The organism is Methylobacterium sp. D48H, assembly GCF_053345715.1.
In genome coordinates, this window is the sequence record NZ_JBKFAP010000019.1 from 1 (window position 1) to 56,023 (window position 56,023).

At 69.0% G+C, this 56,023-nt stretch carries 56 protein-coding genes and 2 pseudogenes (1 of these 58 cut by a window edge); 19 read left to right on the forward strand and 39 right to left on the reverse strand.

Features of this window, described 5'->3' with window-relative positions:
* Positions 1–235: 235 nt before the first annotated feature.
* Complete coding sequence (locus tag ACLBX8_RS23505) at positions 236–1,441, reverse strand: tyrosine-type recombinase/integrase (protein WP_447715808.1); 1,206 nt, start codon at positions 1,439–1,441, stop codon at positions 236–238.
* Positions 1,442–1,903: 462 nt separating this feature from the next.
* Entirely contained in the window at positions 1,904–3,010 is a 1,107-nt protein-coding gene (gene atzD, locus ACLBX8_RS23510; protein ID WP_427508443.1) for a cyanuric acid amidohydrolase, read from the reverse strand.
* Between the two features lie 330 nt (positions 3,011–3,340).
* On the opposite strand from atzD, the gene ACLBX8_RS23515 reads away from it, so the two are divergent.
* On the forward strand, positions 3,341–3,502 hold the full coding sequence (locus ACLBX8_RS23515) for a hypothetical protein (RefSeq protein WP_170862999.1): 162 nt from the start codon (positions 3,341–3,343) through the stop codon (positions 3,500–3,502).
* Positions 3,503–3,511: 9 nt separating this feature from the next.
* On the opposite strand, the gene ACLBX8_RS23520 is transcribed toward ACLBX8_RS23515, so the two are convergent.
* A complete protein-coding gene (locus ACLBX8_RS23520; protein WP_056524790.1) occupies positions 3,512–4,456 on the reverse strand; it encodes a LysR family transcriptional regulator in 945 nt (314 codons plus the stop codon).
* Positions 4,457–4,698: 242 nt separating this feature from the next.
* Between ACLBX8_RS23520 and ACLBX8_RS23525 the strand changes: the two genes are divergently transcribed.
* Together ACLBX8_RS23525 and ACLBX8_RS23530 are read left to right on the forward strand one after the other, a co-directional pair.
* Positions 4,699–5,139, forward strand: a complete 441-nt coding sequence (locus tag ACLBX8_RS23525; protein ID WP_447715809.1) for a hypothetical protein — start codon at positions 4,699–4,701, stop codon at positions 5,137–5,139.
* A gap of 82 nt (positions 5,140–5,221) precedes the next feature.
* A complete protein-coding gene (locus ACLBX8_RS23530; RefSeq protein ID WP_447715810.1) occupies positions 5,222–5,710 on the forward strand; it encodes a DUF302 domain-containing protein in 489 nt (162 codons plus the stop codon).
* Between the two features lie 257 nt (positions 5,711–5,967).
* On the opposite strand, the gene ACLBX8_RS23535 is transcribed toward ACLBX8_RS23530, so the two are convergent.
* The 9 genes from ACLBX8_RS23535 to ACLBX8_RS23575 form a co-directional block, all read right to left on the reverse strand.
* Entirely contained in the window at positions 5,968–6,654 is a 687-nt protein-coding gene (locus ACLBX8_RS23535; protein WP_020095599.1) for a zinc metallopeptidase, read from the reverse strand.
* A gap of 175 nt (positions 6,655–6,829) precedes the next feature.
* Positions 6,830–7,621 (reverse strand): sulfur oxidation c-type cytochrome SoxA, encoded by a 792-nt coding sequence (gene soxA / locus ACLBX8_RS23540; RefSeq protein ID WP_091681520.1) that lies wholly within the window; start codon positions 7,619–7,621, stop codon positions 6,830–6,832.
* A gap of 9 nt (positions 7,622–7,630) precedes the next feature.
* Entirely contained in the window at positions 7,631–7,951 is a 321-nt protein-coding gene (locus ACLBX8_RS23545) for a thiosulfate oxidation carrier complex protein SoxZ (RefSeq protein ID WP_020095601.1), read from the reverse strand.
* A gap of 5 nt (positions 7,952–7,956) precedes the next feature.
* Positions 7,957–8,409, reverse strand: coding sequence for a SoxY-related AACIE arm protein (locus ACLBX8_RS23550; protein WP_020095602.1), 453 nt, complete (start codon positions 8,407–8,409; stop codon positions 7,957–7,959).
* 29 nt (positions 8,410–8,438) lie between these two features.
* Positions 8,439–8,885, reverse strand: a complete 447-nt coding sequence (soxX, locus tag ACLBX8_RS23555) for a sulfur oxidation c-type cytochrome SoxX (RefSeq protein ID WP_447715849.1) — start codon at positions 8,883–8,885, stop codon at positions 8,439–8,441.
* 20 nt (positions 8,886–8,905) lie between these two features.
* On the reverse strand, positions 8,906–10,165 hold the full coding sequence (locus ACLBX8_RS23560; RefSeq protein WP_447715811.1) for an FCSD flavin-binding domain-containing protein: 1,260 nt from the start codon (positions 10,163–10,165) through the stop codon (positions 8,906–8,908).
* Positions 10,165–10,449: a cytochrome C gene (locus ACLBX8_RS23565; RefSeq protein ID WP_170863003.1), complete on the reverse strand. Its 285-nt coding sequence runs from the start codon at positions 10,447–10,449 to the stop codon at positions 10,165–10,167. The genes ACLBX8_RS23560 and ACLBX8_RS23565 overlap by 1 nt, the downstream gene beginning before the upstream one ends.
* 5 nt (positions 10,450–10,454) lie before the next feature.
* Positions 10,455–12,650, reverse strand: a complete 2,196-nt coding sequence (locus ACLBX8_RS23570; protein WP_427508438.1) for a xanthine dehydrogenase family protein molybdopterin-binding subunit — start codon at positions 12,648–12,650, stop codon at positions 10,455–10,457.
* 14 nt (positions 12,651–12,664) lie between these two features.
* Positions 12,665–13,126 carry a (2Fe-2S)-binding protein gene (locus ACLBX8_RS23575; protein ID WP_020095607.1) on the reverse strand — a complete coding sequence of 154 codons (462 nt, stop codon included), beginning with the start codon at positions 13,124–13,126 and terminating at the stop codon, positions 12,665–12,667.
* Positions 13,127–13,906: 780 nt separating this feature from the next.
* Here ACLBX8_RS23575 and ACLBX8_RS23580 point away from each other — a divergent pair.
* On the forward strand, positions 13,907–14,041 hold the full coding sequence (locus tag ACLBX8_RS23580) for a hypothetical protein (protein WP_447715812.1): 135 nt from the start codon (positions 13,907–13,909) through the stop codon (positions 14,039–14,041).
* 331 nt (positions 14,042–14,372) lie between these two features.
* Here ACLBX8_RS23580 and ACLBX8_RS23585 read toward each other — a convergent pair whose 3' ends face one another.
* On the reverse strand, positions 14,373–14,612 hold the full coding sequence (locus tag ACLBX8_RS23585) for a hypothetical protein (RefSeq protein ID WP_447715813.1): 240 nt from the start codon (positions 14,610–14,612) through the stop codon (positions 14,373–14,375).
* Here ACLBX8_RS23585 and ACLBX8_RS23590 point away from each other — a divergent pair.
* A complete protein-coding gene (locus ACLBX8_RS23590; RefSeq protein WP_056531353.1) occupies positions 14,611–14,967 on the forward strand; it encodes a hypothetical protein in 357 nt (118 codons plus the stop codon). The two genes, ACLBX8_RS23585 and ACLBX8_RS23590, sit on opposite strands and share 2 nt — an antisense overlap.
* Here ACLBX8_RS23590 and ACLBX8_RS23595 read toward each other — a convergent pair.
* From ACLBX8_RS23595 to ACLBX8_RS23620, 6 genes are all read right to left on the reverse strand, one after another.
* A complete protein-coding gene (locus ACLBX8_RS23595; protein ID WP_447715814.1) occupies positions 14,961–15,905 on the reverse strand; it encodes a transglycosylase SLT domain-containing protein in 945 nt (314 codons plus the stop codon). The two genes, ACLBX8_RS23590 and ACLBX8_RS23595, sit on opposite strands and share 7 nt — an antisense overlap.
* Positions 15,906–15,959: 54 nt before the next feature.
* On the reverse strand, positions 15,960–16,862 hold the full coding sequence (locus ACLBX8_RS23600) for a CsgG/HfaB family protein (protein ID WP_331300373.1): 903 nt from the start codon (positions 16,860–16,862) through the stop codon (positions 15,960–15,962).
* Between the two features lie 124 nt (positions 16,863–16,986).
* A complete protein-coding gene (locus ACLBX8_RS23605) occupies positions 16,987–17,484 on the reverse strand; it encodes a curli assembly protein CsgF (RefSeq protein ID WP_447715815.1) in 498 nt (165 codons plus the stop codon).
* Positions 17,485–17,488: 4 nt separating this feature from the next.
* Complete coding sequence (locus ACLBX8_RS23610) at positions 17,489–18,022, reverse strand: hypothetical protein (RefSeq protein ID WP_447715816.1); 534 nt, start codon at positions 18,020–18,022, stop codon at positions 17,489–17,491.
* 279 nt (positions 18,023–18,301) lie between these two features.
* Complete coding sequence (gene csgH / locus ACLBX8_RS23615; protein WP_331300370.1) at positions 18,302–18,622, reverse strand: curli-like amyloid fiber formation chaperone CsgH; 321 nt, start codon at positions 18,620–18,622, stop codon at positions 18,302–18,304.
* A gap of 121 nt (positions 18,623–18,743) precedes the next feature.
* Positions 18,744–19,592 (reverse strand): hypothetical protein, encoded by an 849-nt coding sequence (locus ACLBX8_RS23620; RefSeq protein WP_447715817.1) that lies wholly within the window; start codon positions 19,590–19,592, stop codon positions 18,744–18,746.
* Between the two features lie 665 nt (positions 19,593–20,257).
* Here ACLBX8_RS23620 and ACLBX8_RS23625 point away from each other — a divergent pair.
* From ACLBX8_RS23625 to ACLBX8_RS23645, 5 genes and pseudogenes are all read left to right on the forward strand, one after another.
* Positions 20,258–20,794, forward strand: a complete 537-nt coding sequence (locus tag ACLBX8_RS23625; protein ID WP_447715818.1) for a hypothetical protein — start codon at positions 20,258–20,260, stop codon at positions 20,792–20,794.
* A 29-nt stretch (positions 20,795–20,823) separates the two neighbouring features.
* Positions 20,824–21,159 carry a hypothetical protein gene (locus ACLBX8_RS23630; protein ID WP_331298826.1) on the forward strand — a complete coding sequence of 112 codons (336 nt, stop codon included), beginning with the start codon at positions 20,824–20,826 and terminating at the stop codon, positions 21,157–21,159.
* Between the two features lie 3 nt (positions 21,160–21,162).
* Positions 21,163–21,613: pseudogene (locus tag ACLBX8_RS23635) on the forward strand (transposase); the annotation flags it as partial.
* An 88-nt stretch (positions 21,614–21,701) separates the two neighbouring features.
* Positions 21,702–22,641: pseudogene (locus tag ACLBX8_RS23640) on the forward strand (IS630 family transposase).
* Between the two features lie 557 nt (positions 22,642–23,198).
* The gene (locus ACLBX8_RS23645) at positions 23,199–26,060 is read left to right on the forward strand and encodes an ATP-binding protein (RefSeq protein ID WP_447715819.1); all 2,862 of its coding nucleotides are present in this window, start codon (positions 23,199–23,201) and stop codon (positions 26,058–26,060) included.
* Positions 26,061–26,124: 64 nt separating this feature from the next.
* Here the strand turns inward: ACLBX8_RS23645 and ACLBX8_RS23650 are convergent, their stop codons facing one another.
* From ACLBX8_RS23650 to ACLBX8_RS23715, 14 genes are all read right to left on the reverse strand, one after another.
* Positions 26,125–27,237, reverse strand: a complete 1,113-nt coding sequence (locus ACLBX8_RS23650; RefSeq protein ID WP_091977504.1) for an alkene reductase — start codon at positions 27,235–27,237, stop codon at positions 26,125–26,127.
* Between the two features lie 89 nt (positions 27,238–27,326).
* A complete protein-coding gene (locus tag ACLBX8_RS23655) occupies positions 27,327–27,842 on the reverse strand; it encodes a VOC family protein (protein ID WP_020096133.1) in 516 nt (171 codons plus the stop codon).
* Positions 27,843–27,864: 22 nt separating this feature from the next.
* Positions 27,865–30,078 carry an aldehyde oxidoreductase molybdenum-binding subunit PaoC gene (gene paoC, locus ACLBX8_RS23660; protein WP_447715820.1) on the reverse strand — a complete coding sequence of 738 codons (2,214 nt, stop codon included), beginning with the start codon at positions 30,076–30,078 and terminating at the stop codon, positions 27,865–27,867.
* A 1-nt stretch (position 30,079) separates the two neighbouring features.
* Positions 30,080–31,030: an FAD binding domain-containing protein gene (locus ACLBX8_RS23665; protein WP_091977500.1), complete on the reverse strand. Its 951-nt coding sequence runs from the start codon at positions 31,028–31,030 to the stop codon at positions 30,080–30,082.
* Positions 31,030–31,605, reverse strand: a complete 576-nt coding sequence (paoA, locus tag ACLBX8_RS23670; RefSeq protein WP_447715821.1) for an aldehyde dehydrogenase iron-sulfur subunit PaoA — start codon at positions 31,603–31,605, stop codon at positions 31,030–31,032. Before paoA ends, ACLBX8_RS23665 begins: the two co-directional genes overlap by 1 nt.
* 101 nt (positions 31,606–31,706) lie before the next feature.
* A complete protein-coding gene (locus tag ACLBX8_RS23675) occupies positions 31,707–32,543 on the reverse strand; it encodes a VOC family protein (RefSeq protein WP_244539860.1) in 837 nt (278 codons plus the stop codon).
* Positions 32,544–32,777: 234 nt separating this feature from the next.
* Entirely contained in the window at positions 32,778–32,936 is a 159-nt protein-coding gene (locus ACLBX8_RS23680; RefSeq protein ID WP_244435407.1) for a M55 family metallopeptidase, read from the reverse strand.
* Between the two features lie 3 nt (positions 32,937–32,939).
* Complete coding sequence (locus tag ACLBX8_RS23685; RefSeq protein ID WP_447715822.1) at positions 32,940–34,010, reverse strand: DmpA family aminopeptidase; 1,071 nt, start codon at positions 34,008–34,010, stop codon at positions 32,940–32,942.
* Complete coding sequence (gene gsiD, locus ACLBX8_RS23690; protein ID WP_020096127.1) at positions 34,007–34,909, reverse strand: glutathione ABC transporter permease GsiD; 903 nt, start codon at positions 34,907–34,909, stop codon at positions 34,007–34,009. The genes ACLBX8_RS23685 and gsiD overlap by 4 nt, the downstream gene beginning before the upstream one ends.
* Positions 34,910–34,916: 7 nt before the next feature.
* Entirely contained in the window at positions 34,917–35,837 is a 921-nt protein-coding gene (gsiC, locus tag ACLBX8_RS23695; RefSeq protein WP_447715823.1) for a glutathione ABC transporter permease GsiC, read from the reverse strand.
* 105 nt (positions 35,838–35,942) lie between these two features.
* On the reverse strand, positions 35,943–37,490 hold the full coding sequence (gene gsiB / locus ACLBX8_RS23700) for a glutathione ABC transporter substrate-binding protein GsiB (protein WP_447715824.1): 1,548 nt from the start codon (positions 37,488–37,490) through the stop codon (positions 35,943–35,945).
* Positions 37,491–37,521: 31 nt separating this feature from the next.
* On the reverse strand, positions 37,522–39,435 hold the full coding sequence (locus ACLBX8_RS23705) for a dipeptide ABC transporter ATP-binding protein (RefSeq protein WP_447715825.1): 1,914 nt from the start codon (positions 39,433–39,435) through the stop codon (positions 37,522–37,524).
* Positions 39,436–39,443: 8 nt separating this feature from the next.
* Positions 39,444–40,421 (reverse strand): isoaspartyl peptidase/L-asparaginase family protein, encoded by a 978-nt coding sequence (locus tag ACLBX8_RS23710; RefSeq protein ID WP_447681851.1) that lies wholly within the window; start codon positions 40,419–40,421, stop codon positions 39,444–39,446.
* On the reverse strand, positions 40,418–41,356 hold the full coding sequence (locus ACLBX8_RS23715; RefSeq protein WP_447681930.1) for a MurR/RpiR family transcriptional regulator: 939 nt from the start codon (positions 41,354–41,356) through the stop codon (positions 40,418–40,420). The genes ACLBX8_RS23710 and ACLBX8_RS23715 overlap by 4 nt, the downstream gene beginning before the upstream one ends.
* Here ACLBX8_RS23715 and ACLBX8_RS23720 point away from each other — a divergent pair.
* The 8 genes from ACLBX8_RS23720 (at position 41,252) to ACLBX8_RS23755 (ending at position 49,056) form a co-directional block, all read left to right on the forward strand.
* Positions 41,252–41,467 carry a hypothetical protein gene (locus tag ACLBX8_RS23720; RefSeq protein WP_447715851.1) on the forward strand — a complete coding sequence of 72 codons (216 nt, stop codon included), beginning with the start codon at positions 41,252–41,254 and terminating at the stop codon, positions 41,465–41,467. The genes ACLBX8_RS23715 and ACLBX8_RS23720 overlap by 105 nt on opposite strands.
* Before the next feature lie 462 nt (positions 41,468–41,929).
* The gene (locus ACLBX8_RS23725) at positions 41,930–42,421 is read left to right on the forward strand and encodes a hypothetical protein (protein ID WP_447715826.1); all 492 of its coding nucleotides are present in this window, start codon (positions 41,930–41,932) and stop codon (positions 42,419–42,421) included.
* Between the two features lie 77 nt (positions 42,422–42,498).
* The gene (gene acuR / locus ACLBX8_RS23730) at positions 42,499–43,143 is read left to right on the forward strand and encodes an acrylate utilization transcriptional regulator AcuR (RefSeq protein ID WP_132367935.1); all 645 of its coding nucleotides are present in this window, start codon (positions 42,499–42,501) and stop codon (positions 43,141–43,143) included.
* A gap of 21 nt (positions 43,144–43,164) precedes the next feature.
* Positions 43,165–44,148, forward strand: coding sequence for an acrylyl-CoA reductase (NADPH) (acuI, locus tag ACLBX8_RS23735; RefSeq protein WP_447681854.1), 984 nt, complete (start codon positions 43,165–43,167; stop codon positions 44,146–44,148).
* 152 nt (positions 44,149–44,300) lie between these two features.
* Complete coding sequence (locus ACLBX8_RS23740; RefSeq protein ID WP_132367933.1) at positions 44,301–45,521, forward strand: ABC transporter substrate-binding protein; 1,221 nt, start codon at positions 44,301–44,303, stop codon at positions 45,519–45,521.
* 12 nt (positions 45,522–45,533) lie between these two features.
* Positions 45,534–46,769 (forward strand): MFS transporter, encoded by a 1,236-nt coding sequence (locus tag ACLBX8_RS23745; protein ID WP_244435438.1) that lies wholly within the window; start codon positions 45,534–45,536, stop codon positions 46,767–46,769.
* Between the two features lie 20 nt (positions 46,770–46,789).
* On the forward strand, positions 46,790–47,611 hold the full coding sequence (locus ACLBX8_RS23750; RefSeq protein ID WP_447715827.1) for an enoyl-CoA hydratase-related protein: 822 nt from the start codon (positions 46,790–46,792) through the stop codon (positions 47,609–47,611).
* Complete coding sequence (locus tag ACLBX8_RS23755) at positions 47,608–49,056, forward strand: class I adenylate-forming enzyme family protein (protein WP_447715828.1); 1,449 nt, start codon at positions 47,608–47,610, stop codon at positions 49,054–49,056. The genes ACLBX8_RS23750 and ACLBX8_RS23755 overlap by 4 nt, the downstream gene beginning before the upstream one ends.
* Before the next feature lie 326 nt (positions 49,057–49,382).
* Here the strand turns inward: ACLBX8_RS23755 and ACLBX8_RS23760 are convergent, their stop codons facing one another.
* The 6 genes from ACLBX8_RS23760 to ACLBX8_RS23785 are packed head-to-tail and all read right to left on the reverse strand — an operon-like array spanning position 49,383 to position 55,203.
* Positions 49,383–50,849, reverse strand: coding sequence for a class I adenylate-forming enzyme family protein (locus ACLBX8_RS23760; protein WP_447681857.1), 1,467 nt, complete (start codon positions 50,847–50,849; stop codon positions 49,383–49,385).
* Between the two features lie 37 nt (positions 50,850–50,886).
* Positions 50,887–51,642 (reverse strand): CoA-transferase subunit beta, encoded by a 756-nt coding sequence (locus ACLBX8_RS23765; protein ID WP_447715829.1) that lies wholly within the window; start codon positions 51,640–51,642, stop codon positions 50,887–50,889.
* Positions 51,635–52,462: a CoA transferase subunit A gene (locus ACLBX8_RS23770; RefSeq protein WP_447681859.1), complete on the reverse strand. Its 828-nt coding sequence runs from the start codon at positions 52,460–52,462 to the stop codon at positions 51,635–51,637. The genes ACLBX8_RS23765 and ACLBX8_RS23770 overlap by 8 nt, the downstream gene beginning before the upstream one ends.
* A gap of 25 nt (positions 52,463–52,487) precedes the next feature.
* Complete coding sequence (locus ACLBX8_RS23775; protein WP_042675551.1) at positions 52,488–53,204, reverse strand: enoyl-CoA hydratase/isomerase family protein; 717 nt, start codon at positions 53,202–53,204, stop codon at positions 52,488–52,490.
* A gap of 10 nt (positions 53,205–53,214) precedes the next feature.
* Entirely contained in the window at positions 53,215–54,372 is a 1,158-nt protein-coding gene (locus ACLBX8_RS23780; RefSeq protein WP_447681860.1) for a CaiB/BaiF CoA transferase family protein, read from the reverse strand.
* A 15-nt stretch (positions 54,373–54,387) separates the two neighbouring features.
* Complete coding sequence (locus ACLBX8_RS23785; protein WP_447715830.1) at positions 54,388–55,203, reverse strand: IclR family transcriptional regulator; 816 nt, start codon at positions 55,201–55,203, stop codon at positions 54,388–54,390.
* Positions 55,204–55,480: 277 nt separating this feature from the next.
* Between ACLBX8_RS23785 and tcuC the strand changes: the two genes are divergently transcribed.
* Positions 55,481–56,023 carry the 5' portion of a tricarballylate/proton symporter TcuC gene (tcuC, locus tag ACLBX8_RS23790; protein WP_447715831.1) on the forward strand. The gene runs 765 nt beyond the window's last position, so only the first 543 of its 1,308 coding nucleotides appear in the window; the start codon lies at positions 55,481–55,483; its stop codon lies beyond the right edge, outside the window.

The window sequence follows — 56,023 nt, forward strand, 5'->3', positions numbered from 1 at the left end:
GCACATCCACCTGCCGCAGCTTGGCGACGACATCCTCCGGCTTGTGCCGCTTCGTTCCCATCTGTCCGTCCTCATCCTGGCCCGAAAGCCATACCTCAGGACGGACCACTTCATTGGGGGCAGATCAAACGGCAGGCTGAAGAATGCTGAGTGATTTGAGGCCGTTACCGGTCCGCTGCGGATGGCTGCGGATGGGTAACTGGCGGAGACGGAGGGATTAGAACCCCCTCTGAGTTTAGGTTTGCGCTTCCGCTGCAAACAATCGGGGTGCGCCATTCGCAATAAATTCCCTCCGCTTAGCGGCTAGCACCTTGGCGTAAGTTGTCTCGATCATCCGCACGCTCGTCCCACAGTTGTCCGCCACAACGTTCAGCGGCACCCCCGCCTCAATCGCGCGTGAGATGTATGAGTGCCGCAGTGCGTAGAATGTACCCGATGGATCAAGCTTCGCGCCCAGCAGCGCCCGCTTCATTGGTCGCACTTGGTGGCTTGCGCCCCACTCACCGCCATCGGCGCGCGGCAGCAGAGGCGCGTCCTTCTCGCGGCCGCCCACCAGCCGTGAGAAGAGCCCTGTTGCTTCAGGCTGCAGGATGACGATTCGCGCGCCCGTCTTGCCACGCGGCACGTATAGCGTCTCACCCTCGGCATCGAAGTGGCGGACCCGACACGAGGCGAGTTCGCCGTAGCGAGCGCCCGTCAGAAACCCAGCTGTTAGCAGGTCGCGGAAGTTAGTGTCCTCGCAGCCTTCGAGCAGGCGTCGCACTTCGGCGGGCGTGAAGTGCACCTCGCGTGCCCGGCCGACCCGCTGGAACGGGCGCACCAGCCGCCAAGCGCTGTCGTCCGACAGACCATTAGTTGGGTCGCCCACCGCGTGGTTGAGCATCGCCTTGACAATGCTGAGCACCCTATTGGCGGTGTCCTGGCTGCGGCGATGCTGTTCAGCATCGCCGCTGGCCCGCACCAGACCATCGCGCCACGCTTCTAGCTGGCGGCGCGTTAGATCCTCGATGCGGCTCGATCCGAAGCGGGGCAGGAAGAGGCGTTCCAAGCGGCGGCGGGCGTCATAAGCAGTACGCTGGTTTCGAGCCTCAAGCCCGGCGAGATAGGCGCGAGCAGCAATCTCGACGGTGAGCGGTGCCTTCTGAGCCCCCTCCCCTTTCTCGCCACCCGCTGTCGCCTTCGCCTGCTGCTGCGCCTCCCAAAAAGTGAGAACGCTCTGACCATTGCTCTCCTCGAAGTCGTCGGCCTGTCCGATCCGCTTGGTCCAGGAACTGCCCTTCCCGTCAGCAACCCGCAGCACCCAGGTCCCGGCGGTTTCGTTACGGCGGTAGCCGAGCGACACACCGGGCGCGATGCGGGCGAAAACAGGCTTTTTGGCCACCGGCAGGCGCAGGCGGCTGGTGCGAGTTTCGAGCTTCGATGAGCGCGTGTTACGAGCCATGGTGTCCCGCCAGTGTCCCGTGGGCGTGCTCGGACTATGACACACAAAGGTGGATTGGCCAAACGCTAGTTTGGGCTTAAGTTCATGTGCGTCAATGGGTTAGCTGGACGTAATTGGACGCTCCTGGACAATTGGCTACGCCCTTTCACGGCGAAAACACGGGTTCGATTCCCGTAGGGCGCGCCAATAAAATCAAGCGCTTGGCTGCATCTGGCGGCCTGCCTAGCTTCTCTCGGGAAGAATTCGCGGCGAAATGGCTCCTGCCGTGTACCCGTGGCTTGGCCTGTTCCTCATCGCCCTTTGATGCGCAGGCCGATTTCGCTGTTGCGGCCTTGCGCCCACTCTCGCAGCCTGATTTTCACCAACCGGCGGTTGCAGAGGGCCGGTGCAGGGGACGGGCCGAACGGCTTTGTCCCTCACTCTCGGCAATGCGGACGCACTTCTGCTTCCCCGCCCCCGGCTTCAGTCCCTCACGCGGGCGATGACCGCTACCGGGCCGCCGCCATCCGGCCCCTGATGCTCAGCGCCGCCGGAGACGAAGAGGTCCGTCCGGCCGATCGCCGCGGCGGCCACGCCGCCGACCAGGGCGCGGGCGTGCCGGGTGGCGTTGATGTCGCTGTCGTCGTTCATGATGTGGCGCCGTCCCCGGATCAGGCCGTCATGGGAGGGCTCGGCTTTGGCGAGCAGGGCGATCACGCGCTCCGCCTCAGGAGGCGGCAACTGCCCCGCCTCCAGGAAGCCGAGGTCGGTGAGCACCCGCCGAATCGCGGACAGGTCGATGCCGTCGTCCATGACCCGGTGGGCGATGGCGAGCGGGCCGGTCCAGCCCTGGGCGTTGCCGAGCACGATGATCTCGTTGCGCATCAGCTCGATCCCCGCCGAGCAACTGGCGCGGCCGGAGAAGAGATCGCGTCGGGTGCCGATGGCGGAATCCGCGAGATGTTCGCGGTCGACCTCTCCGAGGGCGAGCGCGATGCCGAGCGCCGAGGCGCCGCGGGATAAGCCCATCGAGGCGTAGGTGTCGTGTGTGGCGACGCCGTGGCCCCGGGCGGCCGCCTCGGCGATCCGAGCGCTCGTCAGGAGCGGGCACTTCACCTGCACGAAATGCACGTCCGCGGGATCGGTGAGCCCCGCCTCTGCCATGGCCCGGCCGACCGCCGCCGCAGTCGCCTCGACCTGCGCCATCCGGCCGATCTCCTCCGCGCGGAACTCCTGGGTGAAGGCCGTGCCGATGGCGAGCGCCTTGCCCTCCGGCACCGCGGGGCCTTCACGCCGGGCGAGGACGAGGAAGTGCGGCGACAGCCCGCCTTCGGTGCCGCCGGACATGACGAGGGCGATCCGCGCTCCGACCTCCGCCGCCGTACAGCCGAGGGCGGTGGCGAGCGCCGTCTCCAGGGCCATCACCGCGAGCTGCCGGGTGAAGTCGTTCACGCAGCCGTTGCCCTCGGTCTTGCCGAAGATCGCGACGATCTCGGTCGCGTCCACCGCCCCGGAGCCGACGAGGCCCATCACCTCGGAGACGTCGGCGGGATGCTGCGCGGGCACGCGGAAGACGAGGCATTCGGGCATGGGGGAACCGGGGTGGAACAAGAAGGGCGCCGCCCTTCCACTGGGGCGATCCCGTCGTCTGTCCGCGTCCAGCGACGACAGGGACCGGCACGATCGGGTGGCCAGCAGGGGCAAGCACAGACCGGACCATCTTCGGAGAATCCCCGAGCCTTCTACCGCGCTGGAGAAGCAACGCGTTGATCGGCTCCCGACGCCGAACCAGCAGGATGGCCCAATCTGTGGTAGAAGCAGATCGTCTCTAGACCACTCCATGCCGCCGTTCCGGTAGCGACCCTGGCTGTGTCGAAACCTCGATGGTGGTAGCTCAGTCCGGCACGCCCGGGGGGCGGCATGGAACGGTTCGTTGTCGGCGCCGAGCGCGATCAGACGACGCTGTTCCCGCCTTATCTCGAAGATCGGATCGCCGAGGACAACCCGGTCCGGGTCGTCGATGCCTTTGCTGCCTCCAGGGGCACCCAAACGGAAAGGTGGCTCAGGGACCGAGGGGCGTGAGGCTACGAGTTATACCGCGTCTTCGTGGGCGCTACCGGCCTCCCGTCCCAGGCGAACCATGACCTCCCGCAGCCAGCGATGGGCGGGATCGCGGTCATAGGAGGCGTGCCACAGCATGGAGATGACGATCTCCTCGGTCGGCACCGGCACGGGGCTCGTCGCCAGGCCGAGTTGGGTCGCGAAGGTCGTGGCCAGCTCGTCGGCCATCGTGGCGATCAAGGGCGCGGCCTGCACGTGAAACGGCACGGTGGCGAAGCGCGGCGTCGTCGCCGCCAGCCTCCGCGTCCGGCCCACCTTCGCGAGCGCCTTGTCCACCACCCCCGGGCCGACGCCGGTCAGGTACGTCAGGATGTGCGGGAAGCGGACGAAGTCGTCGAGCGAGAGCGGACCGCTCACGCCGAGCAGCCGGGGATTGAATAGGCTCAGGAAGCCGAAGCGATAGAGCGGCCGGACCTTGTGGTGGATCTGGCCCTCGGAGATCATGCCGACGGCCATGTCGATCCTGTCGGCGTCGAGGTCCCCCAGCACGCTCCCGTAATCGAGGCCGACCAGGTGCAGGCGGATGCCGGGCGCCTCGCAGGCGAGGAACGCGAGCAGGCGCGGGATGAGACGTACCTCGACGCTGCCGGGGATGGCGAGCGTGAAGGACCGCTCGACCTGCGAGGGGACAAAGTCGTCCTCCCGGAGGACGATGCCCTGGAATTGGCGCAGGGCGGCGCGGACCGGCTCGACGAGGGCGAGCGACCGCGGTGTCGGGCGCATGCCGTCCGGCGTGCGCGTCAGGAGCTCGTCGCCGAGGAGCCTGCGCAGGCGGGCAAGGCTGCTGCTCATGGCGGATTGCGTGATGCCGACCTTCGCGGCAGCGCGCGTGACGCTGCTCTCGGTGAGGAGTGCGTCCAGCGCCACGACCAAGTTCAGGTCGATGCCCGCGAGGTCACGGTGCTTGATCGTCATGGTCAGGTCCGCCGGTGGCTCGCGACCAGGGTCTCGGCGCCCGGACAATCCGGCATCCGTCCGAGCGAGACCATCGGGCTTCCGAGCCGCATCGGCCGCGCCGTCGCGGCCGTCGAAGCCGGCCCATCATTTACGGCGTAGATACTGGGTATCAACCGCATCTGTTTGATGAATGCGCCTCCCGGCAGCATCTCCTCCTCATCGAAAGACGGGCCACCCCGTCACACCGAGAGGATCGAGAGATGACCCACCCTACCATCACCCTCACCGCCGCCCTGACGATGACCGTGGCGTCCCTCCTGCCGGCCGCCGCGTCGGAGGTGACCCTCGACACCGCCGCGCACGGCGCCTTCTCCGTCCCCGCCGTCATCGGCGCGGCCCACCATACGCCGGGTCTCGCGCTGAGCGCCGCCGACGTCCGTGCGCAGGGTGGTCTCCTCGTACCGGCCCTCACGCGCTGGCAGGAGGCTCGGCCGGCCATCGCCTCCGTCGAGCCCTTCAATGCGCCCGCAACCATCACCGTCGCCTATCGGAGCCGAGACGTCGCGACGCATGCCGCGCAGGTCCTCAAGCAGGGGGGCTTCGCGACCGCGGGCGTCGTCCGGTGGCTGCCCGACGCGCCTGTTACGGTCGAGGCCAACACGAACACGATCAAGCTCGGGTCGCTTGAGGCCATGAACTGAGCGAGCACTCGGACAGGCCGAGGACGAGCAGTCGAGGCCCGCCCGGCGAGCCGCCCGCTGCATGAAGTCAGGAGATCAGATCATGTCCGACCACTTCGCGTCGACCGAAATCGCGGTCGAGCACGTCATCCTTTCCTCGGCCAAGTCTTTCGAGGCGGTCCGATCCGCCTTGGAGGCTTCGGTGCCCGTCATCGACCTCGATTACGCCACGCTCCTGAAGGCCGGACGAGTGGACGAGGCGCGCGACCTCCTCGAACGGCAGGCGCCGCTCTCGATCTTCGGCTCCCGAGACCATGGCGATGTGCTGCGCACCGCCGGGTTGAGCCGCAAGGCCGTCCAGTACGACATCGGCAACCCGCTGACGGCCGCGTCGATGACCCGGCACGCCGTTTCTGCCGCCTTGTACGCGCCGATCCGGGTGCTTCTGCGTGAGGATGCCGAGGGTGGCGTCGCCTTCGAGTACGACCGCCCGGTCAGCACCTTCGGCCAGTTCGAGAATCCGCAGGTCGACCGCGTCGCTGGCGAACTCGATGAACTGCTTCGGAGCACGCTCGCCGCGGCCGCCGCGTGAGGTGAGGCGCTCGAGAACGCCGCGGATCGGGGCCGAGTGTCTCCGTTCCGCGGGGCGCGCCGTGACACGGCAGCTCTGTTCCACGCGCGGTTCCGACGCTTGTTCGGCTTCACGGCATCTTCGGCCGCGACCAGACCTTCCCAAAGCCACCCATCCGAGACGTTCGAGCGGTCGCTCGGTGGTGACAGAGGCTGGCTGATCGAAGGCAGTCCGCAGGCGGCCGAGCAGAGCAGGAGCGGACGCGCGTTTGGTAGGTCTCAGAACCGGAGGAGTCGCCGGAAGCGGGCGATGTTCACGAGCGACACGAGGGACGAGGCCACGTAGGTGAGGGCTGCGGCGCGCAGTACGGTGCGGGCGCCACGCATGTCGTCAGCGTCGAGGAAGCGGCCCGTTTCCAGGATGGGCAGAGCCCGGCGGTAGCTCGCATCGAGCTCGACGGGCAGCGTCAAGAGGTGAAACACGAGGCGAACGCTGAGGAGCGCGATGCCGAACCCGACCTGCAGGGTGAGCAGGGCGGGGGATTTGATGACGGCGAGCATGATGGGCGCGGTCATCATCACCAAGCCTGCGGCAAGCTCGAAGCCCTGCACGACCGGCGCGAAGGTCACCCGCGCCGCGAGCAGCCGGTCCCCCGCCGCGTGCTGGAGCGCGTGGGAGACCTCATGTGCCGCCACCGCGACCGCCGTGATGGAGCGGCCCTCATGGTTCTCCGGCGACAGGCGCACGACGTTCGCGACCGGATCGTAGTGGTCGGCCTGCGCGATCTCGACGGGAACGTGCTCGAGCCGTGCCAGGTCGAGCAGATGGCGGGCAAGCTCGCCGCCGGTCCCGGGCAGGTCCGGCCTCTCGGTGGCGTGTTGCCGCATCACCCGGCGCACCCACCACTGGGGGCCGAACACGAGACCGAACAGCAGGGCGGCGCCGAGCGCCAGGAGGATCGGCATACCGGGTATGTAGGCGCGGGGCCGAATCCGTGGAAGCGCGGCGCCGGCTCGACCGCTGGAGCCACAGTCGTGGATCGACCTGTGGCTGAGGCGTTCGCGCTTCGGCCGTCCGGCGGGTCACCGCGGCGGTTGACAAGGTGCGCGCGGCGTCGAGCGGTGGCCAGTCCGCGCTCGATCAGGGGCGCACGGCCGGCGTCTCCAGCGGCAGCGGCGCGGCGCGCGTCGCGAGGTAGAGTTCGAGCGCAACATAGTCCGGCGCGCCGTACCCGAAGGGCTCGGCGCGCATGCCGGTGAGGCAGTTGCGCAGGCGCCGCTGCAGCGAGCCGAGACCTTGCCATTCGAGGCGGTAGAGCGGGTAGCCGGTCGGGTGTCCCTGCGGGATCATCGCTGCGCCGAGGCGGTGACCCCGATGGTCGTCGTGGCAGATGGCGCAGGACAGGCCGAGCTGGCCCTGGCGCGTCTCGAACAGCGCGCGACCCGCCGCCCGCGCGGGCTCGAGCCGGGGATCGTCCGGCGGAGCGATCGGCAGCCCGCGGGACTGCGCGGCGACGAAGGCCGTGAGCGCCAGCAGGTCGGGGCTCTCGTAGGCGAGGGCCTCGGAGCCCTGATGCTCGCGGCGGCACGCGTTGACGCGAGACTGGAGGTCGATGGGCCTGCCCGTCCGCGCGTCCCAAGCGGGATAGCGTGCCGCGACGCCCCGCATCGTGGACGAGGCCTCGCCGTGGCAGCCGGCGCAGGCGAGTCCCCCGGAAATGGGCGCCTTCGCCCAGAGGTCCTCCCCGTCCGCGACCGCGAGCATGCCGGGATTGGCCCCGTCGTCCCGCTGCATCGCCTGGATCTCGGGGCTCATCTGGTCGAAGCCCGAGCGTCGCTCGGCCGGCGGGACCGGCTCCGACCGCGCGAGAGGGCTGGAGAGGAGCAGCGCCACGAGCGCCGTCTGCAGCGGGGAGCCCGAGCGGCGCGGCACGGCGGAGACTCAGGCCACGGTGATCGCCGCGGATTCGGTCTGATCGAAGCCGCCATCGCCGCGCCACGTGAAGCTGAAGCGGCCGCTGCGCGTCGCGACCCAGGTGAAGGTCAGGTAGGGGTTGGCCGCCGAAGCGGGAAACAGCTCGGCCCGGAAGATCTCCTCGTCCTCGAAGCGGCAGACGAAGTCCGTCACGATGTTGCGCGGCAGGATCCGGCCGTCGGCACCGGGGCGGAAGCCCGTCTCCATCGGGTGCGAGATCAGGGTCCTGATCGTGATCGTGTCGCCGGGCTCGGCGGTCTTCGGCAGGTTGATCAGCGTGCGGGCCATCGGGGTCAGCCCTCCAGGCAGGCGGCGAGGGTCACGATGGCATCGGCGCTCGCCGACCAGTAGGTCCCGTCGCTCATCTCGGCGATGGCGGTGATGCGCTGCGTGTCGGCGAGCCGGATGCGTGTCGAGACCTGCGCGCGGCCGGCGCCCGGCCGCAGGTGGACCGTCACGACGTTCGGCTGCGGGTTCCTCTCGTTGAACACCCCGATCCGGCGCACGTGCTCCTCGGGCGTCATCGCGCTCTCGACGGCGACGGTGAGCGGCACCGTGTTGCCGTTCTCCACGAGCGGCGGCAGGTCGAGGGTCACCCGGCCCGGTCGGATCGGGTTGTCACCCGCGAAGCGTCGGATGGCGGATTCCGTCGTTTCCGTGCGCGGGAGCGTCGCCGCGGCGGCGGGGCGCAGCGCGACGGCGAGCGCGGTGCCGACAGCCCCGGCGAGCACGCCGCGCCGGTCCATCGAACGCGCGCTCCGACTCCTGTGCCTGCTCATCGACCTTCCTCGGGACCCGCCTCGCGCAGCGTCGCCAGGAAGGCGACGACATCCTCGATCTCGGCCGCGCTCAGGATCGGCCGCCTCTGCCACGGCCGCCCCACGCGGGTGAGCCCTGTCAGGCTATAGTACGGTGGCATGATCGTCTCCGGGTTCAAGACCCGTCCGTCCACCAGCCGCAGGCGCAGCTGACCCGAGCCCAGCCGCCCGCCGACGCCCGCGAGATCCGGGGCGAGGTTGCCCTGGAACCGCTCCTCCGGGAAGGGCCCGGTATGGCAGAGAAGGCAGAGCCCGCGGGTCCGGTCCACGACGATGGCCCGGCCGCGCGCGGCATCGCCCGGTGCGCCGGTCAGGCTCTCGGGGATGGCGTCGCCGACGATCGCGGTGGGGACCAGGCCCTCCCCGGCCTGCGCCGGCGGGGCGGCGACTGCCAGCACGAGCATGGCGGCCACGCGGCCTTCCCTCATCCGAACACGTCCCGGGTGATCGTCCGGTACCAGCTCTCGCCGTAGGCCGCCTCCTGCGCGCGCACCGCGTCGGGCGCGTCGAGGGGGCTGATGCCGCCGGCTCCCGGAACGTCCGCCAGGAGGCCGTCGGTCGGGCGGAAGACGCCCGCGATCGAGATGCCGTTGCCCGGTGCGACGAGGCTCCAGCAGGTGTTGATGAGCCTCGGGCTCTCGGGCTCCCGTCCGGCCAGCAGGTCGATCACCGCCTGCGCGCAGACTTTGGCCTGCGCATTCGCCGAGAAGGCGGATTTCGGCATCGCCCCTGCGATCGCCGCGTCGCCGATGACATGGATGCCCGGCACGAGGCGCGATTCGAAGGTCACCGGATCGATCGGGCACCAGCCGCTGCGGTCGGCGCAGCCGGCCTGCGCCGCGATGGGGCCGGCGCGCTGGGGCGGGATGATGCACGCCACATCGGCCTTGTACTCGGCGAAGTCCGTGCGAACGACCATCGCGGCGGCGTCGACTTCCGTGACCGCACCGCCCGAGGCGAGCGGCACGTATTCGAGCACGTCCGGGTACAGCTTCGCCCAGGCCGCCTCGAACAGTTTCTGCTTCGAGAACGTGTCCTTGGCGTCGAGCAGGACGAGCTTCGCCTTCGGCTTCCGGGTCTTCAGGAAATGCGCGATCAGGCTCGCGCGCTCGTAGGGGCCGGGCGGGCAGCGATACGGGTTGGCGGGTGCCGAGAGGACCACCGTGCCGCCCTCCGGCATGGCCTCGAGCTGGCGGGCGAGGAGTACCGTCTGCGCCCCGGCCTTCCAGGCATGGGGCATCGCCTCGGCGGCCTTCGCGTCGTAGCCCGGCACGGCGTCGAAGCGCAGCGCGATGCCCGGCGAGAGGACCAGACGGTCGTAGGGCAGGACTGTGCCGTCGCCGAGCGTCACCCGGCGCGCCACAGGGTCAACCGCATCCGCCGTTCCGCGCACGAAGCGGAGCCGAGCCCGGCCGAGGGCCTCGTAGCCGAAGGTCTGGGCCTCGATCCCGCGCAGGCCAACGACGACCGCGTTGCTGCCCGTGCAGGCGACATAGCGCTCGGCCGCCTCGACCAGGGTCACGTCGACGCCGCCCGCGGCGAGGCAGCGCGCCGCCGTGGCACCCCCGAACCCGGCGCCCACGACCACGACGCGCGGCGCTGTGCCACCGAGGGCCGGGCGCGCCAGAGCGGCGGCCGCGGCTCCGCCGATCAGGGCGCGGCGGGTCGGAGAAGGAGCGCGCATCACCGCGATCCCTGCGCCGCGAACCAGGCGGCGATGGCCTGGCTCTCCTGCGCGCCGAACCCCTTGGCGATGCGGTTCATGAGCGTCGCCGGGCGCGCGCCGGTCCGGAAGGCCTCGAGGGCGCCGACGATCTCGGCTTCCGGCCGCCCCGCGAGCACGCCCATCGCGGAGCCCTCGGCGTGGCATCCGGTGCAGGACGAGGCGCCGGGCGGCGGCCGCATCTCGGCGGCGCACGCGCCCGTTCCGCCGGCGAGGGCGGCGAGCAGCGCGAGCGCCGGCGTCATCGCCCTCATGCCCGGCGGAGATCCGTGTCCTTCAGCGGAAGCTGGCGGACGCGCTTGCCGGTCGCAGCGAAGATCGCGTTGAGCACGGCCGGCGCGGCGACCGCGATCGTCGGCTCGCCGACGCCGCCCCAGAAGCCGCCGGACGGCATCAGGATGGCCTCGACCGCCGGCATCGCGTCCATCCGCATCACGGGATAGCTGTCGAAGTTCGTCTGCTCGATGCGCCCGTCCTTCACCGTGCAGGCGCCGTACAGCGCGGCCGAGAGACCGTAGACGAAGGAGCCCGCCACCTGCGCGTCGATCTGCTGCGGGTTGACCGCGTGGCCGGGGTCGGTCGCCGCCACGATACGGTGGATCTTCAGCTCGCCCCGGTCGGAGACCGAGACCTCGGCCGCGCCCGCGACGTAGCTCCCGAACCCCATCGTCTGGCAGATGCCGCGGTAGACCCCCTCGGGCGGCTTGCTGGCCCATCCGATCCGCTCGGCCACCGCCTGCAGCACGGCCCGGTGCTTCGGGTGGTTGTCCATCAGCTTCAGCCGGAAGGCGAGCGGATCCTGGCCGGCGGCGTGGGCCAGCTCGTCCATGAAGCATTCGAGATAGATGGCGTTCGGGTTCAGGTTCACGCCCCGCCAGAAGCCCGGCAGGATGTGCGGGTTGCGCATCGCGTGATCGACCAGGATGTTGGGGATCGTGTAGCCGATCGCGGCCTCCGGACCTCCGGGGTTGAGACCCTGGAAGGTGACCGGGTCGCGGCCCTCGACCATGCGCTGGGGGGCGACCGAGGCCAGGATCGACTGGCCGGAGATGCGCATGTGCAGGCCGGTCAGGTTGCCGTCCCCGTCGAGGGCGGCGCGCATCCGGCACTGCGTGACCGGGTGGTACCGGCCATGCGTCATGTCCTCCTCGCGGGTCCAGATCAGCTTGACCGGCGTGCCCGGCATCTCCCTAGCGATGAGCACCGCCTGACGCACCCAGTCGTGCGTGGCGCCGCGCCGGCCGAAGCCGCCGCCGAGATGGATCTTGTAGACCTCGCACGACGTGGCCGGCAGCCCGGCGGCGTCGGCGGTCGCGGCCAGAGCCGCCTCGCCGTTCTGCGTCGGCGTCCAGACCTCGCAGCGCTCCGGCGTCCAGAGCGCGGTGGCATTCATCGGCTCCATCGTGGCGTGATTCTGGAACGGTACGCCGTAGACGGCCTCCACCACCTTGGCGGCGCCCTTGAGGGCGCCGGCCACATCGCCGGCCTTGTTGCCGACGAAGGCCTGCTCGGCGTCGAGTCCCTCGCGCAGGGTCGCCGCGATGGTCTCGCTGGAAACCGTCGCGTTCGGGCCATCGTCCCAGGCGACCGGCAGGGCGTCGAGGGCGGTCTTGGCGCGCCAGAACGTGTCGGCCACCACCGCGACCGCGCTGTCGCCGACCTGGAGCACTCTTCGGACACCGGGCATGCCCGACACAGCCGCGGCGTCGAAGCTCCTCACGCTGCCGCCGGTCACCGGACAGTCGCGGATCGCGGCGTTGAGCAGGCCGGGCAGCTTGAGATCGATCCCGTAGACCTGGCTGCCGTCGAGCTTGGGCAGGGTGTCGAGCCGCTTCAGCGGCTTGCCGGCGATGGTCCAGTCCTTCGGATCCTTGAGCACCACGTCCTTCGGCGGCTCGATCCTGGCCGCCTCCGCGGCGACGGCGCCGTAAGTGATGCTGCGGCCGGAGGGGCCGTGGGTGATCACGCCCCGCTCGACGCGGCACTCGGCGGCGGGTACGCCCCAGCCCTTCGCGGCGGCGGCAACGAGCATCGTGCGGGCGGCGGCGCCGCCTCTTCGCACGTACTCGTGAGAATCGCGCACGCCGCGGCTGCCGCCGGTCGAGTAATCACCCCAGACGCGCTTGCGGGCGAGGTTCTGGCCCGGGCTCGGATACTCGGTGGTGACCCTGGCCCAGTCGCAGTCGAGCTCCTCGGCGACGAGTTGCGCGAGGCCGGTGAGCGTGCCCTGGCCCATCTCCGAACGGGCGATGCGAATGACCACGGTCTCGTCCGGCTTCACCACGACCCAGGCATTGACCTCCGGCGCGGTGGGCGCCGCGTCGAGGGTTGCAGCCCGTGCGGGGAACGGGATGTGGAAGCCGAGGGTGAAGAGACCGGCGCCGGCGAGCAGCGTGCGGCGGCTGGGGCGGGCAGCCTTCGGAGAGGCCTTGGATTCGAGGCTCATCTGCTCGTCCCCCGTCAGCCGGACTGGCCGCGCTCGGCGGCGATCTTGATGCCGGCGAGCACACGGTTGTAGGTGCCGCAGCGGCAGATGTTGGTGATCTCCTGGCGGATCTGCTCCTCGCTCGGACGCGCGTTCTGCGCCAGCAGTGCCGCCGAGGCCATGATCATCCCGGGCTGGCAGAAGCCGCATTGCGGCACGTCGAGCTCGGCCCAGGCTTGCTGGACCGGATGGCGGGCATCCGGGGCTAGCCCCTCGATCGTGACGATCTTCTGCCCCGCCTCGATCGCCGAGAGCGGCACGGAGCAGGAGCGGACGGCCGCCCCGTCGATATGCACGGTGCAGGCACCGCATTGGGCGATGCCGCAGCCGTACTTGGTGCCGGTCAAACCGATCTGCTCGCGGATGACCCAGAGGAGCGGGGTGTCGGCCTCGGCATCGACCTCACGCACGACGCCGTTGACGTTCAGTCGTGCCATCTGACCCCTCTCCCGAACGAGATTATGTATCCAGTATCCCCAAAGCGGGGGAGGCCTCAAGGGAGGGCGTGAGCGACCGTCGGCAGCAGCCATACGGCGCTTGGACAGGTCGACGTCTGCGACCTGAGGGCGCCAAGGCTCTTGAAGCCCAAGGCGTGACCTCTCCTGCCATCGAACCGACTTCCCGCAGATCCCAGCCGCCGTCAGCTGGATCGGAACCGAGCACCATGCTGTGCCCGCTGGCCTGACGCTGTTCTCCGAGCGGATCGACGCGCATCCTCCCAGCCACACGCCTCTGCTCGACACCTTCAACGATGCTTCGCGTACATCTGAAGACCATCATCCACCGCGAGACGATGTCCGCTTCTGGGATACCGGCGCTGATCGCCGAATGGCCGTGACGAGCGCGAAGCCGAATGCCCGGTTTTGCGAGTGACGGTTATCTGTTGAGGCGAAATCTGGCCGAAAGCCGCCGGTCCGCTTCCGGGAAGGAGCGCCAGAAAAGGCGGACGGCCTTCTATCTACCCCGATCAGACACAACAGTTTACCATCCGGTGAGCCGAAAGCGGGCAACCTCTCACCGCTTCGCTCTGGTGCCGTCGTGCACGTCTCCGCAGGGCATCAGCGTGGACGTGGCCGCCCCCGTTCCACCTACCTGTTCTGCAAGTCGGATGGATCGCGGGTGGATGACCTGAAGAAGGCGTTCGGAGGAGCCTGCCGCCGGGTGGGATCGAGTACTTCCGCTTCCATGACCTGCGGCACAGCTTCGCCAGTTGGTTCGTGCAGGACGGTGGGGATCTCTACGGCCTCAGCCGGATCCTAGGCCATGCCAAGCATCAAATGACGGCGCGATGCGGTCATCTGTGGACCGAGGATTTGCACGAGGAGCTTGAGCGTGTGGCCGAACGGCTGTGATGCAAAGGGTAACAGGAACTCCGGACGGAAGCTGACGGATCGTCGGTGATAGTAGTGTAAGAATATCCAGGATGACGGGCCAAGCCGTTGATCTACAAAGGTCTAAAATTATTCGAGATAATCGGTAAGAATGGCGCGCCATTCCTCGTCATTCCGAGCTGTTCCGGACGTACAGATCCTTCTTCTTGGGTCCGTACGGTCGCCGCGCTTAACCGCTCGGGTCAACATCGGTTCCGTTCTATCTGCGCCGGCGTAACGGCCGAAGGCTCCGTCATCGGCGGGGCGCACCAGTCGTTCACCCTCCGGCTGTCAGCCCATTCCGAACTCGCGCTCAGGGCAGCGCGATCGAGGGCGCTCTGCACATATGCCGGCGATGCACCGAGCAGGATGAGACGGCATCGGCCGGGCGCAGATCGTCGGCAGAAACCTCGAAATTTGATCTGATGCGCGGTTCTATGGCGGAAATCAGCAGTTCGGAACTGGTTGATCGAGCCATTGTTCTGTTAGGTGTCAATGAATGTGGGTTCGGGCCGGTGCGGCGCCTCGCCTGCACGCCCGCGAGGTTCGTCATGCCGGGATCGAGATTGAGGGTGGTCGTGCTCGGCGTCGCATCCTTCTGGTGCGCCACGGGCGTCCTGGCACAAGGTGCCCCCGTCCCGAACGTCAACGACTGTACCTTCATCCGCGATCCGACGGCGCTCCGCGATTGCATCGAGCTCTACGAAGGCCAGCGCCTCGCACCCGGCCCGCGGCCCGCGGCCTTCCAGCAGCCGCCCGTGATCGACCAATCCCTGCTCGACGCGGCGGGCCCGATCCCGGCGACCGGCGTGTCCCGGCGCGGGAAGCGGCGCAAGCTTCGGCAGAGTCGCCGGCCGGCCACGCCGGCCCAGGCCGTCCAGGTCGAGCAGCTGGCGCCGCCTCAGTAGACCGCCTGGACCAGACAGGTGCGTCCCTGGCCGTTCAGGACCGCACAGAGGGCCTGCTCGGATCGCGGTTGCTGCGACTGAGCCGACAGGCGCCTAGCACCCCGCTTAGCTGACCGGTCGCTCGCAGCCGCCATGCTGCGCGTGACCGGTCGCGCCTCGAACACGGGCGAAGGCCGCGCCGTCGGATCGGCGGCCCAGCCGGCGACCGGGCCGAAACCGCGAGGGTTCGAGAAGAGCGACGGGGCGCTCAGGAAGGACCGGCCGCTCTCTGCCGCCCATTCCTCGACCGTACGGCCGGTGATTCGGACCACGTAGTCGCGCGTCTCGGTGGGCATGCCCGAGCGACCCTCGAGCCAACTGCGCACCCGCTGCGGCCCAGCGTTGTAGGCCGCCGCGGCCAATCCGAGATTGCCGAAGCGCACCCTGTGCTCCCGCAGCAACTCGGCCGATTTCGGGATTGCCTCCAGCGGATCGAACGGGTTGCGCAGGCCGCGCTCTGCGGCGGTTCCCGGCATGAACTGGGCGATGCCGAGCGCCCCCACCGGGCTCACGGCGTTGGGATTGAGGCCGCTCTCCTGGCGCAGCAGGCGCAGGAAGAAGTCGCCGGGCAGGCCGTTGGCGGCGGCCGCGGCGGTGATCAGGGCGTGCATCCCGTCTCCGGCCTGCGGGAACAGCAGGGCGGTCGCCTCGATCGGCCGGAACGCGCCGCGGCCCAGAATCATCAGGTCGGCGTTCACCGGCGCGATGATCGGTGATGCCGGTCCATCCGCGTGCCCGTCCGGCAGTCCGAGCGGCGGCGGCGCCGCGATCGGCGCGAAGGGCGTGAGGGCGGCGACCTCCGGGACCGCCGGGCTCCGGGCCGTGCTGGAGGCTCGCGAGGCGATCACCGGCGTCAGGGCGCCGGACACGACGAGGCAGAGGGCCAGCGTGCCTCGCACGCCCCTCCGGCGGCCGAACATGTGCGTCGGTGCGACGGGCCGATCCATGATCGATCAGGACTTCACCACCAGCGGGCCCGCCGCCACCGTCGGTCCCGGAACCTCAAGGGGTGTCGGCCGATCGCGGGCGAGATATTCGTCCACGAGGCGGGTGCCGAGCACCGGGTCGCGGAAGCGCCACAGCTTCTTGCGGCTGCCCTCGATGATCGTCGCGTAGACGGCGAGGTCGATCGCCTCGCGCACCGCCATCTGGGTCGGCTCGTTCCGGGTCACGCCCGCTTCGACCTGGAGCAGCTTGGCCACCGCGACGTAGCGGTAGGCGTTGGCGTTGAGGGCGACCGAGTAGATCGTCTTCGTCACCGTGACGCTGTTGAGCACCTCGCCGCTCTGCACGGAGACGATGCGCATCGCCACCGTCACCTCGTCGCGCCGGTACTTGGTGTCGCCGCCGATACCCAGGAGGTTGGCGCCGGCGCCGCCCGTGACCGTGTTGGCGTCGTAGCCGATGATGCCGCCCTCGACGATCAGGCCCGCGAAGCGGATCGGCGGCAGCGGCTTCGCGTCCGTGCCCTCGAATTCCTGGCGGGTCGCCCGGATCAGCTGCCGCTCCTGCAGCAGGTTGGCGAGGCCGGTGCGCTCGACCACCGAGAACCACTGGCCCCGCCCGGCGCGCCGCAGCGCGTCGACCACGAAGGCGCCGCCGCCCTGGGTGACGGCGCGGGAATACTCGGCGATGTTGTCGTTCGGCTTATTCTGGCCGGTCAGGTCCGGGAAATTGTAGATCGCGATGTCGATCTTGCGGGTCGGCGGCGGCAGCGTCTCGAGATTGAGATCGGTGGGGGAAGGCGGCGTGACCACGGGCGCCTGCGCGAGCAGCTCGCGCTCCCACGGGGCGCAGGCGGCCAGGCCCGCGCAGAGCAGCGCGGCGGCGGCCAGGCTCTTCAGAAAGCTACACACGGGCCACCCCGTCTCCGTTCCGCTTCGGCGCTCCGGCCTCCCGCGCGCCCGCCGGGGCGGGCGACGAAGGACGGCGGAGCCGGCTCCGGGATCGATGCTCGGCAACCATCGCTGCGCGCCGCGCTCAGGGCGCGCCCGAGAGCGGCGTCGTGGTGGTCGAGCCGCCGCCCACGGCCGCGGTCGCCGGGACGACGATGGTGGTGGTCGACTGGCCGTCGAAGATCTGGAGCTGGATGTTGCTGCCCAGGCGCTGGAAGGTCACCTGCGACCCGCCGAAGCTGTAGCTACCGCTCTGCTGGGCGTTCTCGCCGAAGAGCGCCTGGGTGATCTGGTTGGCCAATGAGCTGTAGATCTGCGTCTGCAATTGCTGGGCGAAGATCTGGCCCGGAGTCTTGGTGTTGGCGGCGCTCTGGTTGGCCGAGAACAGCTGCTGGTCGCGCTGGGCCGACCGCTGCGCGTCGTTCTGGGCGGCTGCTTGGGCCTGCAGCCAGGAGCCGTTCAGCGGACTTCCTCCGAAGGACGGGTTGACCGGCTGGTAGACAAGGCTGCCCGCCTGGGCGCCCACGACGGCGAGGAGAGCGCAGCCGCAGACGAGCGGCCCGAGGAGACCGGACTGGCGCATGGGACTACCTCTGGGTGACCGAGACGCTGGGGCCGCTGCCGACCCGCGTGATGCTGATCGGCGTGGGGTTGGTCCCCTGCTGCTGCGCCGAGATGGCGTTGTTGTCGCCACGGACCGTGATGGTGGCCGCCGCGCCGCTGCCATCCTGCTGGGTCCCGATCGTGTTGGACTGGCCGAAGACCGATACGGTCGACTGGTTGTAGGATCCGGCCTGCTGCTGGATCACCGAGTTGCGCGAGCCGATCACGTTCTGGATCGCCGTGTTCGCGTAGCCCGACATGTCGATCGTGCCCGTATTGCCCGAACCGATCTGCAGGGCGCGGGCCTGGTTGGCCTGCGCCGACTGGGGCGGACCACTCGGGTTGAGCAGCAGGATGCCAGACTGATTGCCGAGGATGTAGTCGCTCTCCTGGATCGCCCGACCCGGAGCGCCGGTGGCGCGCTGGGCGGCCGCCTGGATCTGCTCGATCGCGACGCGCTCCTGCGCCGCCGCTGAGCCGGCCGCACTCGCGACGGCGAGCGGGACGGCGACGAACAACGCTCGACCTGCAGCGTGGCTGCGACGCGTACGGCGCATTATCTGCCTCCCTAGCCCCTTTTGGGCCACCTTAAATCAATGCCCCACACAGATGTACAGTAACAAGGCTTATCCACACGTGACTACTACTGATATGTGGTGAATTAGACACACCGCTCGAGGATGGAGACTCCATGCGGCTGTCTTCCGTATGAGGCGATGTCAATGGAGCCGCGGTCGCTCGTCCCATCAGGAAGTGACGTAGCCCGACCGACCGCTCTTCAGGGCTCGAACGGCGTGTTACAGATCCTGCGTGCTGTCGTAGGCGCAATCGATTCTGCGGCCGTCCACGTGTACGGAGGCCTCGACACTCAACTGGCCGTCCGGCCGGACGCTGATGGTCAGCTTTCCGACCTCGCGGGTGTTGCCGTCGGCGAGGTCAAAGCCGCCGCCCTGCTGCATGGTGGCGGTGCCGGCTGGGTCGATCTTGCGCACCACGAGGCTGTATCGACCTGCAGCTCCGCGCGGCGCCTCGATGCGGAGGGCCAAGCGCGCGACGTCGGCCGAGCGGCTCTCTACCACGCGGCAGAGGACAGGTGGATCAACGGTGAAGCTGGGCAAATTCGGCCTCGCACCCTTGATCAAAATAATCGAACCAACGTGATCGAAGAAGGGACATTGCGGAGAATGCCCCTTCTTCAGATAGATCGTGTTATTTTGATGGAGCTCTATCTCGTCGATATTATCGCTGCGTAATGGTCACGTGATTGCTATTTCCAATCTGCGCGAATGCGGCATTTGCGGAACTTCCGACCTGCGAAATGCTGGCAATGTTGCCGTCGCCCCGCTGATAGCCTAGGGCGCCGACATAATTGGCTCCCTGGCTAATGGTGGCCTGGTTGCCGCTGCCATTCTGCAGAAGTGCAGCATAGTTCACGTAACCGTTCTGCTCGATCGTTCCAGCGTTGTTGTTGCCATTTTGGACAATCGCGGCAAATGCCGTGTTTGCATTGGAATACTGATTGATTGTCGCAACGTTCTCGTTGCCGTTCTGGCCGATACCCGCGTAAGTAGTGGTTGCTCCGCTATAGACGTTCACGTAACCCTCGTTTCGATCACCCTTCTGCTGAAACTGAACTTGGCCATTTGTTCCGTTCTGAGTCGACCTGAAGATGTTGTCGGATCCGCTCTGGTAAGATCCTCCGTTAGGATCCAGACCATTGGGCTGAGAGTCAATATTTGAAGTCTTCGTAACAATAAGGTTGTTTGATCCACCCTGGGTAACTTCTAGCGTGTTATGATATCCGTACTGATTTATGGTCGAGGCGCCATTCGTGTAGGAATCAAATTTGTCCGCGTACAGATTTGGCGTCGAAAGATCGATATCGGTTGTTAGTTTGCCGGCCTTGTTGTTGCTGCCCGACTGATTGATGGTTGCAATATTGGATCCAGCTCCCTGCTGGATGACGAAGGCTTCGTTGGCCGTCGTCCCCGAGCCCATCATCGGGTTGATCGACTGCGCCGAGGCACCGGTCGCGAAGACGGTCAGGCTGGCGACGGCCACGGAAGCCAGAACAACTGATTTCAACATAGATACACTCCCTCTTGTATTTTATGTGCTCTTTTGAACACAATCTATGCCATCGCAGTCGCTCTGTCTTCGCGGCGCTTTAACGGCTTGTTAAGCGTATCCATAAGCCGAAGACGAGTGTCAAGCGCCAGTTGAGACAAAAAATACAATTGTCGTAATTTCTCATCAGATCTCAGGCGACAAAGTCGCGATGTGGTGTGTCAAACGGCGCGGAGAAAACTGAAATCTCTCAATCATTTAAGACGGCGGGTTAATGATCTCAGGAGCCGGTGTCCCGGATCGGATTAGGCAGTTTTCGCCGTCCGATTCGCGGGCAGCTATATGCGTGTTAAATTGGACACATCAGTCATCGCCGAAAGTGGTATTCTATTGAGCAAGCAAGACCGTTCTGAATGGTCGTCTGCGGCGCGATTCCTCGGGCGTGAGCCCGCGGATTCAAGGGCGACGGAGCGGTTGATGTCTGCGCAAGGCGGAAACCGTCTGCGCCGAGTGTTGATTGGGAGGCTACGATGAGGCAGCGCGGGCCATCGCGCGTGCAGATCCTGCTCGCCGCCGCGACCGTATGGTCGGCCGGGATCCTGTCGGCCGGGGCACAATCTGCGGCGGCTCCCACGCCGCCGCCGCAACCGGCACCGGCCCAGCCGGCACCCGCGCAGGCCGCGCCGATGCAGGCCAACACTGCCAATCCCGGGACGGGGCAGCCCGCCCCCGCCGCTCCGGGCTGCGACGCCACCTGCGTGCGCGCCAACAACGAGCTCGCCTCGCAGATCTGCGCGCCGCGGATCGAGGCGCAGGCGCCGACGGATTTCGAGTGGGTCTCCCGGCCCTTCGCCAAGATCTTCCAGCAGGCCGAGGCGCCCGAGGGCGGCGCCACCGTGGTCCGCTACCGCGGCGACTCGATCCGCTTCCTCAGTCCCACCAAGGAGTGGGTGCGGGTGACCTACGAGTGCGGGTTCGACGCGGCCAAGCGGTCGGTCGAGTACGTGCGGGTGCGGCTCGGCCGGCTCGACAAGGCGGACGCGCCCGCGCAGCCGGCGCAGCAGGGCCGGGCCAGCGCGCCGGCGCCGCAACCGGTGTCGCCCCAGGCGCAGCAGCAGGCCGCCCGCACCGGGACGGCTGCCCCGCGCAAGCTGCTGCCGTCGGAGCCGAGCGACATCGAGGTCCGACAGGTCAATCCGCGGATCCGGCAGGCGCAGCCATGAGCCCCGGGCCGCTAACGCGGGGACGCGCGGTGCGAACCGCCTTCGGCGCGCTCGCGCTCCTCGCGGCGGGCGCGACGGCGGCCCCCGCCCAGCCAAGCCCGCTCTCGGTGAACGACTGCACGCTGTTGCCCGATCCCGGCGCCCTGCGGCGCTGCCTCGATCAGGCGGAGGGGCGCGTCGTCACGCCGCTGCCGCCGGTCGCGAACCCGGCCTCGATCGACCGCCCCGAACAGCCGGCGCAGTCCGTGCGCGGCGCGCCCGCCGCGAAGCCCGCGACCGCGCCACCGGGCGATTTCCTCAGCAACCGCGGGCCATCCCTGCGCAGTGCCCAGCCGTCCTCCCGGAACGTCATCGAGCTCGAGTGAGGCGCGCTGGAGCGGTTGAGCCACACCGTCGGTTGCGAGCTGTTCCGGGACGACCTCGCCCGTGCCGCGCCGTGCCGCGCTCGGACGATTCGAAGGGCGGTCGCCCACCGTTCGACCTCGTGTTCATGTTCAAGGTGCTGGTCCTTCAGGCCAGCCACTCGCTGTCGGACGAGCATGACCCAAGTTCCTGATCAAGGGTCGGCTCTCGTTCATGCGCTTCCTCGGGCCGGGGCTGTCCGATCCGGTGCCGGACGCCAACACGATCTGGACCTTCCGCGAGGCGCTTTCCCGGGCCGAGATCGCGGGTCGGCCTGCGATCGAGGTGCTGTTCGCGGCCTACGATACGGCCCTGCGGCAAGCCGGTGTCCTGGCGTTGGGCGGGCAGATCGTCGACGCCACGATGGTGGCCGCTTCCAAGCAGCACAACACTGAAAACGAGGAGGCAGAGCTAGAGCGTTTTCGGTCTGAGCTGCATCGGGTGTGTCGGGTTCATGCGGCGGTGTGACGCTGATTCATGACGAGCTCCAGACAAGGAGCGAGACATGGGCCGACCCTCCAGCCAGGACCTCGGCGAACGCATCGTCGACGCGGCCGGGACGACGTAGCGTCGACAGGCGGCCGCGCTTCGGGGTCGGCGTGGCCACGGCGATCCGCTGGATGGCTGCACTGACGACGACCGGGACGGTGGCTCCCCGTCCCCGGGGCGGGCGCGCCGCTCCAAGCTCGACCCGCACAAGGCCTACCTGCGAGGTCTGATCCCCGAGAGGACCGACATCACCCTGGAGGAGATGCGCGCTCGCCTGAAGGACGAGCGCGACCTCACGGTCGGGCTCAGCACTCTGTGGGCCTTCCTCGATGCGCGCGGCTTGACCTACAAAAATGACAGCCCACGCCGCGGGGCAGGACCGCCCGGACGTGAAGGCGGCCCGCGAGGCGTGGGTTCGAGGGCCAGCCCGACCTCGACCCCGCCCGCGTCGTGTTCCTCGACGAGACCTCGACCTCGACCAACATGGCGGGAACCCGCGGACGCTGCCCGCGCGGCGAGCGGCTGCGCTCTCCGGTGCCGCACGACCATTGGAAGACCACGACCTTCGTCGCGGGCCTGCGCCTGTCCGGGATCGCCGCGCCGTTCGTGCTGGACGGACCGATCAACCGCGACGCCTTCCAGACTTACGTCGCGCGTGTGCTCGTGCCCGAACTCGCCCTCGGAGACGTCGTCGTCATGGACAACCTCGGCAGCCACAAGAGGCCGGCCGGCCGCGCAGCGATCGAAACGGCGGGCGTACGGCTGCTGTTCCTGTCGCCCTACTGCCGGACTTCAACCCGATTGAGATGGCCTTCTCCAAGCTCAAGGCGTTCCTGCGCAAGGCGGCTGAGCGCACGGTCGAAGGGCTATGGGCCGCCATCGGCTGGCTCATCGACACCATCACGCCCGATGAATGCGCCAATTTCTTCGCCGCTGTGGGATATAATTCAGATTAAACCGAAAACGCTCTAGATGACACCAGGCCTTCTCGTCGAAATATTTGGGTAATTTGCCTTGTTTCTCCTAAATGGAGCCGAACGTCCGCTCTCACTTTTCCCAAGCCTTGAAGCGGACGACCTGTTTACGGCCAGCTTTTGCTCGACCCCGGACGTCCGCTCTTTTATTCTCTGCACCCGAAAGCGGAAGGATAGGAAACCACCCACCCTTGGTCATCCGAGGTACAGACCAGTGGGGCTGGACTTGGCCGTAAGCGGAACGGCCGCTTCTGAACTCATTCGCCGGGAAATCGGACGGGCTCCTGGCGATCCATGCCAGTCACCCTGATCGCCGAAAGCTCTTTCCTGATACGTCGATGTGGATGCCACCTGCCGGCATCGATCAGCCGGAGTGAAGATTTTGCAAGACCATTGCCGGAGGCATCCACCCCAACGCTTCCGCATGAGCAGACCGGACGAATGGCTGAGGCCTCCACGACATGCTAGCGGTGCTGCAACCGACAGCGTAGCAAGACCATCTCTCCGGGATCGAACAGGAGTGCGATAGCGACAGCTGCATGGATACGCGGGAAGGCAGAGCCGTTCGCTACATCTTCGACGATTTCGTATTGAGCCCGTCCGAGCAGCGGCTTTGGCGAGCCGAAAAAGTCGTAAGGCTCGGGGGACGACCTTTGGAAATTCTGACCGCGCTCGTCGAACGCGCAGGTCAGGTCGTAAGCAAGGCGGATCTCCACAAGCGCGCATGGCCGCGAACGACGGTTGATGAGTCCAATTTGAAGGTCAACATCGCGGCGATCCGGCGCGCACTCGAAGGAGCGGAACCGGAGAAGCGCTTCATCGCGACGGTGAGCGGACAAGGGTACCGCTTCGTCGCGCCCGTCGACGTCATGTCCTGGCCGATCTCGGCAGCAGCGCGGCGCCATAACCTTCCGAGACCGACGGACCTGCTCGGCCGATCCGAGGATCTCGCGGCGATCGCCACGACGGTGCTGCAGCGACCGCTGGTCACGATCACGGGTCTCGGCGGCGTCGGCAAAACCAGCCTGGCCGTGACGGTGGGACACGCCCTCGTCGAGCAGTTCCCGGACGGGGTCTGGATGGTCGATCTGTGCGTCATCGACAGCGACCGCTATCTCGCGAGCGCGTTCGCTCAGGAAATGCGCATCGCAATCCATGCAGACGATCCACAGGCTGCACTGGCGACTGCCCTGGCGGATCGGCAGTGCCTGCTCGTCCTCGATTGTTGTGAGAACGCCCTCGATCAGGCGGCCCGGCTGGCCACCATGCTCGCGACCGCCGCGCCCGGAACTCACGTATTGGCCACGAGCCGGGAGCCGCTCCGGATGGCGCACGAGACCGTGCATCGCCTCCAACCCCTGCCGGCTCCGACAGCGTTCGGGACGCTCAACGCGAAGGATGTTCTGACTTTCCCGGCCGTGGCGCTGTTCGTCGCGCGCGCCTCGGCCGCTGCTCCAGACTTCAGCCTCGAGGACGACGACGCGTGGGCCGTCGTCGAGATCTGTCGCCGCCTCGACGGGTTGCCGCTGGCGCTGGAACTTGCCGCGACGCGGGTCGGGGCGTTTGGACTTCGCGGCCTCCTCCGTCTGCTGAACGAGCGCCTGGACCTTCTGGACGACGGCCGACGGGCAGGTCATCCCCGGCACCGTGGCCTGACCGCGACCTTGGACTGGAGCTACGGACTGCTGTCGCAGGGAGAGCAGACCCTGTTTCGAAGGCTGTCCGTCTTTCACGGCGTCTTCCCGCTCGACGCCGCGCTCGCGGTCGGCCGTTCTGCTGGGGAGGCCGAGCATGCGTGCATCGGCCACTTGGCCGATCTCGTCGCCAAGTCGCTGATTGTCGCTATTCCTGGGTGGTCGGCCCGGTACCAGCTTCTCGACACGACGCGGGCCTACGGATTGCAGCGCCTCGCCGAGAGTGGCGAGGATGATGCGGTCCGTCGGCGGCACGCGGAGTTTTGTGTCGCGCAATGTCGCGACGTCTCGGCGCGCAGGAGCGCGAAGGCGGCATCCGACCCGCGCGAGGAGTTGGTCGCGCTCGTCCAAAACGTCCGCGCCGCACTCGACTGGTGCCTGACCGAACGGCGCGATCCCGTCCTCGGTCGAACGCTGGCAGCCGAGGCGCTCGTGGTGTGGGACACGCTCGCGCTGCTCCAGGAACGGATCGAGGCGAGCGAGTGGGCGCTCGCGTCGGCCGCCCCCGCCGACGGTCCGGAAGACCGGTACGAGATCACGCTGCGGGCGTCGCTCGCTGCGGCCCTGCTGCAGGTCGAGGGTCCGACGGCGCGGATCGCGGAGTTGTGGAGCGGGGCGCTCGCCCGCGCCGAACGGCTGTCCGACCGCGATGGCCAGTTGCGGGCGCTCTGGGGCTTGTGCGACTTCCAGACCTGGGTCGGGGACCACGGCGCCTCATTCGACCTGACGGAGCGCATCAGGACGCTGGCGGCCGCCAGCGGCGATCGCGCGGCCGGCGCGGCCGTCGACAGGCCCGCCGCCACCGCGCTCCGCTATCTCGGCCGTCTCGACGAGGCTCGCGAGGCAGCGGAGCGCCTGCTGGCCCGTGCGGCCCGCCGTGACAGTCCCGGCCGGCGGCTGGAGGATCACGGCTTGATCGCGGCACGTGGCACCCTCGCGAACGTCCTGTGGCTCCAGGGACGGCCGGATCACGCCGTCGCGGCGGCGCGGCGCGCGCTCGTCGAGGCCGAAGCCAACGGCCAGGCCTTCGCCCTTACGAATGCCTTGGCGCACACGGTGATCCCGATTGCGCTCCATGGCGGCGATCTCGACGAAGCCGAGCGCGGCCTCACCCGCCTCGGGGACCACGTCGCGCGTCACGCCATGCGCATCTGGCAGGTCATCGCCGATTGCCTCGAAGCGATCGTGAGCCTCAGCCGGGGCGATGCGGGCGGGCTGCACCGCCTCGAGGATGCCCTCGTCGAGATGGGGGAGATCGGCTTCCGGATGCGGCGTCCGGCCTATCTCGGCTCGCTGGCGTCCGGCCTCGCGGCGCATGGCCACCTTCCGGACGCGCTCGCTCGCATCGACGACGCGCTCGCCGCCTCCGAGCACGGCGGCGAACTCTGGTGCCAGCCGGAACTGCTGCGCATCAAGGGCGAGATCCTCCTCGCCTCCACCGGCGTCTCCGGCGAGGCGGACGCGGCGCGGCACTTCCTGCAAGCGATCGATCTGGCCGGCAGCCAGGGAGCGGCGATATGGCGCCTACGGGCCGCGACGAGCCTCGCCGCGCTGGATGACCGGTATGGTGGCCCGGCAGCCCTCGCCGCCGTCCTCGGCGGCTTCGACGAAGGGCTCAACACGCCCGATCTCAGGGCTGCGCGGGCGCGCCGTGCTGGTCGGGGGGGACTTGGCAGCGATGCGGGCCGGCCGGTCTCCCTGGCCTGACGCCGCCGCCCATGAGCCGATGTGCGGCGAGGGCAGCGGATCGGCGCTCAACAGGCTCCCTCCTTTATGCGTTCCCTGAAACGTCCAAGGTCGGATAATCGGTATAACCCTCGGCTCCCCCGCCATAGAACGTCGCCTGATCGGCCTCCGCGAGAGGGGCGTTGCGGCGCAGCCGCTCGACCAAATCGGGATTCCCGATGAAGGAGCGACCGAAGGCGATCATGTCGGCGTAGCCGGAGGCGATCGCCTCGATGGCGAGCTGCCGGTCGTAGCCGTTATTGGCGATGTAGGCCCCACCGAAAGCGGCGTGCAGCGCCTTGTAGTCGAACGCGGACGACCCGTTCGGCCCGCGCGTCTGCCCCTCGACGCAGTGGAGATAGGCCAGTCCCAGCTCCCCAAGCCTCCGAGCGAGATAGCCGTAGGTTGCCTGCGGGTCGCTGTCGAGCGGGGTATCACCGACAGCCCGCGTCATCGGCGAGAGCCTCAGGCCGACGCGGTCGGCACCCCACACCTCCGCCACCGCCTCTACGACCTCAACGGCAAGCCGCGTGCGGTTCTCGACGGAGCCGCCGTAGCGATCTGTCCTCCGGTTCGTGCTGTCGCGGATGAATTGATCGAGCAGGTAGCAGTTCGCGGAATGCACCTCGATCCCGTCGAAGCCCGCCTGCTTGGCGAGGGACGCAGCGTGCCGGTAATCGCCGATCAGACCGGGAATCTCGTCGGTCCGCAGCGCGCGCGGCATGGAGGGGGGCGCCTGGGTGCGGCTCTCGAGGAAGACCAGTTCGCCGGCCTGGATCGCCGAGGCCGAGACGGGCGCCTCGCCATTCTCCTGCAAGCTGACATGCGACATGCGCCCGACATGCCAGAGCTGGCAGACGATCCGGCCGCCTGCCTCGTGCACGGCCGAGGTCACACGCGACCATGCCTCGGCCTGCACCTCCGTGTAGATGCCCGGCGTGAAGGCATAGCCCCGGCCCTGCCGTGAGATATTGGTCGCCTCGGTGATGATGAGGCCGGCCGAGGCGCGCTGCCGGTAATACGCGACGGCGAGATCCGAATGGACGCCGTCCATGCCGGCACGCGAGCGCGTGAGCGGTGCCATGGCGACGCGGTTGGCGACGTCGATGGCACCGATCTTCGTTGGAGAAAACAGATCACGATCTGCGGTCGTCGGCATGTGCGGGATCTCTCCTTGCCTCACAGGTTGCAGACGCGCGCGTTGCCCGGCATTGGGAATCCGACCGCTGCGTTTGCAAGTCTCGCCTCTCACTCCGCCCGGGCGGCCGTCGCGCTCCGGTTGGCGTACATGAGCTCCGTCGAGTGCGAGTAGATCTCGATCAGGTTGCCCCAGGGATCCTCGCAGTAGACCGCCTTGAACGGCTCTCCCTCGAACAGTGTCCAGACCTTCGAGCGCTGCTTGCCGCCCATCTCGGCGATCCGCCGCGCGAGGCCCTCGACGTCGGGGTCGACCAAGCAGAAGTGGAAGACGCCGGTCTTCCAGTAGCGGAAGTTGTCGTCGACGGCTTCCGACTTCGGTGTGACGAACTCGAAGAGTTCGATCCCCACCCCGTTCGCGGTGGCGAGGTGGGACACGTATCCCTCCTCGAACCGATCACCGAAGATCCCCTTGAACACCTCGCCGATATGCGAGCCGTCGTGCCTGACGTGCAGGGGCCCGATGATGTGCCGGCAGCTGAAGGCCTTGGTGTACCACTCGGTCGCTGCCCGGATGTCGGTGACGGTCAGGCCGACATGCGTCACGGGAACGGGATGATAGGCCATCTCTCTCTCCGCAGGTGAAGAATCAGGCCGCGCGCGGCAGCCGGTCGAGCAGCTTGTCGAGGGTGATGGGATAGTCGCGGACGCGGATGCCGGTGGCGTTGTAGACGGCGTTCGCCACCGCCGCGGCCGCCCCGCACAAGCCGATCTCGCCGATGCCCTTGGCCTTCATCGGGGACGAGACCGGGTCCGGATGGTCGAGGAAGACGACGTCGAGGTGCGGGATGTCGGCATGGACCGGCACCTCGTAGCCGCCGAGGTCGTGGTTGATGAAGAAGCCGTGGCGCGTGTCGACGACGAGCGCCTCCATGAGCGCCGACCCCACCCCCATCGTCATGGCGCCGATCACCTGGCTTCGCGCCGTGAGCGGATTGAGCACCCGGCCGGCATCGATGACCGCGAGCATGCGGCGGACGCGCATCTCCCCGGTGAACCGGTTCACGGCGACTTCGGCGAACTGCGCCCCGAAGGTGGCTTGGACGAACTCCTTGTCGAGGTCGCCGTAGGTGATCCGGTCCTCGGCGGTCAGTGGTCCGGTCTCAACGGCGTCGCGGAGAGGTACGCTCCGACTGCCCGCCGTGACCCTCCCGTCCGCGAACGCCACGTCCTCGGCATTGAAGCCGAGCCGCGCCGCGACGCTCGCCCGCAGCGCCACGCAAGCGGCGTAGAGCCCGGACGTGGCGTTGTTCGCGCCGAACTGTCCGCCGGACCCGGCGGCTTCGGGGTAGTCCGAATCGCCGAGCCGCACCGTCACGGCCTCGATCGGCACACCCATCATCTCGGCAGCCGTCTGGGCGAGGATGGTGTAGCTGCCGGTCCCGATATCGGTCATGTCGGTCTCGACCGACAGCCGGCCATCCTGCTCGAGCCGGACGCGGGCCCCGGACGGCATCAGAAGGTTCTGGCGAAAGCCCGCCGCCATGCCCATGCCGACGAGCCAGCACCCATCGCCCACAGCGCCGGGCACCGGGTTGCGGCGGGCCCAGCCGAAGCGGTCCGCGCCGAGTTGGAGGCACTCGATCAGGTGCCGCTCCGAGAACTGCCGGTGCGGCTTGCGCGGATCGACCTGCGTATCGTTCCGAATCCGGAAGGCGACGGGATCGATGCCTAGCTTCTCGGCCATCTCGTCCATCGCGATCTCGAGCGCCATCAGGCCGGGGGCCTCACCCGGAGCCCGCATGTCGTTGCCCTCGGCGAGATCGAGGGTCGCGAGCCTCATGGACAGCTCGCGGTTCGGGGCCGCGTAGATGAGCCGCGTCGGTGCGATCGCCGCCTCCGCGTAGGCGCCGGACAGATTTCCGTTGAGGCTGTGGTGGCCGATCGCTGTGAGCCGCCCGTCATGAGTCGCACCGAGACGGATGCGCTGGATCGTGCCGGCGCGGCGCGTGCCGTTATTCGCGATCAGCGGACGCTGCAGCGCGACCTTGCACGGGCGTCCCACGGCCCTGGCGCCGAGGGCCGAGAGGAGCGCGTCGCTCCGCATGATGAGCTTCGATCCGAACCCGCCGCCGATGAACGGCGCGTCCAGCCGCAGATCCTCCTTCGCGATGCCAAGCGCCTGCGCGAGGCTGTTGCGGTGCCAGGAGACGACCTGCGCCGAGGTCCAGATCGTCAGCTTGCCGTCGCGCCACGCGGCCGTGGTGGCGTGCGGCTCCATCATCGCATGAGTCTGGTCGGGGGTGGTGTAGATTTCGTCCAGGGTCACGGGAGCGTCGGCTAACGCCGCCTCGAACGCCCCGATCCGATCGACCACGGGGTAGTCCGGATTGTCGCGATCCGCGATCGGCTCGGCCTTGCCAGCCTCCGCCGCCAAATCGCAGCGCGCCGGCTCGGCTTCGTAGTCGACGTGGACGAGGAGGGCGGCCGCGCGAGCCTCCTCGAAGGTCTCTGCCACGACGAGCGCGACGGCTTGATGATAGTGGCGCACCTCGGCGCCGCCGAACAGGCGGAGGGTCGTCCGGAACCCCGGCGGGGCGGCGTCGTACTCGAGCGTCGTCAGGATCGCGAGGACGCCCGAAGCCCTTCGTGCGGCCGCGGCGTCGATCCGCGTCACCCGACCGCGGGCGATCGTGGCGCCGACGATCCAGCCATAGGCAGGATCGGTCGCCGCATCGTGCCGCTCGTAGGCGTAAGGCGCCGTCCCGGTGACCTTCAGTGCGCCGTCGACGCGCCGATGGGGCTGCCCGACGATGGTCTGACCGTCGATGGGGTTCTGCCCGGCAGGCGTGTCGAACCGCATGTCACACCCTCCCTTCGCTCAGCACCAGTGCGAGCGCGCGCTCGGCGAGCGGGATCTTGAAGGCGTTCCCGGCCGTGGGCGTCGCGCCCTGGAAGGCCGCCGTGACGACGGCTGCCGGCCCACCCGGCAGGAGCGCCTCCGCATCCTCCACCCGCCACGGTCGCGGTGCGACGCCGCCGAATGCGACCCGCCCCGTCCCGTCCTTGTGCAAGACGACTGCGACTGACACGATCGCGAAGGCGTAGGAGGCCCGGTCGCGGACCTTGTGATAGTGTTGCGTCCCGCCCGGCGGTCGCGGGAGCGTCACGGCGGTGACGAGCTCGCCCGGTTCGAGCGGGTGCTCGATCTCCGGCCGGTCGCCCGGCAGCAGATGAAAATCGCCGATCGCGATCCGGCGCTGCGACCCGTCGGGCCTGACGGTCTCGACGGTGGCGTCGAGGACACGCAGCGCCACGGCCATGTCGCCCGGGTTCTGAGCGATGCAATGCGGGCTCGTGCCCACGACGGCGAGCGAGCGGGTGACGCCCCCGAGGGCCGAGCAGCCAGCGCCCGGCTGGCGCTTGTTGCACGGCAGGGACGTCTCGTAGAAGTACGGGCAGCGATTGCGCTGCAGCAGGTTGCCGGCGGTCGTCGCCTTGTTGCGCAGCTGCCCCGTGGCGCCGGCCACGATCGCCCGCGCGAGGACGCCGTAATCGCGCTTCACGCGCGGGTGGGCGGCAACCTCGGTGTTGGTGGCGAGCGCACCGATGCGCAGACCGCCGTCCGGCAGATCCTCGATGGCCTTCAGGGGCAGATGCCGGATGTCGACGAGATGGGCCGGCGCCTCGATCTGGAACTTCATCAGGTCGAGCAGGTTCGTACCGCCCGCGATGAACCGGGCGCCTGGCCGGGCGGCGACGGCCGCCACGGCCGCTTCGGCGCTCGCGGCGCGCTCGTAGCTGAAGGGCCGCATCAGGGCCTCCCCGCGACGTCCGCCACGGCATCGGCGATGTTGGAGTAGGCGCCGCATCGGCAGATGTTGCCGCTCATGCGCTCGCGCAGTTCGCCATTGTCCAGCGTCATCGGTGCCATAAGGTCGCCGGTGGCGTGGCTCGGCACGCCCGCCCTGATCTCGGCGAGGACAGCCACCGCAGAGCAGATCTGGCCCGGCGTGCAGTAGCCGCACTGGAAGGCGTCGTGCGCGATGAACGCCGCCTGCATGGGATGAAACCAGTCCGGCCGGCCCAATCCCTCGATCGTCGTCACCTCGTCCCCGTCGTGCATAGCCGCGAGGCTGAGGCATGCGTTGATGCGAATCCCGTTCACCAGCACCGTGCAGGCACCGCAATGGCCGTGGTCGCACCCCTTCTTGGTGCCCGTGAGGTGCAGGTGCTCGCGCAGGGCGTCGAGCAGCGTCACGCGGCTGTCGAGATCGAGACGCCGCCGTTCGCCGTTGACCGTGAGCGAGAGGGAAAGCGAACCGGATGCCTCCGGAGCGTGCTCATCGACCGCCCGTTGATCGACCTCATGTGGGCTGGGAGGACTCATCGGGTATCCCTTCCTCGTCGATCCAACCTGGCGCGATGGCCGATCCGCACGGCCGAAGCGCCGAAATCAGGCTCTCTTCTCCCCTCTTCGGCCACCTCACCTCAGCCCCGGTTCGTCGCCGCCCGGCGCGCCTCGGCAGCGTCAGCGAACGTCTTTTTTACGGGACCGAGCACTTGGACGAATTCGAGCTGCTCGCCCTCGGGCCCCTTGCAGTAGATGATCGACCAGCCGTTCGACGGACCCTCGTGGATCTTGATCGTATTGGTATCCCTCGGCGCCGCGCGGCGCTGCTCCTCGGAGTGCACGGGTACGGTGCGGTTCGCCCTGACCTGCGTCATGCCGCGGCGGGCGCACTCGGCCTCCAGATCGGCGATGAACTTGTCGAAGTTCACGTCATCGCGGACGTAGAAGCAGATGTGCATCGAGCGCGGGTAGGCCGGGCTCATGTGGTCGCGCGGCTCAGCCCAGCTGTCGCCGCCGCCCATCGGCTGCGTGGCGTCGCGATACTGCAGGAGTTCGATGACGACGTTCTCGAACTGGACGAAGCGGACATCGAGCCGCTGGGAGCCACCCTTCAGGTCCGGGACGCCGATGGTGCGAGGATCGACGCGGCGCTCGCGGGCAACGATCTCTTGATCGGCCATCAGCGTGAAATGGACCGGCTCCCCCTTGAAATCGCCGTCCCGCATGACCTCGATGCCGCCGAGTACCTCGGTGTAGAAGGCGAAAGCACGGTCCATGTTCTGGACCGTGACGCCGAAATGCTGCACGCCTTGCAGGCGCGCGCCGAGTGGACCATCGTCACGTCCGCCCAGTCGCCCAGTCTGCGCGGAGGCAGTAGTTGCTCCGAGAAGGCCCACGGCTGCAGCGGCACCGGCAACCTGAAGGACTTCACGGCGAATGTGTCCGCCATGCCCGTCGTTGCTTTGATGGTTCATAACGATACACCGGCTCGAGGTTCTCAGCCCAGAGCTATACTAATGTCGCGAGCGATGTGCAGGTAAAAAAAGGTTAAATTCGACAAGGCGCCGGCTCTCTGATGGGGCAGCGCGCAGCACCGAAGGTCTGCTTCTTGGCTAATGACCGAGTGCGGGTTGTGGTGAAACTGGAATGCGCAAGTTGAGCTGCTGTAAAATCCGCTTCGAAGAAGCGGGCCCGGACACGCGGACGGGCTAATACCGGCCCAACCCGGCTGCCTCGCAACGTTCACGTCGGCCTCGAGAGCGGTCATCAGCAGCCGCGCGCTCGTATTCGGGTTTGCCCGGTGTCGTCTGGACGCGGTGATAGATCCCGGCGACGCCCTCGATATTCGTCGAGATCGGGACGCGCATCGCTCAGGCTCCGAGGATATCGGCCCAGCTGGGCAGGAGATCGGTCAGGGCGTCCCGCCGGTGGCCGTCGCGGCCCGTGACCGCCTCGGCCCGCCAAAGGGCGTGGACGATCGCTTGCTCGATCCCGTCCGCGGCGGCCTCGAACAGCGGGTCGAGCTCCGCGTCGTGCAGCAGGGCGGGCGCCGGCATCGGGCGGCCAGGATCCTGCGGCACCGTGTAGGCGGTCGAGAAGGCGAGCGCGATATCGCCGCTGCCGTGGCCGAACACCGAGCCGGTCCGGGCGAGCCCTGCCCCGGCCCGCAGGGCGAGGCGGCGGAGCTGACGCGCGTCGAGGGGCGCGTCGGTGGCGACGATCATGATGATCGAGCCCTTCTCCGGCGGTTCGGTGCCGGATTCCGGCTCCCCGGCGGCCGCCCGGAGCTGAGCGGCGAGCGGCACGCCGCGGACCCGGATCTGGGACGGCTTGCCGAAATTCGACAGGACGAGCGAGCCCAGCGTGAACCGGCCCCCCGCGCGCGCGCGGACCCGCCGGGAGGCGGTGCCGATGCCGCCCTTGAGCCCGAAGCTCGACATCCCGCGCCCGGCCCCGACCGACCCTTCCGCGACGGCGGCGCCCGCCGCGTCCAAGGCGTCGCGATAATGGGACGCCTCAACCGCCATCCGCTGAAGGTCGTTGAGGTAGCCGTCGTTGCACTCGAAGACGAGCGGGTTGAGCGTCGGCAGCGCGCGCCCAATTTCCGGATTGTCGGCGATCGCGGCGCGGATCTGGGCGGCGACCACCGCCGGCACCGCGAAGGTGTTGGTCAGGGCGATCGGCGTCTCCAGCACACCGAGTTCCTCGACCTGCATCAGGCCGACGGACTTGCCGAAGCCGTTCAGCACGACGCCGGCCGCCGGAACGCGGTCCCGGTAGGGATCGCCGCCGTGCGGCCGCACGACTGTAACGCCAGTCTGAACGTCGCCCTCGGCCAGCGTGCAATGGCCGACCGTCACGCCCGGGACGTCGGTGATGGCGTCGCGCGGACCCCGCGGCAGGCGGCCGACGCGGGGCGCGGGGGGGGCGGCCGGCGTCACAGGCGGTCGATCTTCGGGTCGAGGGCGTCCCGGAGGCCGTCCCCGAGGAGATTGAAGGCCAGCACCGTGAAGAAGATCGCGAGGCTCGGGAACAGCGCGACGTGCGGTGCCGAGACCATGTCGGCGCGGGCCTCGTTCAGCATGGCGCCCCATTCGGGCGTCGGCGGCTGCGCGCCCATGCCGAGGAAGGACAGGCTCGCGGCCGTGATGATCGAGGTGCCCAGCCGCATGGTGAAGTAGACCACGATGCCCGAGATCGTGCCCGGCAGGATGTGGCGCAGGATGATCGTCCGGTCCGGAGCGCCGATGCTCCGCGCGGCCTCGATGTAGGTGCTGTTCTTCAGGACCAGGGTCGTGCCGCGCACGAGGCGCGCGAAGGCCGGGACGCTGAAGACCGACACCGCCACCACGACGTTGACGAGCCCCGAGCCCAGGATGGCGACGACGCCGAGCGCCAGCAGGATGCCCGGGAAGGCGAACAGCACGTCGGACATGCGCATGACGATCCGGTCCCACCAGCCGCCGTAGTAGCCCGCCAGGAGACCGAGCACGGTCCCGACGAGCCCGCCGACGGCGACCGAGAGGAAGCCGGTCGCCAGGGAGATCCGCGCGCCCTCGACGATGCGGCTCAGGATGTCGCGCCCGAGGGGATCGACGCCGAGCCAGTGCGCGAGCGACGGGCCCTCGTTGATCCGGTCGTAGTCGAAGTCGTTGACCGGGTCGTAGGGCACGATCCACGGCGCCAGCACGGCGACCACGACCAGCAGGCCGATGAAGCCCAGGGCGAGGACGGCGACGCGCTGGCGCCGGAACTTGCGCCAGAATTCCGACCACGGCGTCCGGATGCCGGTGGGGACGGGCGCGACGGTGGGGGCGGCGGGGACGAGGATATCGGTCACGGCCGGCTCACCTGTAGCGGATGGTCGGGTTGATGAGGCCGTAGAGCACGTCCACGACCAGGTTGATCAGGATGAACTCCAGCGAGAACAGCAGGACCAGGGCCTGGATCACCGGGTAGTCGCGCTGGTTCACGGCATCGACGAGCAGGCGGCCCATGCCGGGCCAGTTGAACACCGCCTCGACGACGATCGAGCCGCCGAGCAGGAAGCCGAACTGCAGGCCCATCATGGTCACGACCGGGATCAGGGCGTTGCGCAGGCAGTGCTTGGCGATCACGACGCGCTCCTTGAGCCCCTTGGCGCGGGCGGTGCGCACGAAATCCTCGCCGATGACCTCCACGAAGGCCGCGCGGGTGAAGCGGGCCATCACGGCGGCCACGGCCGCGCCGAGCGTCAGCGACGGCAGCACGTAGTGCCGCCACGTGTCGGCGCCGACGGTCGGCAGCCAGCCGAGCTCGACCGAGAAGATCTGCATCAGGAGGATGCCGAGTGCGAAGGCGGGGAACGAGATGCCGGACACGGCGAGCGTCATCCCGAACCGGTCGGGCCATTCGTTGCGGTAGACCGCCGAGACGATGCCGATGATCAGCCCGAAGGCGACCGCCCAGGCCATGCTGGTGAGGGTGAGCAGGAGGGTCGGCAGGAAGCGCTCGCCGATTTCGGTCGAGACCGGGCGGCGGGTGCGGATCGAGACGCCGAGATCGCCGCGGGCGAGGTTGGCGAAGTAGCGCACGAACTGTTCCGGCAGGGGCCGGTCGAGGCCGAGCTCTGTGCGCACCAGGGCCACCGTCTGGGCGTCGGCATCCTGCCCGGCCGTCAGCCGCGCCGGATCGCCGGGAAGCAGGTGGACGAACAGGAAGACGAGGACCGAGACGATCAGCAGCGTCGGCAGCAGCCCGAGGAGCCGCTTGAGCAGGAAGGTCAGCATAGGCTCGCGCCCGCGATCCGGGGTTTGCGTGAAGCGATCGCGCGGGACGTCCGCGCCGGGCCGGCCATCGTCCGGGCCGCCCGGCGCGGGGTCCGCTGGCGGCGGCTAGGGAGCGACGGCGATCTCGCCGGAATCGATGTTGCCGTCGGGCATGACGTAGACGCCGGAGAGCCGCGCGGAGGTCGCGTAGAGGTTCTGCTCGGTGACGAGCGGCGCCCAGGGGGCGTCCTTCATCACGATCTCCTGCGCCTTGGCGTAGAGCTCGGCGCGCTCCGCGTCGTTCGTCGAGACCAGCGCCTTGGCGAGAAGGGCGTCGAACTCGGCGTTGCTGTAGTAGGCGGTGTTGTTGAGCTTGGGCGGCCACGCCTCCGTCGCGAGCAGCGGCCGCAGGCCCCAGTCTGCCTCACCGGTCGAGGACGACCAGCCGGCATAGTAGAGGCGGACGCGGGCGGTCTTCGGATCGGGGGCGGTCTGCACCCACTCGGTGCGCTGGCCGGGCTCCAGCGCCAGGGTCTGCACCTTGATGCCGACCTGGCCGAGCTGCTGTTGGAGGAACTGGATCGCCTTCTGGGCGGTGGTGGTGGTGTAGGCGCTCCAGAGGGTCGCCTCGAAGCCGTTGGCGTAGCCGGCCTCCTTGAGGAGCTGGCGCGCCTTGGCCGGGTCGTAGGGCCAGGGATCCATCTTGTGGGCGTAGCGCACGCCCTGCGGGACGATGCCCTGCGCCGGGAAGGCGTAGCCCGAGAAGGCGACCTTGGCCAACGCCTCCTTGTTGATCGCGTAGTTGATCGCTTGGCGGACGCGCAGGTCGTCGAACGGCTTCTGCAGCACGTTCATGCTGAGATACCGCTCGATGATCGAGGCGTGCACCTCGATCTTCAGCTTCTTGCTGGCTTCGAGCATCTTGGCCTGCTCGTAGGGCAGCGGGAAGGCGAAATCGGCCTCGCCGGTCTGCAGCATGGCGGCGCGGGTGCCGTTCTCGGGCACCGGCTTCCACGTGATGGTGTCGACCTTCGGGAGGCCGGTCTGCCAGTAATCGGCGAACTTCGCGCCCTTGACGTAGTCAGTCTGCTTCCAGTCGACGAAGGTGAACGGCCCGGTGCCGACCGGGTGGAAGGCGATGTCCTTCCCGTATTTCTTCAGGGCCGTGGGCGAGATGATCGCCGCCGAGGCGTGGGCCAGCGAGTTGATGAACGGCCCGAAGGGCTCCTTCAGGGTGATGCGCAGGCTCGTGGGCGAGAGCACCTCGATCGTCTTGATGCGGTTGAACTGGTTGTACCGCGCGAGGTGGTTCTCCGGGTCGAGGACGCGGTCGAGGTTGGCCTTCACCGCAGCGGCGTCGAACGTCGTGCCGTCGTGGAATTTGACGCCCTCGCGCAGCTTGAACGTGTAGACGAGGCCGTCGGGCGAGGTCTCGTAGCTCTCGGCCAGGACGTTGCGGACCTTGAGATCCTTGTCGAAGCCGAAGAGGCCCTCGTAGAACGACTTGGTGACGGCGGTCGTGAGCGTCGTGTTGGTGTTGTACGGGTCGAGGGTCTCGGGCTGGCCGCTGATCGCCAGGATCGGGTCGCCCGCGGCGGCGGCGGGCGCGGCCGCCACGGCGAGCAGGCCGGCGGCGAGGAGGAAGCGCTCGAACATGGTCAGACCTCGGGGCATGGGACGATCCTGCTGGCGGGGATAGGCGGTGTCAGGCGGCAAGGCCGCCGACCGTGTGGCGGGCGACGAGGTGGCCGGGGCCGATCTCGACGAGGGGCGCGACCTGCGGCTCGTCGCCAAGCGCCCGGACCGGGCTCGGGATCTCGTCGGTCAGGAGCCGGCGGGCGCGCAGGTGCCGGCGGGCCGGGTCGGCGACCGGAACCGCCGCCATCAGCTTGCGGGTGTAGGGGTGCTGCGGGTTCTCGAAGATCGCCCGGCGCGGGCCGATCTCGACGATCTGGCCGAGATACATCACCGCGACGCGGTGGCTGATCCGCTCGACCACCGCCATGTCGTGGCTGATGAAAAGGTAGGCGAGGCCGAACTCCCGCTGGAGGTCGAGCATCAGGTTCACGATCTGCGCCTGGATCGACACGTCGAGGGCCGACACCGCCTCGTCCGCGACGATGACCTTCGGGTTCAGGGCGAGGGCCCGGGCGATGGCGATGCGCTGCCGTTGGCCGCCCGAGAACTCGTGCGGGTAGCGCTGGGCCTGGTCGGGGGTCAGCCCGACGCGCTCGAGCAGCCACGCCACCCGCGCCTCGGCCTCCCGGCGCGTCGCGATCCCGTGGACCAGCAGCGGCTCCATGATCGAGAAGCCGACGGTCAGGCGGGGATCGAGGGAGGCGTAGGGGTCCTGGAAGATGAACTGGATGTTGCGCCGCAGGCCGCGCAACTGCCCGGGGGGCAGGTCGCGGATGTTGCCGCCGTCGAACTCGATCAGGCCGCTCTGGCTCTCCACGAGGCGCAGGAGCGAGCGGCCGGTCGTCGACTTGCCGCAGCCGGATTCGCCGACGAGGGCCAGGGTCTCGCCGGGATGGAGATCGAAGCTGACGCGCTCCACCGCGTGGACGCGGCGGCGCACGCGGTTGAGCAGGCCGCCGCGGATGTCGAACCGGGTGACGAGGTCGCGCACCCGCAGGATCGGCCCGGCGCCGGTGCGCACGGTGTCGTGGGATTCGTCGACCGGGGCGGACGCACCCTGCCCCGCCGGGTGTTCCCGGGCCTCGGCCCGCAGCAGGTCGAACTTCCGCGGCAGGTCGCTGCCCGCCATGGCGCCGAGACGGGGAACGGCGGCGAGCAGCGCCCGGGTGTAGGCGTGGCGCGGCGCGGCGAAGAGCGCGGGCGCCGCCCCCTCCTCCACCTTGTCGCCGCGATACATGACCAGCACGCGGTCGGCGATCTCGGCCACGACGCCCATGTCGTGAGTGATGAAGACGACGCCCATCTTCATCTCGGCCTGGAGGCTGCGGATCAGTTCGAGGATCTGCGCCTGGATCGTGACGTCGAGGGCCGTGGTCGGCTCATCGGCGATGAGCAACTGCGGCTTGCAGGACAGGGCCATGGCGATCATCACGCGCTGGCGCATGCCGCCGGAGAGCTGGTGCGGGTAGCGCGTGAGGACGTTGCGCGCCTCGGGGATGCGCACGAGGTCGAGCATCCGCAGGGCCTCGGCCCGGGAGGCTGAGGCGCTCTTCCCCTGGTGGACGCGGATCGATTCCGCGATCTGGTCCCCGGCGGTGAAGACCGGGTTCAGGGAGGTCATCGGCTCCTGGAAGATCATCGCGATCTCGGCGCCACGGATCGCCCGCATCTTGGCGTTCGGGGCGGCGGCGAGATCGAGCACCTCGCCCGAGCCGCGCCGGAACAGCATCTGCCCGGCCGCGATCCGGCCGCCGCCGTGCTCGACGAGGCGCATCAGGCTGAGCGAGGTCACGGACTTGCCGGACCCGGACTCGCCGACGATCGCCAGGGTCTCGCCGGCGTCGACGTGGAACGCGAGGTCGCGGACCGCCTCCACGACCCGCTCGGAGGTCGCAAAGCGGACGGTAAGGCCGGTGACGGAGACGACCCGTCCGTCGGGCAGAGCGGCAGGAGAGGCGGTCCCGGCTGCGATGGTCGGCATGGCGGATCTCAGCGCGCTGGTGCGGGGACGCGGCGGGTCTCGCCGAAGATCGCGGTGGCCGGCGCCTCGCCGGAGCGGACGAGGCCGCGATACATGCCCTCGGTGTTGAACGGCATTGCGACCCGGCCGCGCGCATCGACGGCGATCAGCCCGCCGCGGCCGCCGACAGTCGGCAGGTGCTCCTCGACAACCGCCCGGGCTGCTACCTCGAGGTCCTGGCCCCCGTAGGCCATGCGCGCGCAGACATCGTGCGCCGCCGCGACGCGGATGAAGGCCTCCCCCGTGCCGGTGCAGGAGACCGCGGCGGTCCTGTCGTCCGCGTAGGTGCCCGCGCCGATCAGCGGCGAGTCGCCGATCCGGCCGGGACGCTTGTTGGTCATGCCGCCGGTCGAGGTCAGGGCAGCGAGGTGGCCGTCCCGGTCGAGGGCGACGGCGCCCACCGTGCCGAACTTGTGGGTCTCGTCGAGGGGCCCCGACGCCGTGTCGTGGTCGAGGGCGACTTGCCCGGCGGCCAACGCCCGGCGAAGCTGGTCGCGGCGGGCCTCTGTCGAGAAAAAATCGGGCTCGACCATCTCAAGGCCGTGCCGGCGCGCGAAGGTCTCGGCGCCGGCACCAGCCATCAGGACGTGCTCGCCGGCCTCCATCAGCGCGCGGGCGGCGCGGCCAGGCCGGCGCACCCGCGAGACGCCCGCGACAGCGCCGGCCCGCAGGGTGGCGCCGTCCATGATCGCGGCGTCGAGTTCGTGGGTCTCGGCGCTGGTGAAGACGGCGCCGTGGCCGGCATTGAAGAGCGGGCACTCCTCCAGGAGGTCGACGGCGACACTCACGGCGTCGAGGGCGCTCCCGCCGTCGGCGAGGCAGGCCGCTCCGGCCGCCAGGATTCCGGCGAGGGCCGCGTGGTAGCGCGCCTCGTCGGGATCGGCCTGGCCCGACGCGATCGTCCCGGCACCGCCGTGGATCACGAGTACGGGGCGGTGGTCGCTCATGAAACGGCTCCCGGAGGCGGGGTGTCGGGCAGGTCGTCGGCTCCGCCCTGCGGCGGCCAAGCGGCGTAGTCGCGATCGAGCCAGGGCAGCACCGCTTCCGTCACGCGCGTCGCGGCCGGGACGAGATCCTCGGTGGCGTGGGCGAAGGCGCTCGCCAGGGCCTCCACGAGGGCCGTCAGGCTGGCATCCGAGGCGGCGAAGTAGTGGCAGTCGGTCTGCGCGTAGAGCGCGACCGTAGCGGCGGCGACGAGGGGTGAGTGCGGTCCGTCGGTCAGCGCCAGGACCGCGGCGCCGTGCTTCCGTGCGATCTCGGCCAGCCGCAACGTGTCGGCGAAGTACCGCGGGGTTGCGAGCGCGATGACGAGGTCGTCGGCTGTCAGCCGGCGCAGGGTCCGCGCGGCGAAGCCCGGTCCCTCCAGCGTCGCCAGCAGGTGCACGTCCTCGCGGTTGACGTCGAGGTTGCGCGCCAGGATGCCGGCCGGCCAGCTGCTGCTGCCCAGGCCCACGACGTAGACCCGTCGGGCCCGGCGGATCGCCTCGACGGCCTGCGCACAGGTCTGGCCGTCGAGCCCACGCCGCGTCGCCTCGATGTTGCGGACGATGTCGGCCAAGGCTCCGTCGAGGATGCCGGACGCGGTCGCGGGCTGATCTCGGCTGCCGCGCAGCTTCTCGACCGGTGCGAGCGCCTTCTCATAGCCGAGGACGAGGGCCGCGCGGAACTTTGCGTAGCCCTCGTAGCCCACGGCGCGGGCAAACCGATTAGCGGTGGCGACGGAGACGCCAACCAAGTCTGCAAGCTCATTCACGGGCAGAGTCGCGGCGCGCAACGGATGATCAAGGACGAAGCGGGCGACCTCTCGGTGAGCGGAGCTGAGCGCCGGAAACGCGTGCGCGATCCGTTGCGCGACAGAAAGTTCCTTGGGTTCCAACGCCACGACGCTCGAGCCGATCAAAAATTCTCACTGCCGGACAGTCTGAGAATTTTTTCGATCACCCGCAAGCCCTTCGACGCTTATTTTCGCGGCACCAGTTGCACAAATCTCTGAACTTCCCAGACAAATTGGGTCACCTCGCTCCTAGTCAGATGCGCCTCCCCGTTCACGGCAACTGCGTTGGCCGATGGCTGCAGTTGCGCTCCTGCTGTGGGGGCTCACTGCAGATGCAATGGCGACCGGTGAGCCGATCTATGCTGATGTCTGCTTCGGAGATGCCGGCTGACGCCACCGAATGGCCGTGACGGGCGCGAAATCGTCGATCAACTTCCTAGCTCAAGGCCAAGGTCCGGCAGCAGCGCGTCCCAACCCAGGTGACAGAACGGCGCTTTGACGCACGGCTGCGCATGTCGAGCGCGTGTCTCACCGGTCGCCATTGCACCCAACCCCACTCGACCCACGCCCGGACTTCGGGCAGGGCCGCCGTCGCTCCCACAGCAAACCCCCCCCGCCGAGCCTCGCTTGCCGTGCAGCCGGTGCCGCTCTCCCGCTTATGCCCATTCTGCGGCACTGCCGGTGCCACGTGGTGGCGGCTGTTCATCCATCAACCCATCCCGGGAACCCCGTCTCGGCCGCGGCGACCCGCGCTTCACTGCCGATCGCACCGCCTTCGTCGTCATCCGTGGCACCGCCCCAACCGGCGCCCGTGCCATCTTCTGCATCGAAACGAAGAACAGTGGAGCTGGCCACGACCCCGCGCTGCCGCCTCATCCGCGGCACCAAGAAATCGGACGCACGACGACCGGCCTATCCATCGCCCCCGAGAGTCCCGCGCTGACCGGCCCGGCCTCGCCAGCGCAAGGATTTGAAAGTAGAGCGCCCTCGCCTCTCCGGTTCCACGCACAAACGGCCTCATCCACGACCGGCGAGCTCTACAGCTCAGCCCGGCCCCGACAACCGCCCCTTGCGCACCGGTGCGTTCGCCCTGCGGCATCGGGAGACGGCACCGACCCTTCGCCACTGGATCAGAAAGACAGGATCTCGGCGCGTCGCAGCTCGTCCTCCTGAGAGCTGCGCACGGAACGCGACCTGACAGGATCTCGAGGCTCGTTGCATTTAATAATCAACCGGTCTATTTCTAATTTATGAAGCCCGATTCGGTCTCGGCTGTCACCGCGCGCAAGAGAGGTCGGCCACCTAGGCCTGAGCCGGCCTACGGCACGTCGCGGGCGGCCTTGATCCGGGTGGGCGTCGCGCTGCTATCGGAGAAGGGCTACTCGGCAACCGGCCTCGAAGAGGTCCTGCGCACCGCGGGTGTGCCGAAAGGTTCGTTCTACCACTACTTCGCGAGCAAGGACGTCTTCGGCGCCGAACTGATCGAGGCGTACGCAGCCTATTTCGCGCGCAAGCTCGACCGCTGGTTGCTCGATGAGCGTACGACCCCGATCGAGCGCATCAGGAACTTCGTCGCCGACGCGAAGGCCGGCATGGCACGCTACGAGTTCCGTCGCGGCTGTGTCGTCGGCAATCTCGGGCAGGAGATGAGCGCCCTGCCCGAGCTCTTCCGGGACCGTCTGCACGGCGTGCTCCTCGACTGGCAGGCGCGGACGGAGCGCTGTCTCCGGGACGCCCAGGCAGCCGGCCAGATCGCCGCGGATGCCGATTGCGCTGCGTTGGCGGCGTTTTTCTGGATCGGCTGGGAAGGTGCGGTCCTGCGCGCCAAGCTCGAGCGCAGCCCCGAGCCTCTCGACCTCTTCGCCACCCTATTCCTGACCTGTCTTACGCGCTGAGCGCCCCATGGAGTGCCCCGAATGTTCAAGGCAATCCTGATCGAGAAGGATGAGGCGGGCTACCGCGCCGGCCTGCGTGAGATCGACGAGGCGCAGCTCCCCGAGGGCGACGTCACCGTGGATGTCGCCTACTCGACGTTGAACTACAAGGACGGGCTCGCGATCACCGGGAAAGGCCCGGTCGTGCGCAAGTTTCCGATGGTGCCGGGCATCGACATCGCCGGCACCGTCCGCGAGTCCCGGCATCACGACTACAAGGCCGGCGACCGCGTCGTCCTCAACGGCTGGGGCGTCGGCGAGACCCATTGGGGCGGGCTGGCGCAAGTCGCGCGGCTCAAGGGCGACTGGTTGGTGCCGTTGCCGGAGGCGCTCACGCCGCGGCAGGCGATGGCGATCGGAACTGCCGGTTACACGGCGATGCTGTGCGTGATCGCCCTCGAGCGCCACGGCGTCACCCCCGACAAGGGCGAGGTCGTCGTCACCGGCGCGGCCGGTGGCGTCGGCAGCACGGCGGTCGCTCTCCTGTCGCGCCTCGGCTACACGGTCGTGGCGGTGAGTGGCCGTCCCGAGGAGGCCGATTACCTGCGCCGCCTCGGCGCAGCGGAGGTGCTGGATCGGGCGGCATTCTCGGATCCGGGCAGGCCGCTCGCCCGGGAGCGCTGGGCCGGAGCCGTCGATGTGGTCGGTAGCCACACGCTGGCGAACGTCTGCGCCGCCATGAAGTACCGGGGCGTCGTGACGGCCTGCGGTCTGGCTCAAGGGATGGACCTGCCTGCGAGCGTGGCCCCCTTCATCCTGCGCGGCGTCAGCCTGATCGGGATCGACAGCGTGATGTGCCCGCGGCCTGAGCGGATCGAGGCTTGGAACAGGCTGGTCCACGACCTCGATCCGGTCAAGCTCGAGGCGATCACGGAGGAGATCGGCCTGACAGAGGCTGTGGCCACCGCGGAACGCCTGATGTCGGGCCGGGTGCGCGGCCGCGTCGTCGTCGACGTGCATCGCTAGGCGTTCTCGCCGCCTCTCGCCGCCGTTCAACTGCGGCACGGACGGAAATCATACAGGGAAGACTTGGGTGTGATGGCGTAACCCTGAACGCGGCACTGCCGCCGGACTGACAAAAACAAACACAGTCCGTTCATACCGATGGAGGAAAGACCATGAAGGGTGTATTCGCGCTGGCGATGCTGTTTGGCGGCCTGTCCGCCGTGCAGGCCGACCCGCTGCCGACCTTCCGTATCGGCGTGCTGAACGATCAGTCCGGGCTCTACGCCGACATCGCGGGGCCGGGCTCCGTCGAGGCCGCGCGCATGGCCGTCGAGGACTTCAAGCCGGACGCGAGAGGCTTCCGCGTCGAGGTTCTCTCGGCCGACCATCAGAACAAGCCCGATATCGGCGCGGCCATCGTGCGACGCTGGTTCGACGTCGACCAAGTCGACGCGATCGTCGACGTACCGACCTCTTCGGTCGCCCTGGCCGTGTCGAACATCGCGAGCGAGAAGGACAAGGCATTCCTGATCGCGAGCGCCGGGTCCTCGGATCTGACCGGGAAGAACTGCACCCGGACCAACGTCCATTGGACCTACGACACCTGGGCTCTCGGCAACAGCACGGCGCGCGCCGTGATCAAGCAGGGCGGAAAGTCCTGGTACTTCCTCACAACGGATTACGCGTTCGGTCACGCTCTGGAGCGCGACGCCACCGAGGCCGTGACGAAGGCGGGCGGCAAGTCCCTCGGACACGTCCTGGCTCCGTTCCAGAGCACCGACTTCTCCTCCTACCTGCTCCAGGCCCAGGGCAGCGGTGCGCAGGTGGTCGCGCTCGCCAATTCCGGCGGCGACACGATCAACGCCATCAAGCAGGCCTCGGAGTTCGGCCTCACCGACGGCGGCCAGAAGCTCGTCGCGCTCCTCGCCTTCATCTCGGACATCCACTCAGTCGGCCTGAAGGTCGCCCACGGCCTGACTCTGACCGAGGCGTTCTACTGGGACCTCAATGACGGCACCCGGACCTGGGCGAAGCGGTTCGCGGCACGCAACGGTGGCCGTTACCCGACGATGAACCAGGCCGGCACCTACGCGGCGATGCTCCACTGGATGAAGGCGATCGCCGCCCTCGACAAGGACAAGGCGCATCGCGGCACCGACATCGTCGCGCAGATGAAGGCGATGCCGACGGACGATCCGCTGTTCGGCCACGGCTCAATCCGCGCGGACGGGCGCACCATCCACGACCTCTACCTGTTCCAGGTCAAGGACCCGTCCGAGTCGAAGGGGCCGTACGACTACTACAAGCTCGTCGACACCATCCCCGGCGACCAGGCGTTCCGGCCCATGGCCGACGGCGGCTGCCCCCTCGTAGCCCATACGGCCGCGAAGTGAGGCAGCCTAGCCATGGCACGTCCTGACGCGGCCGACAGCGCGACCATCAGCGCAAAGCGGATGGCGATCGGGCTGCTGCTCCTGAGCGAGGTGGCGGCTATGGCGACGTGGTTCGCCACCACCGCCTCGATCGGCGCGATCCGCACGCAGTGGACGCTGAGCCCGTTCCAGGAGGCCCTGCTCACCAACAGCGTGCAGGCCGGGTTCGTCGCCGGCACCCTGGTCAGCGCGCTGCTGGGGCTGGCCGACCGGTTCGACCTGCGCCGGCTGTTCTGCGGCTGCGCCGTCGCGGCCGGTCTCGCCAACCTCCTGATGCTGGCCTTCGCGCCGACCTCGCCGATGGTGCCGCTGCTGCGCTTCGTGACGGGGGCCTGCATGGCCGGCGTCTACCCGGTCGGCATGAAGATCGCCGCGACCTGGGCGGTGGGTGACCTGGGGCTGCTGATCGGCCTCCTGGTGGGCGCGCTCACCCTCGGCTCGGCGCTGCCCCACCTCGTCGCGGCCTTCGGCCAGCTCGACTGGCACCTGCCGGTGCTCGGTGCGGCGCTGGGCGCCCTCCTCTCGGCGGCCCTGATCCGCTTCGTGCAACTCGGGCCGATCCGGTCGGAGGCCCCGCCCCTGCGCTTGGAGAATGCCCTGGAGGCGTGGCGCAATCGCGGCGTGCGCTTGGCCAATCTCGGCTATCTCGGCCACATGTGGGAGCTCTACGCGATGTGGGCCTGGATCGGTGCCTTCATGGCGGCGAGCTTCCGTGAGCGTTACGGCAACGCGCCGCCGTTCCCGCCGGAACTGGCCGCCTTCGCGGTGGTGGCGGCCGGGGCGTTCGGCGCGATGCTGGGCGGCTGGGCGGCCGATCGACTCGGGCGCACTCTGGTCACCGGCGCCTCGATGCTGGCCAGCGGCTGCTGTGCCATCGCGGTGGGTTTCCTGTTCGGCGGCCCTGCCTGGGCGGTGCTGGCGGTGGGCGTGCTCTGGGGCGTCGCGGTGATCGCCGATTCGGCGCAGTTCTCGGCGGCGGTGAGCGAGCTGAGCGACCGCAGGCTGATCGGCACGATGCTCACCGTGCAGACCTGCCTCGGCTTTCTCCTGACGCTTGTCAGTATCCAGCTCATCGCCTTCGCCGGGACATTCCTCGGCTGGCGCTTCGCCTTCGCGCTGCTGGCCGTGGGGCCGTTCCTAGGTCTCGCTTCGATGCTGCGGCTGCGGCGCCTACCCGAGGCCAAGCGACTGGCGGGAGGACGCAAGTGACAGCGAGGAGAAAGCCACCCGTGGCCTTCAAGACGATCACCTACGAGACGCTCGCGCCGGTGGCACGCATCACCCTGAACCGCCCGGAGCGCACCAACGCGATCAGCGCGACCATGCTCGACGAACTCGCGCAGGCGATGGACGCGGCCGAGGCCGACGATGCGGTGCGCGCCGTGATCGTGCGCGGGGCCGGCACGGCCTTCTCGTCGGGCTTTGATCTCAAGGATCAGATGGCGCTGCGCCCTGAAGGCGTGAGCCAGTGGCGCCAGATCCTGCGCAAGGATTTCGATGTGCCGATGCGCTTCTGGCACTGCCCGAAGCCGACCATCGCGGCGGTGCGTGGTCCCTGCCTCGCGGGCGCCTGCGAGTTGGCGTTGGCCTGCGACGTGACCGTGGCGGCCGAGGATGCCTTCTTCGGCGAGCCGGAGCTGAAGTTCGGGGCCGGCATCGTGGTGATGATCCTGCCCTGGATCGTCGGCCCGAAGATCGCCAAGGAGATCATCCTCACGGGCGAGGACCGCATTCCGGCGCGGCGCGCCTACGAGATCGGAATGGTCAACCGAGTCGTGCCGATTGCCGAGCTCGACGCGAGCGCGCTGCGCCTTGCCCGGCACATCGCGGCGATCGACCCGAACCTCGTCAAGGAGACGAAGCGGGCCCTCAACCGGTCGATCGAGGCGCGCGGCATGCTGGAGGCTCTGGAGACGGCCCTCGACATCGACCTGCTGATCGAGGGCGAAGGCTCGCCGGACAAGCGGGCCTTCATGGACATCGCCCGGTCGCAGGGCCTCAAGGCGGCACTGGCCTGGCGCGACAGCCGCTTCCCGAGAGCCGGATCGTGACCGGGGCGCTGGCGGAACTCCTGGGCGCTGGGCTCGGCCGCCCAGGCAGCCGGGTGGACGAGAGTTCCGGCCCCGGGATGACGGGGCGCGACCTCGGTGCACACGCGGATCTGGTCGCCGGTCGGCTGCGTGCGGCAGGCATGCGCCCGCACGAGCCGGTGCACCTCACCATCGGCAACCGGGCGCTCGATCTCGGGACGCTGCTCGGCCTCTGGCGGGCGGGCGCGGTCGCGGTGCCCGTTCACCGAGCCGCCGCACCGCTCACCCGCGCGGCGGTCGAGCGGGCGACGCGTGCCCGCTTCCGGATCGACGGGCTCAGCTTGGAGGAGATCGCGGAGGATGCGCCGCCGGTGCGGCCGCTCCTGGACGGGGCCGCCCTCGTGGTCTTCACCTCGGGCAGCACCGGCGTGCCGAAGGGCGTGGTTCTCGGGCACGATGCCCTGGCGCGCAAGCTCGCGATCCTCGACCGGCTGCTGAGCTTTCGCCCGGACGACGTCGTCGCGGTGCCGCTCCAGCTGACCTTCATCTTCGGGATCTGGGCGAGCCTCCTGGCGATCCGCTCCGGGGCGAGACTCGTCCTCGTCCCGAAGTTCACGCCCGCGACGCTCGAGGGCCTGCTCGCCGCGGAGGCGACGGTGTTGGCCGTCGTGCCGACCATGCTGCGAGCCCTGCTGGCCGACGGTGTCCCGCCGGCCCCCCGTCTGCGGGCGGTGCTGACCGGCGGCGAGGCGCTCAGCCCGTCGCTGACGCAAGCCGTCCGCGGCGGATGGCCGAAGGCCGAGCTCGTCGACCTCTACGGCTCGACCGAGACTGGCTCCTGCGACTTCTGTAACCGGCCGCGGGACGTCTCGGAGGCTGGGTCGATCGGCATGCCAACCGAGGGCGTGTCGTTCCGCATCGTCCGGGACGACGGCGCGCTCGCCGCGCCGGGCGAGACCGGCGAGCTGCGGATCCGAACTGCCTGCGGCATGCTCGGCTATCTCGACGGCGCCGAACTCACGCGCTCCGCGCTGGAGGCGGACCACTTCCGCACAGGCGATCTCGCGCGCCTGCGCCAGGACGGTCACGTCGAGCTCGTCGGGCGCTCGAAGGAGATCATCGCGCGGGGCGGCAACAAGATCGCGCCCCTGGAGATCGAGAACGCCCTGTGCGCGCATCCGGACATCGCGGCGGCCCTGTGCGCCGGCGTGTCCGACCCGCGCCTCGGCGAGGCGATCCACGCGGTCGTCGTGCTGAAGCCTGACCGCGCGCTGTCGGCGGACGAACTCAGGCGCTGGGCATCGGCCCATCTCGAACGTTACAAGGTGCCGGACGTGATCGTCTTCAGCGACACGCTGCCGTCGGGCGCGACCGGAAAGGCGAGCCGGGCGATGGTCAGTACGCTCACGCTGATCCACGCGGAGACGACGTCGGCCGACCTACAGGGCGCGCCGGTGAGCTCCTAGGCTGGGACGGGGGGCCGTCCGCACGATCGTCTTGTCCGCGCTCTCAGCACCGCGGGGAGCCTATTCGCGCGAGCGCCCTTCCGGCTCGAGAGCCGATCCGCCCTGTCCTGATCGACGTGGACCTGCCGGCGCCGGTGCGCATGCCGCCGAAGCGGATCCGGGTTCGTCGCAAAAACGCGTGGTACAACAAGGATCCAGAGCTGCCGGCTTGATACAATCAGGTCGGAGCCGGTTCTGGCCTGGGTCTGCCGCGAGCGTGCGCCACACCGAGGCGGGTCGGTGAGACGCGCTGCGGTTCGCGTCTGCCGTTCGCGTAGACACGCGTCCTAGGAAGCGGCCAACAAGCCACGCAGCGCCTTGCGGTCGGTCTTGCCGACGCCGTTGACCGGCAGCACGTCGAGCCTGCGAATCTGCGCCGGCACGTAGATCCGCGCAAGGGACCCGCGCACGAAATCCTTGAGCCCCGGCTCGTCGAGGCCCTCGCCCTCCCGCAGCACCACGAAGGCCACCGGTACCTCGCCGAGATCAGCGTCGGGGGCGCCGACCACGCAACAATCGCAGATGGCCGGATGGGCAGCGAGTTGCCGCTCGATCAGCGCGGGCGAGATATTCTCGCCGCCGCGAATGATCACGTCCTTGATGCGCCCCGTGATGGCGAGGAAGCCGTCGGCGTCGAAGCGGCCGAGATCACCGGTGCGCAGCCAGCCGTCCACGATCGGCTGGTCCGCGCTGCCGAGATAGCCGGCCATCAGGGCCGGGCCGGAGATGCGGATCTCCCCTTCCCGGCCGGCCTCGACCGGGCGATCCGTGACCGGATCGAACAGGTCCACGTTCTGGCCCGCGAGCACGGTCCCGATCGTGCCGATGCGACGCCGGCCCGGCGGGTTCATGGTCGAGGTGCAGGTCGCCTCCGACAGGCCGTAGGAGACGAGGAGCGGCACGCCGAAGGCCTCCTCGATCTGCCGATGCAGGGTCGGGGTGATCGGCGCCGAGCCGCAGCGCAGGAAGCGCAGGCCCGGGAAGCGCTCCCCGGGGCGCAGCAGGGGCAGCATCCGCGCGTAGATCGTCGGCACGCCGGTCATGTAGGTGATGCCGCCAGATCGCAGGCGGTCGAGGGCGGCCTCGGCCTGGAAGCGCTCCATCAACACGATCTCGGCTCCGGCCAGGAGAGGCACGATTAGCTGGTTGTTGATGCCGTTCGTGTGATGAAGCGGCATGACGTGGAGAAGCCGATCCTCGGGCCCCGTACCGGTGTGACGGAGCACGCCCGCGGCGTTGCAGATCAGGCCTTCGTGGCGCAGCAGCACGCCCTTCGGCCGGCCGGTGCTCCCCGAGGTGAAAAGCAGCATGGCCTCATCCCGCGGGCTGACCTCGGCCGCGAAGGCCGCGCTGTCGGCGAGGCTGTCCAGTGCGCGGACGTCCAGGCCGGTCAGAGCGACGGGCGAGGCGTCGACCTGGGCGACGATGAGATGCCGCATGCCGACGAGCGCAGCCTGCTCGGCCACCACCTCCGGCGCGAGCCCCGGCTCCAGGAAGCAGACGCAGGCGCCGGCCTGCATGGCGCCGAAGTAGGCCGCGATGGCCGCCGCACTCTTGGGCGCGATCAGTCCGACCCGGTCACCCTTGGCGACACCCCAGTCCCGGACTGCGCCCGCGGCGGCGTCGATCCGCGCGCCGAGGTCGGCATAGGATACGACGTCAGAGCCCGAGAGCGCCGTGCGGCCCGTCCCCGCATGATCCGCGATGGCCGCGCGCAGCCGCGCGCTGATCGAGTCCGGCATGGCAGCGCTCATGGCGGCGATCTCCTGTCCCGTCTGTCTACCCCGCGCCTCAGCGCAGGCGGATGCCCGCATCGGCCTCGAACCGGCCCTCCGGGTCGAGGGCCGCCAGCGCCGCCCGCTCCTCTGGGGTCGGCGGAGGTGTCGGGGCGGCACCGTCCGCCGAGAACGTGAAACCGGTGCGGTCGCGGACCTCGTCGAGGCTCGCCTCCGGATGCCAGGAGGCCAGCACGAGCTGGCCCTCGCGCTTCGTGAAGACGGCGATCGGCGTGACCACGCCGTGCATGCCGCCGGACGCGGTGACGAAGTCGAGGGTCTCGACGAGGGTGCGGCGGGAATGTTCCGTACGCCACGTGACCGCCCGGCGGGCGGTGGGCAGCATCACGGCGCCGCCGCCGCCGCCCGGCAGCCGCACCCGCGGAGCGTGCCAGTCGCCGATGCAGGAGACGTTCGAGCGGCCCAGCCCGTCGACCTGCGCGGCGCCCAGGAAGCACAGGTCCATCAGGCCGCGGGTGCAGAGATCGTAGAAATCCTCGTTGGCGAAGATCGCCCGCGAGCCCTCGGCGAGCACCGGGTCGGAGGACGAGATCGGCACCTTCGACGGGTTCGGATCGACGCCGCCGGCGACGTTGATGTAGGTGAAGGCGAAGGGATAGGCCTGCTTGGCGAGCAGGCAGGCCAGCATCGGCAGGGCCGAGTTCACGCCGCTGAAGGTGATCTCGTTCGGCCGCACGAACCGGGCGAGATTGGTGACGATGTAGGAAAAGCCCGACCAGGCCTCGATCGCGTTGGACGGCGCCTCAGACATGGGCAGCCTCCCGAGCCTCGGGGCCGGCGGCGAGGTGATCGGCGAGCACGCCCGGGGCGTCGGCCATGTAGGCCTCCACGGCCGGGTAATCGATCTCGTAATCCGGCCAGAGCGAGCCGGGCCAAGCCCCGTTCGGCACGATGCTCACCGCCTCGACAAGGAAGTGGGGCACCAGCGTCAGTTCGGGCTGGTCGCGGAAGGAGGCGTCCGGGGCGACCCGCTCGGCCACCACGAGCACGCGCTTGGCCGAGCGGCTCATGATTCGGTCCCAGTGCGAGGTCCCGAAGACGCGCACGTCCCCCGACGCGCTGACCTCGTTGGCCTGGATCACCGCGAAGTCCGGCTGGATGCGCGGGATGGCGTAGACCGCCTCGCCGCTGCCGTAGGGGTCCTCAATCGTCTTCCAGCCGTTGAGCGCCGGCAGGTCCGAGCCGTGGATGCCGCCGCAGGGCATGAACGGCACGCCGAAGGCAGCCGCCCGCAGGCCCGCCGTCAGGCTGGCGCAGGCGTGCTCCTCGAGGCGGACCTCGCCGGACTCGATCGCCCGGCGGTACCAGGGCGCGAGGCCGAAATTGCCTTCCATGGCCACGATCCCCGCCTTCGCCCGCGACAGGGCGCCGGCGCGGCAGAGGATGTCGATGTCGTAGCCGGGCGACTGCTTGACGACTTCGAGGTCGCGGCGCCCCTGGCGGATCAGCTCGCGCACGAACGCGAAGGGGCCGCGGTGCAGGAAGCTGCCGCCGAGCGCCAAGGAACTGCCGTCCGGCACGCGGGCTGCGAGGTCTGCGAGGGGGACGATCTTCTGGGTTCCGGCGCTCACGGGGCGTCCTCCGATCGGGCGTGTGTCAGGCCGCGCGGTAGGCGCGGATCCGGTCCTTCAGCCCCGGGCGCGCGGCCGAGGCGACGAGGTCGGCGAGGTCGTCCGCGCGGGTGTCGCGGGCGGCGGCGCGGTTCAGGGCCGCCCCGGCCCAGGAAGACAGCCGCGTCGCCGCTTCCGAGGCGGCCGCGACGGTGTCGAACCACGAGTCGGTCGCCGCGACGGCGGTGAGGAACCCGTCGGACAGGGCCTCCGGGGCGTCGAAGACCCGCCCCTCCTGGAGGACGAGCCGGGCCTTGGTGCCGCCGACCCGCTCGGCGTAGCGCCGCGTGCCGAGCACCAGCCCGAAGGACAGGCCCGGCATGCGGAAGGTGGCGGCCGGATCGCCGACCCGCCGGCCGCAGGCGCAGATCACGTCGACCCCGGCGCCGAAATTGCGCCCGTGCGCGAGGGCCAGCGTGTCGAACGGCGCGTGGGCCAGCGCCTGGAGGAGCTGCTCGATCCGCACGAACCGGAGCAGCAGGTCGCCCTCCGACAGGTCCGCGTAGCCGCCGAAGTCGAACCCGGCGCTGAAGTTACGCCCCGCGCCCTTCAGCACGAGGAGCCGTGTCCCGTCGCCGGCCGCAGCCGCGACGGCGTCGAGCAGCGCGTCGACCAGGGTGGCCGACAGGGCGTTCATCTTGTCGGGGCGGTTGAGCGTCAGGGTCAGCGTGTCGCCGCTGCGCTCTTTCAGGAGTTCGTCCATGGCGCCGCCCTCAAGCCGTGCGCGCGCGAGCCGGCGCGGCCTCGCCGAACAGTTCGGCGTTGTGCTGCCCGAGGGCGGGCGGCTCCCGGTAGATCGGGAAGCCCTCCCCTGAGAACTTCAGCGGCGACACGAAGGTGCGCGTCTCAGCGCCGGACGGCAGGGTCACCGGCTGGACCCAGTCCATATGCGCGACCTGCGGGTCGGCCAGGGCGTCGGCGTAGCCGTTGATCGGTGCGCAGGGCACGCCCGCGGCGCGGAACCGGGCCAGCAGGTCGGCGCAGGTGAGGTCGGCGAAGTCGCGCTCCAGAATCGCCAGGAGTTCGCCCTGGTTCTGCGCCCGCAGGGCGGTCGAGGCGAAGCGCGGATCCTCGGCGAGGTCGTCGCGCCCGATCGCCGCGCAGGCGGCGCGGTAGAGGGCGTCGTTGCCCGCCGCCATGGCGAAGTACCCGTCCTGGGCGCGGAAGGCCTGATAGGGGGCGTTGCGCGGATGGGCCGAGCCCAGGCGCTTCGGGTCGCGGCCGCTGCCGAAATACTCGCTGGTCTGGAGCGCCCCCATCGCCAGGGAGGCGCCGAACATCGAGGCGTCGATGTGCGCGCCGGGTCCGCCCGCCCGCACCTGGAGCAGCGCCGCCGCGATGGCGTAGGCCGCGTAGAGGCCGGTGCCGAAATCCGAGATCGGCACGCCGCACTTGACCGGGGGCGCGCCGGGCTCGCCCGTGACGCTCATCACGCCGCTCATCGCCTGGAGCGTCAGGTCGAACCCGGCCTCGGCGGAGCGCGGCCCCTCCTGGCCGAAGGCTGAGATCGAGCAATAGACCAAGCCGGGCCGCCCGGCGCTGACGCGCACGTAGTCGAGGCCGAGCCGCTTCATCACGCCGGGGCGGTTGTTCTCCAGCACCACGTCGGCAGAGCCGATCAGGTCCAGGGCGCGCGCCTTGTCGGCCGGATCCTTCAGGTCCAGCGTCACAGAGCGCTTGTTGCGGTTGAGCGAGGCGAAGTTCTCGCTGAAGCCCGCGTTGAGGGGCGGCCAGGCCCGCATCGAGTCGCCGCCCTCCGGATTCTCGACCTTGATGACGTCGGCTCCCATGTCGGCGAGCAGCATGGCGCAGAATGGCCCGGCCGCGACACTGCAGAACTCGATCACGCGGATACCGGACAGCGGTCGCATGGGCCTACTCCTCGATCAGGCAAGCGCCGCCGGCGCGCGCGGGGGCGCTGAGCCTAGGGCATGCCGCGGCGCGGCAGGGGATGAGACGGTGATGGGGTTGTAGCCGAGGGCCCGCGACAGGCTGCGCGCCGCGTCGACGACCACGTCGCTGAAGCGGCGGAGCGCCGTGGGATTCAGGCGATCGGCCGGCCCGGAGATACCGATCGCCGCGACGGGACGGCCCATGGCATCGTGGACGATCGCGGCGAGCCCGCACACGCCCTCCCGCCACTCCCCGCGATTGATCGCGAAACCCTGAATCCGGACCTGCTCGAGTTCCCGCCGCAGGAGGTCGAGGGTCGCGATCGTGCGCGGCGTGTGGACCTGGAGCGTCTCCGGCAGGTGGGCCAGCGCCTCCTCCTGATAAGCGAGCAGCGCCTTGCCGGACGCCACGCAATAGGCCGGAGCGCGGCCACCGATCGACGAATAGGCGCGAACCGGCTGGGGGCTCTCGATCTTGTGCAGGTAGATGACGTCCGCCCGGTCGAGCAGCGACAGGTGGATGGTCTCCTGAGTTTGATCGGCCAGGGTCCGCATGAAGGGCTCGGCGACCTGCCGGACGTCGATCCGCGCCACAACGGGACTGGCGAGCTCGAAGAGCTTCAAGGTGCAGGCGTAGGTGCCACCGGTCTGGGCGCGCACGTAGCCGGCGGCCACCAGTGTCTGGAGCGTGCGATGCACATTGCTCTTCGTGAGGTTGAGCGCGCGTGCCAGTTCGCTGACGCCCCGCGGCGTCTCGCTGCCGGCCAAGTGCTCCAGGAGCATCAATCCCTTGAGGAGGGTGCTGTCCATCGTTCCAACATTCAAAACGCCGTTCTGGTAAAAGCTAGCGTTGCCCGTGGCGCCTCGTCAAGTGCAGTCCTCTGAACGAGTTGCAACAACAATGGCGGTTCCTCGAATAACGGCCGCGCAGTCGCGAATTCTGCAGGTTCTCCATTGACTGCAGGCCAGGGCGTTCATAGCCTGTCAATTCCTGATACGTCGTTCCAAATATTAGAACAACTTGCGTCGTTCTCAGGCCGGCACAGCCTTCCGAAGAGGAGGCCGATCCAATGACGGGAGAGAAACCATGGACGCTTCGGTGCAGCGATCGCCCTCGAAGAAGGACGTCTTCCGCGTCGTGAGCGGAAACTTCCTCGAAATGTTCGATTTTATGGTCTACGGCTTCTACGCCGCTGCGGTGGCAAAGGCCGTCTTTCCCAACGACAACGAGTACGTCTCGTTGATGCTGTCGTTGGCCACCTTCGGGATCGGCTTCCTGATGCGTCCGCTCGGCGCCATCGTGCTTGGCGCCTATATCGACCGCCACGGCCGACGAGCCGGGTTGGTCATGAGCCTCGCCATCATGTCGGTGGGCGTCGCGCTCATCACGTTCACGCCGACCTACGCATCGATTGGCATCGCCGCTCCCATTCTCGTCCTGATCGGCCGACTGCTGCAGGGGTTCTCCGCCGGCGCCGAATCCGGCGGCGTCTCGGTCTATCTGTCGGAGATCGCGACGCCGGGGAATCGCGGCTTCTACGTGAGCTGGCAATCGGCGAGCCAGCAGGTCGCCGTGGTCTTCGCCGCCGTTATCGGCGTGACCCTGCGCGGCTTCCTGACGGAGGAGCAG

Coding starts and splice junctions, on each gene's coding strand:
- ACLBX8_RS23710 (WP_447681851.1), bottom strand. CDS start 40,421: ATGAGCGACCACCGCCCCGTACTCGTGATCCACGGCGGTGCCGGGACG.
- acuI (WP_447681854.1), top strand. CDS start 43,165: ATGTTCAAGGCAATCCTGATCGAGAAGGATGAGGCGGGCTACCGCGCC.
- ACLBX8_RS23525 (WP_447715809.1), top strand. CDS start 4,699: ATGACCCACCCTACCATCACCCTCACCGCCGCCCTGACGATGACCGTG.
- ACLBX8_RS23780 (WP_447681860.1), bottom strand. CDS start 54,372: ATGCGACCGCTGTCCGGTATCCGCGTGATCGAGTTCTGCAGTGTCGCG.
- ACLBX8_RS23585 (WP_447715813.1), bottom strand. CDS start 14,612: ATGACGAACCTCGCGGGCGTGCAGGCGAGGCGCCGCACCGGCCCGAAC.
- ACLBX8_RS23545 (WP_020095601.1), bottom strand. CDS start 7,951: ATGGCCCGCACGCTGATCAACCTGCCGAAGACCGCCGAGCCCGGCGAC.
- ACLBX8_RS23655 (WP_020096133.1), bottom strand. CDS start 27,842: ATGGCCTATCATCCCGTTCCCGTGACGCATGTCGGCCTGACCGTCACC.
- ACLBX8_RS23515 (WP_170862999.1), top strand. CDS start 3,341: ATGGAACGGTTCGTTGTCGGCGCCGAGCGCGATCAGACGACGCTGTTC.
- ACLBX8_RS23570 (WP_427508438.1), bottom strand. CDS start 12,650: ATGAGCCTCGAATCCAAGGCCTCTCCGAAGGCTGCCCGCCCCAGCCGC.
- ACLBX8_RS23765 (WP_447715829.1), bottom strand. CDS start 51,642: ATGTCTGAGGCGCCGTCCAACGCGATCGAGGCCTGGTCGGGCTTTTCC.
- ACLBX8_RS23650 (WP_091977504.1), bottom strand. CDS start 27,237: ATGCCGACGACCGCAGATCGTGATCTGTTTTCTCCAACGAAGATCGGT.
- ACLBX8_RS23775 (WP_042675551.1), bottom strand. CDS start 53,204: ATGGACGAACTCCTGAAAGAGCGCAGCGGCGACACGCTGACCCTGACG.
- acuR (WP_132367935.1), top strand. CDS start 42,499: ATGAAGCCCGATTCGGTCTCGGCTGTCACCGCGCGCAAGAGAGGTCGG.
- ACLBX8_RS23505 (WP_447715808.1), bottom strand. CDS start 1,441: ATGGCTCGTAACACGCGCTCATCGAAGCTCGAAACTCGCACCAGCCGC.
- ACLBX8_RS23560 (WP_447715811.1), bottom strand. CDS start 10,165: ATGCGCGCTCCTTCTCCGACCCGCCGCGCCCTGATCGGCGGAGCCGCG.
- ACLBX8_RS23705 (WP_447715825.1), bottom strand. CDS start 39,435: ATGCCGACCATCGCAGCCGGGACCGCCTCTCCTGCCGCTCTGCCCGAC.
- ACLBX8_RS23665 (WP_091977500.1), bottom strand. CDS start 31,030: ATGCGGCCCTTCAGCTACGAGCGCGCCGCGAGCGCCGAAGCGGCCGTG.
- ACLBX8_RS23785 (WP_447715830.1), bottom strand. CDS start 55,203: ATGGACAGCACCCTCCTCAAGGGATTGATGCTCCTGGAGCACTTGGCC.
- ACLBX8_RS23620 (WP_447715817.1), bottom strand. CDS start 19,592: ATGTTGAAATCAGTTGTTCTGGCTTCCGTGGCCGTCGCCAGCCTGACC.
- ACLBX8_RS23740 (WP_132367933.1), top strand. CDS start 44,301: ATGAAGGGTGTATTCGCGCTGGCGATGCTGTTTGGCGGCCTGTCCGCC.
- gsiB (WP_447715824.1), bottom strand. CDS start 37,490: ATGCCCCGAGGTCTGACCATGTTCGAGCGCTTCCTCCTCGCCGCCGGC.
- paoC (WP_447715820.1), bottom strand. CDS start 30,078: ATGCGGTTCGACACGCCTGCCGGGCAGAACCCCATCGACGGTCAGACC.
- ACLBX8_RS23565 (WP_170863003.1), bottom strand. CDS start 10,449: ATGACGCCGGCGCTCGCGCTGCTCGCCGCCCTCGCCGGCGGAACGGGC.
- ACLBX8_RS23535 (WP_020095599.1), bottom strand. CDS start 6,654: ATGCCGATCCTCCTGGCGCTCGGCGCCGCCCTGCTGTTCGGTCTCGTG.
- ACLBX8_RS23530 (WP_447715810.1), top strand. CDS start 5,222: ATGTCCGACCACTTCGCGTCGACCGAAATCGCGGTCGAGCACGTCATC.
- ACLBX8_RS23625 (WP_447715818.1), top strand. CDS start 20,258: ATGCAGGCCAACACTGCCAATCCCGGGACGGGGCAGCCCGCCCCCGCC.
- ACLBX8_RS23605 (WP_447715815.1), bottom strand. CDS start 17,484: ATGCGCCAGTCCGGTCTCCTCGGGCCGCTCGTCTGCGGCTGCGCTCTC.
- ACLBX8_RS23675 (WP_244539860.1), bottom strand. CDS start 32,543: ATGAACCATCAAAGCAACGACGGGCATGGCGGACACATTCGCCGTGAA.
- ACLBX8_RS23680 (WP_244435407.1), bottom strand. CDS start 32,936: ATGCGCGTCCCGATCTCGACGAATATCGAGGGCGTCGCCGGGATCTAT.
- soxX (WP_447715849.1), bottom strand. CDS start 8,885: ATGCTCGTGCTGGCAGTCGCCGCCCCGCCGGCGCAGGCCGGGGAGGGC.
- ACLBX8_RS23575 (WP_020095607.1), bottom strand. CDS start 13,126: ATGGCACGACTGAACGTCAACGGCGTCGTGCGTGAGGTCGATGCCGAG.
- ACLBX8_RS23590 (WP_056531353.1), top strand. CDS start 14,611: ATGCCGGGATCGAGATTGAGGGTGGTCGTGCTCGGCGTCGCATCCTTC.
- gsiC (WP_447715823.1), bottom strand. CDS start 35,837: ATGCTGACCTTCCTGCTCAAGCGGCTCCTCGGGCTGCTGCCGACGCTG.
- ACLBX8_RS23520 (WP_056524790.1), bottom strand. CDS start 4,456: ATGACGATCAAGCACCGTGACCTCGCGGGCATCGACCTGAACTTGGTC.
- paoA (WP_447715821.1), bottom strand. CDS start 31,605: ATGAGTCCTCCCAGCCCACATGAGGTCGATCAACGGGCGGTCGATGAG.
- ACLBX8_RS23745 (WP_244435438.1), top strand. CDS start 45,534: ATGGCACGTCCTGACGCGGCCGACAGCGCGACCATCAGCGCAAAGCGG.
- atzD (WP_427508443.1), bottom strand. CDS start 3,010: ATGCCCGAATGCCTCGTCTTCCGCGTGCCCGCGCAGCATCCCGCCGAC.
- ACLBX8_RS23645 (WP_447715819.1), top strand. CDS start 23,199: ATGGATACGCGGGAAGGCAGAGCCGTTCGCTACATCTTCGACGATTTC.
- ACLBX8_RS23720 (WP_447715851.1), top strand. CDS start 41,252: ATGATCAAGGACGAAGCGGGCGACCTCTCGGTGAGCGGAGCTGAGCGC.
- ACLBX8_RS23760 (WP_447681857.1), bottom strand. CDS start 50,849: ATGAGCGCTGCCATGCCGGACTCGATCAGCGCGCGGCTGCGCGCGGCC.
- ACLBX8_RS23550 (WP_020095602.1), bottom strand. CDS start 8,409: ATGGACCGGCGCGGCGTGCTCGCCGGGGCTGTCGGCACCGCGCTCGCC.